Annotated in this window: 35 protein-coding genes, 4 tRNA genes and 2 rRNA genes; 37 read left to right on the forward strand and 4 right to left on the reverse strand. The window is 58.7% G+C overall.

Annotated features, from left to right (window positions below):
• The 5 genes from GPK42_RS02940 to uvrB all read left to right on the forward strand — a co-directional run.
• A 23S ribosomal RNA gene (locus tag GPK42_RS02940) occupies positions 1-131 on the forward strand; the annotation flags it as partial.
• A gap of 145 nt (positions 132-276) precedes the next feature.
• Positions 277-392, forward strand: a 5S ribosomal RNA gene (rrf, locus tag GPK42_RS02945).
• Between the two features lie 193 nt (positions 393-585).
• Complete coding sequence (gene coaE / locus GPK42_RS02950) at positions 586-1209, forward strand: dephospho-CoA kinase (protein ID WP_215693422.1); 624 nt, start codon at positions 586-588, stop codon at positions 1207-1209.
• 10 nt (positions 1210-1219) lie between these two features.
• Positions 1220-1801, forward strand: coding sequence for a lytic transglycosylase domain-containing protein (locus GPK42_RS02955; RefSeq protein WP_215693423.1), 582 nt, complete (start codon positions 1220-1222; stop codon positions 1799-1801).
• Between the two features lie 51 nt (positions 1802-1852).
• The gene (gene uvrB / locus GPK42_RS02960) at positions 1853-4093 is read left to right on the forward strand and encodes an excinuclease ABC subunit UvrB (protein ID WP_215693427.1); all 2241 of its coding nucleotides are present in this window, start codon (positions 1853-1855) and stop codon (positions 4091-4093) included.
• Between the two features lie 65 nt (positions 4094-4158).
• Here uvrB and GPK42_RS02965 read toward each other — a convergent pair whose 3' ends face one another.
• The 4 genes from GPK42_RS02965 to GPK42_RS02980 all read right to left on the reverse strand — a co-directional run bounded on the left by GPK42_RS02965 (position 4159) and on the right by GPK42_RS02980 (position 10281).
• Positions 4159-5799, reverse strand: coding sequence for an NAD(P)/FAD-dependent oxidoreductase (locus tag GPK42_RS02965; RefSeq protein WP_215693429.1), 1641 nt, complete (start codon positions 5797-5799; stop codon positions 4159-4161).
• A gap of 80 nt (positions 5800-5879) precedes the next feature.
• Complete coding sequence (locus GPK42_RS02970) at positions 5880-7151, reverse strand: NAD(P)/FAD-dependent oxidoreductase (protein ID WP_195544113.1); 1272 nt, start codon at positions 7149-7151, stop codon at positions 5880-5882.
• Positions 7152-7982, reverse strand: coding sequence for an Mrp/NBP35 family ATP-binding protein (locus GPK42_RS02975; RefSeq protein WP_006236172.1), 831 nt, complete (start codon positions 7980-7982; stop codon positions 7152-7154).
• A 145-nt stretch (positions 7983-8127) separates the two neighbouring features.
• Positions 8128-10281: an LTA synthase family protein gene (locus tag GPK42_RS02980; RefSeq protein WP_215693431.1), complete on the reverse strand. Its 2154-nt coding sequence runs from the start codon at positions 10279-10281 to the stop codon at positions 8128-8130.
• Positions 10282-10474: 193 nt separating this feature from the next.
• On the opposite strand from GPK42_RS02980, the gene uvrA reads away from it, so the two are divergent.
• The 32 genes from uvrA to GPK42_RS03140 all read left to right on the forward strand — a co-directional run bounded on the left by uvrA (position 10475) and on the right by GPK42_RS03140 (position 48162).
• Positions 10475-13354 carry an excinuclease ABC subunit UvrA gene (gene uvrA / locus GPK42_RS02985; RefSeq protein WP_196033316.1) on the forward strand — a complete coding sequence of 960 codons (2880 nt, stop codon included), beginning with the start codon at positions 10475-10477 and terminating at the stop codon, positions 13352-13354.
• A gap of 132 nt (positions 13355-13486) precedes the next feature.
• Positions 13487-13987: a Cys-tRNA(Pro) deacylase gene (gene ybaK / locus GPK42_RS02990; RefSeq protein ID WP_006236166.1), complete on the forward strand. Its 501-nt coding sequence runs from the start codon at positions 13487-13489 to the stop codon at positions 13985-13987.
• Between the two features lie 105 nt (positions 13988-14092).
• Complete coding sequence (murJ, locus tag GPK42_RS02995) at positions 14093-15673, forward strand: murein biosynthesis integral membrane protein MurJ (RefSeq protein WP_161144834.1); 1581 nt, start codon at positions 14093-14095, stop codon at positions 15671-15673.
• Between the two features lie 6 nt (positions 15674-15679).
• Positions 15680-17620 carry an excinuclease ABC subunit UvrC gene (uvrC, locus tag GPK42_RS03000; protein WP_022094869.1) on the forward strand — a complete coding sequence of 647 codons (1941 nt, stop codon included), beginning with the start codon at positions 15680-15682 and terminating at the stop codon, positions 17618-17620.
• 366 nt (positions 17621-17986) lie between these two features.
• A complete protein-coding gene (locus GPK42_RS03005) occupies positions 17987-19600 on the forward strand; it encodes an ABC transporter substrate-binding protein (RefSeq protein ID WP_117564876.1) in 1614 nt (537 codons plus the stop codon).
• A gap of 157 nt (positions 19601-19757) precedes the next feature.
• Complete coding sequence (locus GPK42_RS03010) at positions 19758-20714, forward strand: ABC transporter permease (RefSeq protein ID WP_035138896.1); 957 nt, start codon at positions 19758-19760, stop codon at positions 20712-20714.
• Between the two features lie 3 nt (positions 20715-20717).
• Entirely contained in the window at positions 20718-22733 is a 2016-nt protein-coding gene (locus GPK42_RS03015; protein ID WP_035138893.1) for a dipeptide/oligopeptide/nickel ABC transporter permease/ATP-binding protein, read from the forward strand.
• Positions 22734-23561, forward strand: coding sequence for an ABC transporter ATP-binding protein (locus GPK42_RS03020; RefSeq protein WP_117848735.1), 828 nt, complete (start codon positions 22734-22736; stop codon positions 23559-23561).
• An 80-nt stretch (positions 23562-23641) separates the two neighbouring features.
• Positions 23642-24619, forward strand: a complete 978-nt coding sequence (locus tag GPK42_RS03025; RefSeq protein ID WP_215693433.1) for an acetylxylan esterase — start codon at positions 23642-23644, stop codon at positions 24617-24619.
• Entirely contained in the window at positions 24612-25463 is an 852-nt protein-coding gene (locus tag GPK42_RS03030) for an acetylxylan esterase (RefSeq protein WP_215693435.1), read from the forward strand. Before GPK42_RS03025 ends, GPK42_RS03030 begins: the two co-directional genes overlap by 8 nt.
• Before the next feature lie 68 nt (positions 25464-25531).
• Positions 25532-26452, forward strand: coding sequence for a dihydrodipicolinate synthase family protein (locus GPK42_RS03035; protein ID WP_195520698.1), 921 nt, complete (start codon positions 25532-25534; stop codon positions 26450-26452).
• A 173-nt stretch (positions 26453-26625) separates the two neighbouring features.
• A complete protein-coding gene (locus tag GPK42_RS03040) occupies positions 26626-27591 on the forward strand; it encodes an ROK family protein (RefSeq protein WP_215693437.1) in 966 nt (321 codons plus the stop codon).
• 70 nt (positions 27592-27661) lie between these two features.
• Positions 27662-28348, forward strand: a complete 687-nt coding sequence (locus GPK42_RS03045) for an N-acetylmannosamine-6-phosphate 2-epimerase (protein ID WP_022094877.1) — start codon at positions 27662-27664, stop codon at positions 28346-28348.
• 101 nt (positions 28349-28449) lie between these two features.
• On the forward strand, positions 28450-29370 hold the full coding sequence (rapZ, locus tag GPK42_RS03050) for an RNase adapter RapZ (protein ID WP_022094878.1): 921 nt from the start codon (positions 28450-28452) through the stop codon (positions 29368-29370).
• 6 nt (positions 29371-29376) lie between these two features.
• Positions 29377-30306 (forward strand): DNA-binding protein WhiA, encoded by a 930-nt coding sequence (gene whiA / locus GPK42_RS03055; protein WP_195503714.1) that lies wholly within the window; start codon positions 29377-29379, stop codon positions 30304-30306.
• Between the two features lie 193 nt (positions 30307-30499).
• Positions 30500-31525 carry a type I glyceraldehyde-3-phosphate dehydrogenase gene (gap, locus tag GPK42_RS03060; protein ID WP_022094880.1) on the forward strand — a complete coding sequence of 342 codons (1026 nt, stop codon included), beginning with the start codon at positions 30500-30502 and terminating at the stop codon, positions 31523-31525.
• 140 nt (positions 31526-31665) lie between these two features.
• Positions 31666-32856 (forward strand): phosphoglycerate kinase, encoded by a 1191-nt coding sequence (locus GPK42_RS03065; RefSeq protein ID WP_006236149.1) that lies wholly within the window; start codon positions 31666-31668, stop codon positions 32854-32856.
• Entirely contained in the window at positions 32849-33616 is a 768-nt protein-coding gene (gene tpiA / locus GPK42_RS03070) for a triose-phosphate isomerase (RefSeq protein ID WP_215693447.1), read from the forward strand. The genes GPK42_RS03065 and tpiA overlap by 8 nt, the downstream gene beginning before the upstream one ends.
• Positions 33617-33621: 5 nt before the next feature.
• The gene (gene gpmI / locus GPK42_RS03075; RefSeq protein WP_117637998.1) at positions 33622-35175 is read left to right on the forward strand and encodes a 2,3-bisphosphoglycerate-independent phosphoglycerate mutase; all 1554 of its coding nucleotides are present in this window, start codon (positions 33622-33624) and stop codon (positions 35173-35175) included.
• Positions 35176-35340: 165 nt separating this feature from the next.
• Entirely contained in the window at positions 35341-35595 is a 255-nt protein-coding gene (gene secG / locus GPK42_RS03080; protein ID WP_006236144.1) for a preprotein translocase subunit SecG, read from the forward strand.
• Between the two features lie 290 nt (positions 35596-35885).
• Positions 35886-37562, forward strand: coding sequence for a peptide ABC transporter substrate-binding protein (locus GPK42_RS03085; protein WP_055286936.1), 1677 nt, complete (start codon positions 35886-35888; stop codon positions 37560-37562).
• Positions 37563-37718: 156 nt separating this feature from the next.
• On the forward strand, positions 37719-38756 hold the full coding sequence (locus tag GPK42_RS03090) for an ABC transporter permease (RefSeq protein ID WP_022094885.1): 1038 nt from the start codon (positions 37719-37721) through the stop codon (positions 38754-38756).
• A 14-nt stretch (positions 38757-38770) separates the two neighbouring features.
• Entirely contained in the window at positions 38771-39706 is a 936-nt protein-coding gene (locus tag GPK42_RS03095) for an ABC transporter permease (RefSeq protein ID WP_055310513.1), read from the forward strand.
• Between the two features lie 2 nt (positions 39707-39708).
• Positions 39709-40800 carry an ABC transporter ATP-binding protein gene (locus GPK42_RS03100; protein WP_022094887.1) on the forward strand — a complete coding sequence of 364 codons (1092 nt, stop codon included), beginning with the start codon at positions 39709-39711 and terminating at the stop codon, positions 40798-40800.
• Positions 40800-41828, forward strand: coding sequence for an ABC transporter ATP-binding protein (locus tag GPK42_RS03105; RefSeq protein ID WP_022094888.1), 1029 nt, complete (start codon positions 40800-40802; stop codon positions 41826-41828). The genes GPK42_RS03100 and GPK42_RS03105 overlap by 1 nt, the downstream gene beginning before the upstream one ends.
• Positions 41829-42423: 595 nt before the next feature.
• Positions 42424-42513: transfer RNA gene (locus GPK42_RS03110), tRNA-Leu, on the forward strand.
• A 59-nt stretch (positions 42514-42572) separates the two neighbouring features.
• Positions 42573-44918: a GAF domain-containing SpoIIE family protein phosphatase gene (locus GPK42_RS03115; RefSeq protein WP_215693448.1), complete on the forward strand. Its 2346-nt coding sequence runs from the start codon at positions 42573-42575 to the stop codon at positions 44916-44918.
• A gap of 77 nt (positions 44919-44995) precedes the next feature.
• Positions 44996-45742, forward strand: a complete 747-nt coding sequence (locus GPK42_RS03120) for an anti-sigma factor antagonist (RefSeq protein ID WP_195544126.1) — start codon at positions 44996-44998, stop codon at positions 45740-45742.
• Positions 45743-45847: 105 nt separating this feature from the next.
• Positions 45848-45923 (forward strand) — tRNA-Gly (locus GPK42_RS03125).
• 34 nt (positions 45924-45957) lie between these two features.
• A tRNA-Cys gene (locus GPK42_RS03130) sits at positions 45958-46031 on the forward strand.
• Between the two features lie 42 nt (positions 46032-46073).
• A tRNA-Gly gene (locus GPK42_RS03135) sits at positions 46074-46149 on the forward strand.
• A gap of 336 nt (positions 46150-46485) precedes the next feature.
• The gene (locus GPK42_RS03140) at positions 46486-48162 is read left to right on the forward strand and encodes a glycoside hydrolase family 13 protein (protein WP_338404316.1); all 1677 of its coding nucleotides are present in this window, start codon (positions 46486-46488) and stop codon (positions 48160-48162) included.
• Positions 48163-48214: the final 52 nt, after the last annotated feature.

Below are 48214 nucleotides of genomic sequence, written 5' to 3' on the forward strand. Positions count from 1 at the left end.
GGGAAGCCGTTCCAGGGATTAGTTCTCCTTCCGGTAAGGGCCCAGGTAGACTACCTGGTCGATAGACGGCAGGTGCAAGGACGGCGACGTCCTCAGCCGAGCCGCACTAATCGCCCGAGCTCTTCCGGAACCGCACCTCGCGGCCCGCGGGACATGCGCTCATGCGCGGTCCGGGCACGAGGATGCCCCCGAGTCACCTCCCCTATGCGCCATGCGGCCCCCAGGGCACGTGTAGAGTGAGACCCAGGACACCGTAACGGTGGGCGCCGCCCACCGGTCAGCGGCCAGAGCATGGGGGGCACGCCCGGTCCCGTTCCGAACCCGGAAGCTAAGCCCCATCGCGCCGAGAGTACTGCGGGGTCAGCCCGTGGGAGGCCAGGGCGCCGCTGACCGGTGGACGGCACTGAGCCGTCATCCGAAACTGGAGAAGGGGGAGGCCTCGCGGCCTCCCCCTTTTTTGCGTTGTATACACGTTGTACTTTGGGACCTAGTTCCCCCGTATGCGCTCTTACTGTTTGGCTGTATTTTGAGTCCTTCTAGTGTATTTGAGCGATAATTACTCGCATTGGCGTTAGGGAGGGCTTGATGTTTACCGTATTTGTCTTGGGCAATATTGCTTCGGGTAAGTCGACTGCCTGCCGCTATTTCGAATCTCGTGGCGCTATGCTAATCGATCTGGATGAGCTTGCAAAATCGCTGTATGTGCCGGGCTCTGATATCGTCAATACTCTCGCGGATGAATTCGGTTGGGACATTTTGGATGAGGAAGGCGGCATTCGCCGCAGCATCCTCGCTTCTCGAGCTTTCGCTTCTCCTGATTCGGTCGCACGGCTCAATGGCATCGTGCATCCCGTTCTGATTGAACAGCTTTCGCTTAGGATTCTCGATCCGGTTTGTTGTACGGTTTCATCTCCCCGTTATCCCTTTGCGGTGGTCGAGGTTTCTGCTCCGACTGGTTTTGAGGATGCATTTGGCTTGGCTGATGAAATTCTGGTCATCAGCGCCCCTTTGTCAGTTCGTCGCGAGCGCGCTATTCAACGTGGCATGGAGCCATCTGATTTCGATGCCCGTTCTGCTTGTCAGCCCGATGAGTCTGCGCTGTGCAATCTCGCTACAACGGTGATTGACAATGCGGCAGGCGATAATTCGCTCTTTGAGCAGCTTGACTCATGGCTTGCATGCCATGGGTTTATAGACGCTGCGGATTAGGAGGAGGCCGATGCCTAAGGCACGTTTCTTTATGTGGTATCGCGTGGCGCCACTTGCCGTTGTGTTCGTCTTCGGCCTTATTTCGCTCGTCTACTCGTGTGCTCCTGCTGCTTTCTTTAAGCCGCTGTATCCGATTGACTACGAAGCGTATGTAAAGCAATCCAGTATTTCGCATAATCTGGATCCGTATCTGGTGTGCGCTGTCATTAAGTCGGAATCGAATTGGGATCCCGAGGCCGAGTCGAATCAAGGTGCTCAGGGATTGATGCAGCTGATGCCCGAGACTGCCCAGGATATGATCGCCAAGGGCCTTGTTGACGGTGGCGAGTATTCGGCCGACAACCTTAACGATCCGGCTACGAATATCGAGTTTGGCTGTGCGTATCTTTCGTATCTTCTAGCGTATTTTAACGGGTCGACTGACAGTGCCATTGCCGCCTATAACGCCGGCATGGGCAATGTCGACGGATGGGCGCAGCAGGGTACGTCGCTTCATAATGCAATCACCTTTCCCGAGACGCAGGCGTATCTGATTCGTGTCAATAATGCCTGGGCTCGCTACAAGACCCTCTATCCCGATCGGTTCGTATAGGACTATGCCTGCCGCCTGCGTATACTGCAGATATATGAGTTAGGAGTATCCATGGCGGAATTTGAAGTAGAACGCGTTGGTGGTGAACTTAAGCGCTTTGGCGTTGAAGGCTCTGACGTGCCGTTTAAGGTCGTGTCTCCCTATGACCCTGCAGGCTCTCAGCCTAAAGCCATTGAGTCGCTTGTGCAGGGTGTGAGGGACGGAGACCGCTATCAGGTTTTGCTGGGCGTGACTGGTTCGGGCAAGACCTTCACGATGGCAAAGACTATTGAGGCCCTGGGAAAGCCGACGCTGGTCATGGCTCCGAATAAAACGCTCGCCGCTCAGCTTGCGAGCGAGCTCAAAGAGTTCTTTCCCAACAACGCTGTGGTCTACTTCGTCTCGTACTACGACTACTATCAGCCCGAGGCGTATGTGCCGCAAAGCGATACATATATCGAGAAAGACTCCTCGATTAACGAAGAGGTTGAGATGCTGCGACATCAGGCGACCGCATCGCTGCTCTCTCGACGCGATGTGATCGTTGTCGCATCGGTCTCGTGTATCTATGGCATTGGCTCTCCTGAGGACTATGCGGGTCTGGCTCCAAACGTCGACAAGAAGGTGCCGCTCGAGCGCGATGACTTTATCCATGCACTTATCGACATTCAATATGATCGCAATGACTATGACCTGGCACGCGGCACGTTCCGCGTGCGCGGCGATGTTGTCGACGTGTATCCGCCTTATGCCGAGCATCCGTTGCGGTTTGAGTTCTTTGGCGACGAGGTCGAGCTGATTGCCGAGATCGATGAGGTCACCGGTGAGATGCTTCGTGAGTACGAGGCAATCCCCGTATGGCCGGCATCGCACTACGTGACCGAGAAGCCGAAGGTCAAGGCGGCTCTGAAATCGATCAGCGAAGAGTGCGAGAAGCGCGTGGCGGAGCTCAAGGCGACCGACAAGTTGCTCGAGGCGCAGCGTCTGCAGCAGCGCACCGATTATGATCTTGAGATGCTCGAGACGATGGGCTTTTGCAACGGCATCGAGAACTACTCGCGTCATCTGGACGGTCGCAAGCCGGGTGAGCCGCCGTTTACCCTAATCGATTACTTTCCCAAGGATATGCTCTGCATCATCGATGAGAGCCATGTGACGGTGCCGCAGATTCGCGGCATGCACGAAGGTGACCGCTCGCGTAAGGTGACGCTGGTGGAACACGGTTTTCGCCTGCCCTCGGCGCTCGATAACCGCCCGCTTCGTTTCGATGAGTTTGAGGCAAGGATACCCCAGTTTATCTATGTTTCGGCCACGCCGGGCGATTACGAGCTGCGGGTGAGCCAGAACGACGTTGAGCAGATTATTCGTCCGACCGGTCTGCTCGATCCCAAGATCGATGTGCGTCCGGTTCGCGGTCAGATTGACGATCTTGAGGACGAGATTCGCGAGCGCGTTGCCCGCAAGGAGCGCGTGCTGGTGACCACGTTGACCAAGCGCATGGCCGAGGACCTGACCGACCATCTGCTTGATGCGGGCATTAAGGTCAATTACATGCATTCTGATACGGCGACAATGGACCGTGTCGAGATCCTGCGAACGCTGCGCGAGGGCAAGATCGATGTCCTTGTTGGCATCAACCTGCTTCGCGAGGGCTTGGATCTCCCCGAGGTCTCACTGGTGGCAATTCTCGATGCCGATAAGGAAGGCTTCTTGCGCAACCGCCGTTCGCTGATTCAGACGATTGGCCGCGCGGCCCGTAACGCCGATGGCGAAGTCATCATGTATGCGGACGTTGTGACCGATTCGATGAAAGAGGCCATCGAGGAGACGCAGCGCCGTCGCGAGATTCAGATGGCATATAACGAAGAGCATGGCATCGTGCCCAAGACGGTGCGCAAGGCCATCAACGACATCTCAAGTTTTATTGCCGAGGCCGAAAAAACCGTGGGTTCCAAGGGACGCTCGAAGGGCGACTCTCTTGGCCATGGCGCATTCTATACGCCCGATGAGTCGGGCGAGGGCGGCGTGCCGGAAACGGTGGCGCCCGAGCAGACACTTGCGGAGCAGTTGGAAGAACTGCCGCATGACGAGCTTGTGCGGATTGTCGAATCCATGGAAGAGGATATGCGTAACGCTTCTGCCGCCATGGACTTTGAGGAGGCGGCGCGCCTGCGCGATGCCGTCGTTCAGATTCGGGCGATGCTCGAGGGCGCGTCTGAGGACGAGACGATCGAGCGCTTACGTTCACAGGCCCGCAAGGGTTCCACGTTCGCATCGGGCAGAAAACGCCAGGGTGCACGGTTTAAGAAATAGCGAACAGGCCCCGAGTTCTCTGTGGAGCTCGGGGCCTATGTCTTTTGCGCGCTGGAATTTGTGCGTTAGAGGTCTGCGATCAGGGCTTCAGCACAACGGATGCCGTCGGTGGCCGCGCTCATGATGCCGCCGGCATATCCAGCTCCCTCACCACAAGGGTAGAGGCCCGGGGTCGACACGGCATGGCACGTTCGGTCTCGGGTAACAGTGACCGGTGAGCTCGAACGAGTCTCCACGCCGGTAAGAACGGCATCGGGACGGTCGTAGCCTCGTAGCTTTTTTCCGAGTAGGGGAAGTCCCAGGCGGAGCGACTCGACGATATGCTGCGGTAGGGCTTCGTCAATTGCCGTCCAGGTCACACCGAGCGGATAGGTGGGCTTTACCTTTCCGGGCGCCTTGCTGGCGCGTCCTGCGAGGAAATCTCCGACGAGTTGTGCCGGTGCGTTCCAGTTGGAACCGCCCAGGCGATAGGCGGCCGCCTCGCAGGCACGCTGGAGCTCGATGCCGGCGAGCGGGTCATCGTTGGGAAGGTCCTCAGGCGTGACGTTAACGAGCAGGGCGGCATTTGCGTTGCGTCCGTCGCGGGCATTGAGACTGGCCCCGTTGACGCACAGATGGCACGGTTCTGAAGAGGCGGCAACAACCTGTCCGCCGGGGCACATGCAAAACGAGAACACGCTGCGGCCGTTGGGAAGATGGGCAACAAGTTTGTAGGGGGCCGCCCCGAGCGCTGGATGTCCCGCCGAGGCTCCATATTGGGCTCTGTCGATGTCGCGTTGCGGATGCTCGATGCGAACGCCCATGGCAAAGGTCTTTTGTGCGAGGGCCACGTTGTGGTCCTTAAGGAGCTCAAAAATATCGCGAGCAGAATGCCCGCAGGCGAGGATGAGGTGCTTTGTCTCGATTGGCTCGTAAGCGGCGTCTTGGGACGATTGGACATCAATACCGGTGATGGCGCCAGACGCGTCGATGCGAATGTCGACGAGCTTCGTTCGATAACGGACGACACCTCCGAGCTGCTCGATGCGCTGGGATATAGCGGTGACAACCTTGGGAAGGATGTCGGAGCCAATGTGCGGCTTGGCATCCCACAGAATATCGCGGGGCGCACCCGCCTCGACGAAGGTTTCGAGGATAAGGCGATGGGCGGGATTTTTTGTTCCCGTATTGAGCTTGCCGTCCGAGAAGGTCCCCGCGCCGCCCAGACCAAACTGAATATTGCTCTCGGGGTCGAGGATGCGCTCCTTTAGAAAGAGGTCGATCGCCTGCGAGCGGCGAAATGCCGGGTCGCCGCGCTCGATAAGCAAGGGCTTAAGACCTGCTTTGGCGAGCGTGAGCGCAGCGAAAAGGCCGGCGCATCCGGCGCCGACAACGACAGGGCGTTCTTGAGGTGCGTCGGAGACGGGGGAGGGGAATGAAGGCTCATCGTCTTCTATCGCGCGTACGCGCGAGCGGTCACGCTCGGCAACGCTGTCGACCGCTTCTCGCTCGAGGTGGGGACTAGTCAGCTCAACACGAAAGCTCAGGATAAAATGGACGTCTCGTTTTTTGCGAGCGTCGATTGACTTGCGGTGGAGTTCGATGGACTTGATCTCGGAGTCCTTGCAACGTAGGATGCGCTTGGCGACTCGCTTGCCAACAATGAGGCAGGTATTTTCATCGCCGGCTTCATCGAGCGACACGTTGACTTGGGTGATTTCGATCATCGAGGTCTCCTTAGAGGCAAGAAAGAGGCCGTCCGGTATCCCAGACGGCCCGAATGCGTTTTTGATTATAGACTGCGCGGCTACAGGCTGCTTGCAGCGCGAATGCCCGAGAGCCAGGCCCACGCAAGGTTAAAGCCTCCGCAATCGGCGTCGATGTCGAGCGCTTCGCCGCAGACGTAAAGCGGGGCGTCGACAGCGCTGCTCGCGCGTAGACTGGGTGTTGAGATGCTCTCGACAGATACGCCACCACGCGTGACCTGCGCCGAGCGCTCCTCGGCTGTTCCCTCGACGAGCAACTTAAAGTGCTTGAGGATCGAGACCAGGTGGATGACATCGTTGGAGCCTGGATGGCACTGCTCGAACGCCGTGCAGACGACGCGGGAGAGTTGCGGGGCGAGCATGCCGTCGAGCCAACGGGGATCGCGGGGCGAAAAGCCGCCGAGCAGCTCAACGCGCCGGTTGAGCATATCGAGCAGCTCGTCTTTGGAGAGGTCGGGGAAAACGTCGAGCAGGATCGTATCGCCGTGCTGGATACGACGGGAGAGGTTGAAGACAGCGACGCCCGAGATACCGAAGGTTCGAAACAGGACTTCACCGTCTTCGTGCCAGAGCTCATTATGATTGCGGGCGAGCGTCAAGCGGGCGCGGACGCGCAGGCCATCCAACGTCTTGATTGCCGCCCGATCGCCGACGACCGTTGCCGATACGGGGCAGAGGATGGGGCGCAGCGAAGTGAGGGGGAGGCGAAACGTATCGGCGATACCAGTGGGGTTGCCACCCGTGGCGATAATTACGGCATGTGCCTGCAGGGCCTCGTTCTTGCGAGGGACATCGGCGAGCGCTTTCCGAAGCGAGCGGAGCTCCGATTTTCGGTCGTCGCGCTTTTTTGCCTTGAGTGCCCGCGCTGGACGGTCTATTTGGAGTGTCCAGCCTTCGGAAGCTTTGCGCGCCGTGGCAATATTGGCTCCGCAGATTAAGGTGATACCTAGGCGGTCGCAAACGTTGAGAAGCGCGTCGCGCACCGATTCGGCGCGAAGGGAGCGCGGGTACAGTCGGCCTTCCTCGGAGGTTGTCATGATGCCCAGCGAGGAGAAGAAACCCATAAGCTCTTGTTCGGGTTGGGGGCCCATGACAGATTCGACGAATGCGGGGTGGTTATACCGCTGAGGATCAATCGATTCGTTGGAGAGGTTGCAGCGGCCGTTACCGGTCGCAAGGAGCTTAAGGCCGCAGGCGACATCGCGCTCAACGATGCAGACGCTTTTGCCAGCACGTGCGGCCGTAATGGCGGCGGCGAGGCCTGAAGCCCCGCCGCCGATTACCAGGACGTCATAGAAGGCGCTCGTGTTCACTTAGGCCTCGTCGGTCTCGTGCGGGGTAATAGCCTCGACGGCAGAGACTGCCTTGGGCAACATGCCATCGGGCAGCGCGGTCTCAACCTCGCCCTTATCGCAGGCCTCGGCGAGTGCCGGATTAATGGGAAGCGTGCCCAAGATGTCGAGGTTATAGCGCTCTGCGACCTCGGGGAGCTTGCTCTTGCCAAAGACCTCGATCTTCTTGCCGCAGTCGGGGCACTCAATATAGCTCATGTTCTCGACGATGCCCAGAATGGGGACGTTCATCTTCTCGGCCATGTTGACCGCCTTGGCGACAATCATCGAGACCAGATCCTGCGGGCTCGTGACGATGACGATGCCGTCGACGGGCAGTGACTGGAAGACGGTGAGCGCGACGTCGCCTGTTCCCGGAGGCATGTCGACCAGCAGGTAGTCGATGGGGCCCCACGAGGTCTCGCTCCAGAACTGCCTGATGGCGCCTGCGATGACCGGACCGCGCCAAAGGACGGGGTCGGTCTCGTTTTGGAGCAGAAGGTTGGAGCTCATGACCTTGACGCCGTGCTCGGAGATTTCAGGCAGCATGAGGTTGCCAAGGGCATGGACGTGGCGTCCGCTCATACCGAACATCTTGGGGATAGAGGGACCGGTGATGTCGGCATCGAGGACGCCGACCTTGTGGCCGTGACGGGCAAGCTCGGTGGCGATGGCACCGGTGACAAACGACTTGCCGACACCGCCCTTGCCGGAAAGCACGGCGATGACGCGTTTGACCTCGGACAGCGTATTCTCCTCAAATTGCGACGGCGACGTTTGTCCGCCGGCGGCCTGTGCGTGCTCGCAACCCATGTATGACTCCTTTGTATATGTTGGGGCCGGGGCCCCGTGATGTGACACGAGCGTCATTGTACCCTCGTTTGCGAGCGGGAGTCATTTACGATGCATTTGGGCCGAGCGTGCTTGCAATACGATGGGTCCAAGCGAATGGGCGGGCTTACTGAACTTTGCTGGCGAACTCGAGGTATTGCATGCGCTGCAGCTTGTTGATCGTCGAGGCGTATGGGCTGTCTTCAGATTCCAAGTCGTAGCGCAGCCCGTCGGTACCGAGGTAGCCGGCGACATTGATGGTGGGCACATCTGACCTTGTTGCAAGCAGAGCCTTTTGATAGTCGGTGAGCGGGGCGCCGATCTTATTAAGGGTAATGGCTGCAACCTCGTTTGCCCCGACGGTGTCGTAGACGTTGAGCTCGGTATTGCCGGCGATTTCATAGTTAGCCCAGACAAAATATGTCGACTGATAGATACGGAAAGCGTGGCTTGCCGTATCTTCCTGAGGGTACAGCTCGTCGTTGAGAGTCGTTGCGGCGCTCGGCTGATGGTCGCCAAAAAAGACAAGGACAACCGGTCTGCCGATATTGCGGAGCTCGTTGATAAAGTACTCGAGGTCCCGGTCGGATGCGTTGATGCAGGTAAGATAGGTGTTGAGCGCGCTATTGGCACCCTCGCTGGCTCCCTCGACCCAATAGTTTGTAAGCTCCTCGGCGGGAACGGTGCCATAGTCGTAGCCGCCATGATTTTGCATCGTGACGTCAAAGATGAACTGCGGGGCTTCGTCGGTTCTAAGCAGGTCGAGTATCTTGTCGTAGGTGGCGTAGTCGCATACGCCGGCATGGTAACAGGGCGCACCTTCGAAATCGCCGATTGAAAGAAAGTCTCCAAAGCCCAGCTGCTGATAGATTTTATCTCGATGGTAGTTGACGGGGTTTTGCGGGTGCATAGCGGTAGCGGTATACCCAAGCTCCTTAAGGTCCTTTGCCAGGCTGTCGACGCCATTCATCTGATATAGCTGATAGGGGATTTTGCCTAATCCGACAAAGGCCGTTGTCGCTCCGGTCAAAAATTCGAATTCGGAGTTCGCCGTTCCGCCACCGGCGACCGAAGCGAGCATGGTGCCGCGAACAAGTGTGTCGGGAAGCGAGTTGTAGAATGCGGGGCCGGTGTACCCGGCCGCCTGGAGCTGCTCAAAGCACGAAAGGTCGCTAAAACTCTCATTCATGACGGCAACAATCGTCGGCTTGATTTCATTGAACTGGGCAACGGCCGCCGCGCGCTGCTCGCTCGAGCCATACGTGCTGTCGTAGGTGGCGGCGAGCTCCTGCTCGATGCTCTGCGCCTCATCGGGCGTATAGTCTTCGGGCTTCTCAATGGGCAACTCGTTGACCATTTCGGTGAACGAAGTGATAAAACCCTGAGACGCATATGTGGTGATGGGCTGCCAACGGTCAAATCCAAAATTCAGCGCCTGCTCCAAGTCGATGCTGGAAAAGCCCGAGAGCCCCACAACGGTCACTAACAGAAAAGCACAGAGGTTAGCGGCGATTGCGGGGAAGACATGGGTGGGCGTACGGAGCTTTCGCGGACGGATAAGCGAAAGAAGCCCCAGGGAAATCTCCAGCAGGGCGAGAGAGGTTACGATTCCGGCGGTAAAGGTAAACTCGTATCCCTCGCTCACCTCCATTGCGGTGCCAAGGGTCAAGATATCGCTTGGCAGGATGGCTTCGCCTTTAAACGTTATGACGAAGTGCTCGGCAATGCCAAGGATGCAGCAGGCGACGGGCACGAGGGCCATGACGCCTCCATGACGCTGTCCCAGCAAATAAAGGGAGAGCAGAACCGTCGCGAGCAGCCCGACGGAAAACCCGAATGAGTTGGCGGGAATGCGATAGAACGTTTCGTTGCAGGCAATTTCGAGTGAAACGAACGAGAGCGCTGAAACAGCGGCGATGACAAGGATGTCACGGCAAATACAGGCAACCGTTCCCGTCGCAAGATCGGTTTGGTCGATAAGTCCCGAAACCAAGGGCTCGACAAGAAGTATGACGGCGGCAGCACCGAGCGCCGAATAAGAAAGGACCCATAGGGAACTGTCCTCATTTACGAGCAATTGATTCGTAATCCATGCAGCTACCATGCCGAGCGGGATGAGGAGCGTCGCGCACCAAAAGACGCGGGCAATGGGTGGCTTTTCATTGTGTTTGATTGAAAAATACACGCGCACGACGACGGTGGCCACGATAAGGATGGCGATGAATATGGGCAGATTGGCCATGTCACTCGAAGTGATTTCAAGGGGGATATCTTCGGTCATGGACGTTCCTCTGTTACGGCAAATTAAGTTCAGTATTAGATTACTGTAACCTTTCCACGGCATTTCGAGAAACAAAGCGCCCGATACGCAAAGCTAAAGGTCTGCGAATCTTGTATTACGAACATCTGTGCGCGTCGAGTGCGCTAAACTCATCGACAGTATGATTCGATGCAATAGGAGGCAAGGAGCTTCCATGTCTGATTCTTCTATCGTTATTCGCGGCGCTCGTGAGCACAACCTCCGTGATATCGATGTTTCCATTCCGCGTGACCAACTCGTGGTCATTACCGGTCTTTCTGGCTCGGGCAAGAGTTCGCTGGCATTTGACACTATCTATGCCGAGGGCCAGCGTCGATACGTTGAGAGCCTTTCGAGCTATGCGCGCCAGTTCTTGGGCCAGATGGACAAACCCGACTTGGATTCAATCGACGGCCTTTCGCCGGCGGTGTCGATTGACCAAAAGACGACGTCTAAAAACCCTCGCTCGACGGTTGGCACCGTAACCGAGATTTATGACTATCTGCGCCTGCTGTTCGCCCGTGTGGGCACCCCGCACTGCCCCGAATGCGGCCGCGTCATTGAGCGTCAGACGACCGACCAGGTTGCCGACAAGGTCTTGGCGGCGGGGGAGGGCCGCCGCGCGTTTGTGCTGGCACCGGTGGTGCGCGGGCGAAAAGGCGAGTACACCAAACTGTTTGAGGACCTTCGCGCCGAGGGCTTTAGCCGCGTGCGTGTCGACGGTGAAGTGCGCTCGCTCGACGATCCGATCGATCTGGACAAGAAGTTCAAGCACGATATCGAGGTCGTGGTCGACCGCATCGTGATTCGGGAAAACTCTCTGGGCCGCATCGCCGAGTCTGTTGAACAGGCGACTGCCTTGGCGCACGGCAATGTAAACGTGTACATGCTGCCCGATCGCGATGCTCCCGAGGGGACCGAGGGCGAACTGCTGGAGTATTCGTTGGCCTTGGCGTGCCCGGAGCATGGACACTCCATTGACGATCTTCAGCCGCGTGATTTTTCGTTCAACGCTCCCTATGGCGCATGTCCTGAGTGCGACGGCCTGGGCTTTAAGAAAACCGTTGATGCCGAGGCGCTGATTGAGGACCCCTCGAAGTCCATTGCCGACGGAGTCTTTGGTAGCCTGTTTGGCAATTCGAACTACTATCCGCAGATTTTTGCTGCGGTCTGCAAACACTTTAAGGTGAGCGCCGATACGCCGTGGGAGGACTTGCCCCCTCGCGTGCGTCGTGCATTCTTGGATGGCCTGGGCGATACGAAGATCTCGGTCGACTACCAAAAGCTCGACGGACGTCGTAGCCAGTGGGATACAAAGTTTTCGGGCGTTCGCAACATCCTGTACGAACGCTATGCCGAGACGACGAACGAGAACACCAAGGCGCGCCTGGAGAAGTACATTCGCGAGGAACCGTGCTCGAGCTGCCACGGCGCTCGTTTGCGCCCTGAGATGCTCGCCGTCACCGTGGGCGGCAAGTCCATTTACGAGGTTTGTTGCCTGTCGTGCCGTGAGTCGCTCGAGTTTTTTGAGGGCTTGGAACTTACCGAGCGTCAACGGTTTATCGGCGGCCGTATCGTCAAGGAAATCCTGGAGCGCTTGCGTTTTCTGGTCGATGTTGGACTCGACTATCTGACGCTCGATCGTGCTTCGGCGACGCTTTCCGGTGGCGAGGCACAGCGTATTCGACTGGCAACGCAGATCGGCGCGGGTCTCATGGGCGTGCTCTATATTCTGGATGAGCCCTCGATCGGTCTTCATCAGCGTGACAACGAGCGCCTGATCAAGACGCTCGAGCGCCTGCGCGATATCGGCAATACCGTTATCGTCGTCGAACACGACGAGGATACAATCCGTGCCGCCGACTACGTGATCGACATGGGGCCCGGCGCCGGCGTCAACGGCGGACACGTAGTCGCGGCGGGAACGCCTGCCGATATCATGGCGTGTCCTGAGTCGATGACGGGCGCTTATCTGACCGGCAAACGAATGATCCGGGTGCCTGATGAACGGCGCAAACCCGGTCGCGGCTGCCTTAAAATTACGGGCGCTCGAGCCAACAACCTCAAAAACGTTACTGCCAAGATCGAGTTTGGTACGCTTACGGTTGTTACCGGCGTGTCGGGATCGGGCAAGAGCTCCCTAGTTACCGACACCATTGCGCCTGCCCTTACGAATGCCATTCACCGCTCGACGCGCCCTGTGGGTCCGTATAAGAAAATCGAGGGCATCGAGTGTATCGATAAGGTTATCGATATCGACCAGTCGCCGATTGGCCGCACGCCGCGTTCCAACCCTGCTACCTATATCGGCCTGTGGGATGATCTTCGCGCACTGTTTGCGAGTACGCCGGAGTCGAAGGCGCGCGGCTACTCGCCAGGTCGTTTCTCCTTTAATGTGAGTGGCGGGCGCTGTGAGGCGTGCAAGGGCGACGGACAGATCAAGATCGAGATGCACTTCCTTCCCGATATCTACGTTCCCTGCGAAGTTTGCGGCGGTAAACGCTACAACCGCGAGACACTCGAGGTCACCTATCGTGGCAAGACCATCTCGGACGTGCTCGACATGAGCGTTACCGAGGCGCTGGCCTTCTTTGGGAATATCCCGCAGATTAAGCGCAAGCTCCAGACGCTGTACGATGTAGGCTTGGGCTACGTGAGCCTGGGCCAGCCCGCCACGACGCTTTCGGGCGGCGAGGCGCAGCGTGTAAAGCTCGCCAAGGAGCTTCATCGACGCCAGACGGGCAAGACGTTCTATATTTTGGACGAGCCGACGACCGGCCTTCATTTTGAGGACGTCCGCCAGCTGCTCGATGTACTGCAGCGCTTGGTCGATGCGGGCAACACGGTGCTGGTGATTGAACACAACCTTGATGTCATCAAGGTTGCCGACCGCCTGATCGATATGGGTCCCGAGGGCGGTAACGGCGGCGGAACCGTCGTGGTTTCGGGTACACCGGAGCAGGTTGCGGACTGTCCGCAGAGTTATACGGGCAAGTTTTTGGCGCCGTTGCTCAGGCGTGACCGGGAGCGCCAGGCTCAACTTGATGCTCAATAAATAGGCGATTCAGTTTATGGGCGCCATCGACTCCTTGTGATTCGATGGCGCTTGCTGTGCCGAAGTGACGTATGCAGCCGAATTGGACATATACTTAATCCTTACGTCCGAATGCGAGGGAAAGGATATGTCATGGCAAAGGCTGTAAAGACGCCAAAAACCAATGCGATGCGCGAGCTGGAAAGCGCCGGCATTTCCTATGTTCTACATACGTACGAAGACGATGGCGATGAGTCGGTGGGCCTGGGGGTCGCGATTTCGGAGCAGCTTGGCGAGGAGCCCGGTCAAGGATTTAAGACTTTGGTCTGTGTGACACCGTCCAACGACTATGTCGTGTGCTGCATCCCTGTTGCCGACGAGCTCGATCTAAAGTCCGCCGCGCGTGCCGCGGGGGAGAAGTCCTTGGCCATGATGCATGTGAAGGATTTGCTTGCGGCGACTGGCTACGTTCGCGGCGGCTGCAGCCCGGTCGGTATGAAAAAACGCTACCGGACGCTCATTGATGAGACATGTGTCCTTTGGGATACCATTTTTATTTCGGGAGGCAAGCGTGGTTATCAGCTCGAGCTTGCACCCGATGATTTAATTGCATTTTGCGGGGCGACGGTTGCCGCGATTACGAGAGAGGACTGAGCGATGCCGCAGGAAGAATTGAAGCGCGGAGCTCATTTTGCAAAAGAATCTGCGCCTCAGACACCCTCATCCGAAGCTTCTTCGTCGCGAGATGACACTGACGACATGGGCTCGTCGGACTACTCCACGGTTGGTCGTTCCGCCGGGCTTATGACCATCCTGACTATCGTGTCTCGCGTCACCGGTTTTATCCGCACGTGGGCAATGGCGGCCGCTATCGGCATGTCGCTACTCTCGTCCTCCTATCAGGTCGCCAACAACCTGCCCAATATGCTCTACGAACTCGTGATGGGCGGCATGCTCGTGACGGCGTTTTTGCCCGTGTACATGGGCGTGAGGCGTGAGCAGGGTCGCGAGGCCTCAAACGAGTACGTGGGCAACCTGCTCGGCATTCTGCTTTTGGTGCTGGGTGGCATTTCGTTGCTGGGGACCGTGTTCGCCCCGGGCTTTATCTGGACGCAATCGTTCCTTTCGGGTGACGGCGGCAGCATGGATACCGCTGCGTTCATGTTTCGTTTCTTTGCCATCCAGATTCTGTTTTATGGTTTGGGCTCGGTGTTCTCGGGCGTTCTCAACGCACACCGCGACTACTTCTGGTCGACGTTTGCTCCGGTCCTCAACAATGTGATCGTCATTGCGAGCTTTATGGGTTTTGCGCCCGTGTCCGCACAGTTTGGCGAACGTGCCGGCATCATCTTGATTGCGGCCGGTACGACCCTCGGTGTCTTTGTTCAGATGGCATGTCAGATCCCCGCGCTTGGCAAGCACGGCGTGCATCCCCATATCCATATCGACTTTAAGGACCCCGCACTGCGGCAGACGATTGCGCTCGGTATCCCGACGCTGCTCGCCACGGTGTGCATGTTTGTCTCGACTTCTATCACCAACGCTGCCGCGCTGGTGGTCCAGCCCGAGACTGGTCCTTCCGTCATCGCCTATGCGCGCCTGTGGTACACGCTGCCCTACGCGCTGATTGCCGCCTCGCTTTCGACGGCGCTCTATACCGAGCTCTCTCACGACGCGCAGGAGAAGGATTACGACAGCGTTCGCACGGGCATTTCGCGTGGCGTCGCCCAGATGCTGTTCTTCCTGATTCCGTTCGCGCTGTACCTGATTGTCTTCGCGCGTCCGCTCAACATGATCTACTGTGCTGGCAAGTTCGATGAATCCGGCGTGACGCTGGTGTCCGAGTACCTTGTCTACCTGGCGCTCTCGCTGCCGCTCTACGGCGTGGTCGTGTTGATGCAGAAGAGCTTCTCTGCCTTGCTCGACATGAAGCCCTATAGTCGCTATTGCCTGTATTCTGCCATCGGCCAGGCCGGCTCGGTTCTGCTGTTTGGCGTTGTGCTGGGCTTCGGCATGCCGGCAATCGCGCTTTCGTATGTCGTCGACTACGTGATCTTGGTCGGTTGTTCGCTGTGGTGGCTGCGTCGTCGTCTGCGTGGCCTTCAGGTCAAATCTATCCTACATGGCGGTTTCTTTGGCCTTTTGCTTGGTGGCCTGGGTGCTGCCGCAGGCGCCGGCGTCATGTGGGCGCTTGAGCACTTTGTCGGGGCGCTTGGCGGTTCGATTCTGATTACTCTTGGCTATGTTTGCGTTGCGGGTGTCGTCTCGCTTGCTGTTACCTTTGGCCTTGCCGTCGTCCTTAAGATGCCCGAGGTCTCGGCGCTGCTTCGTCGCAAGTAGGTGCGCGTGGCCGGTCACGACAACATTCCAACGCTTGCCGAGCAGGTTTCGCGCGTTCCCACACAGCCCGGATGCTACCTTTGGAAGGATGCCAAGGGCGATGTCATCTACGTGGGCAAGGCGAAAAACCTACGCGCCCGCATGCGTCAATACGTGACACTGCAGGATGAGCGTCAAAAGATTCCGCTGATGATGCAGCTGGTGGCGAGCTTTGACTATATCGTGGTGGAGACCGAGCATGAGGCGTTGGTGCTCGAGCGCAATTTGATTGGTCAGTACCATCCGTACTTTAACGTCGACCTCAAGGATGACAAGAGCTACCCCTTTATCGCCATTACAAAGGGCGACCTGTATCCCGCTATCAAATATACGCGTGAGCGTCATAAGCCGGGAACGCGCTATTTTGGACCCTATACCGATAGCCGTGCGGCACGTGAGACGATAGATACGCTGCGCAAGGTTATTCCCATCTGCTCCGCATCCTGTGCGGAGTGGCGTCGTTGTCGCCGTATCGTTGAGTCCCACAAGGGCGAGGAAGACATCGTCAATATGATTTGCGCGCAAAACGGGCGTCCCTGCTTTGACTACCATGTCGGGCGCGGCCCGGGTGCGTGTGTCGGCGCGATTTCCCCGGCAGACTATGCCAAGAACGTCAAGCGTGTCGAGCGCTTTTTGTCGGGCCATCGCAAGGATGTCGTCGATGAGCTGACCTCCGAGATGACGGATGCCGCCGAGGCGCTCGACTTTGAGCGCGCGGCACGCGTCAAACGTCGTTTGGAGGTCATCAGGGGTCTGGACGATCGTCAGCAAGTCGTTTTTCCCTCCAGTGTCGATATCGATGTCATCGGGTTCTATCGCGAGGAGACCATCTCCGCCGCTTGCGTCTTCGTCGTTCGCGAGGGCCGAACAGTTCGCACCTGCGAGTTCATTCTCGACAAGGGTCTTGATGTTGACGAGGAAGAGCTCCAGTCGGGCTTTCTTAAGCGCTATTACGACGAGACGGCTGATATTCCAGCTGAGGTCAACCTTTCCGTCGAGCTTGAGGATGCGGAGGCGCTGGGGGAATGGCTTGCGGGCAAGCGCGAGCGTTCCTGCCATCTCCATAGGCCGCAGCGTGGCGAAAAGCACCGTTTGCTCGATATGGCATCCAAAAATGCGCGCCATGCCCTCATGCGCTACATGATGCGAACGGGGTACGCTGACGACCGCACCAATCAGGCGCTCCTGGAGCTCGAAAGCGCGCTGGCGCTGCCAGCGCCGCCGATGCGTATCGAGTGCTTCGATATCTCGACGCTGCACGGAACCTTTACCGTCGCCTCGATGGTGGTGTTTACCAACGGACGCGCCGACAAGAGCCAGTACCGTCGTTTTAAAATTCAGGCCGAATTGGACGAGGCAAACGACTTCGTGTCGATGTCCGAGGTTTTGGGACGACGCTATGCTCCCGAGCGCATGGCCGACGAGCGCTTTGGATCGCGCCCCGATTTGCTCGTTGTCGATGGCGGTAAGCCGCAATTGACCGCTGCGATCAAGCAACTTGAGGCTCTTGGGCTCGATATACCAGTTTGTGGCTTGGCAAAGGCCGATGAGGAGGTTTTCGTGCCTTGGGACGAGACTCCAGTCGTGCTTCCGACCGGGTCCGCGTCGCTCTATCTAATCAAACAGGTGCGCGATGAATCGCACCGTTTTGCCATCACGTTCCATCGCGAATTGCGCGATAAAGCCATGACGGTTTCGGTACTCGATGACGTTCCAGGCGTGGGACCCACCAGAAAACGTGCCCTTATGCGCCATTTTGGCTCGATGAAGCGTTTGCGCGCGGCGAGCGAGCAAGAGATCGCGGAAGTTCGAGGCGTTCCGGCCGATGTCGCCAAAGCGGTCCACGAGGCACTTGTTGCATGGAATGCCGAACGCGCCCAGGCATCGGCCAACCGTTCCGAAAACTAAACGTGCTTCTAAACAACTGATATACATGATTGGCCGATTTTCAACCATTTATTTCGCCATGATTGCCTGCTGGTTTCGGGTTTTATTAACGCTAAAACGTTTGACTAACCCAAGCGAAAACCCTGCTATCCTGCGGGTTGACGAAGACTGATATCTCACCTCGCCGATACATACTGTCTGGCGAATCGTTTGTCAACGAATTCGGTGAACGGTAGTAAATACCGTTCAAGCGTATGTATGTATCGGTCGCCGAGCGCGGCACCTCAGTTGGGTTCGTCGGTAGGTAAGGTATATATCGTCCGCAAGTTGCGCGGGGGCAAGTCTAGATGCTCCCGAGTAAGATTCTCTATTGAGATAGGAGAAGACATGGCCATCATCAACAAGGGTATGTCCAGGCGTTCGTTCCTCGGCCTCACCGGCAGCGTCGCTGCTGTCGCAGGGCTTGGTCTCACCGGCTGCGGTGGCAGCTCTAACGACGAGGGTTCCGCTTCCGGTTCCACCGATTCCGCTAACCGTGGCGGCGGCGTGATCACCGCTGGTTCCGCTTACGCTCCGTCCAGCTTCGATCCCGCCAGCACCGGCTCCGCTGTGGGCCTGGGTGCTAACTGGCACGTCGTCGAGGGCCTCTACGGCATCGATTACCACGACTACAGCACCTTCAACGAGCTCGCCACCGACGATCCTAAGTCCGTGGACGACACCACTTTCGAGGTCACCATCCGCAAGGGCGCCAAGTTCTCCGATGGCACCGAGGTCACCGCTGACGATGTCGTTGCCTCCTACACCGCTTGCGCCGCTTCCGCTACCTATGCTCCGTTCTTCCAGCCCTTCGAGTCCATCGAGGCCAAGGACGCCAGCACCGTGACGGTCAAGACCAAGGTCCCCAACTTCTCCCTGCTCAAGGATCGTCTGGCCATCGTCCGCGTTACCCCGGCCACTCAGACCGAGGAGGATCGCGCCAAGCAGCCGATCGGCTCCGGCCCCTGGATGTACGACTCTATCTCCGATACCGAGATTACCCTGGTTCCCAATCCTGAGTACAACGGTGAGTATGCTGCCGAGGATAAGAAGATCCAGTACAGCATCCTGACCGACCCCACCGCTCGCGTTACCGCTCAGCAGGAGGGCTCCACGCTCGTTATGGAGCTCGTTACCGCTGACGCCGTCGACCAGCTTGAGAGCGCCGGCTGCAAGATCGATAACGTTCAGGGTTTCGGCACCCGCTTCATCATGTTCAACGTCGCCAAGGAGCCTTGGAACAACGTCAAGGTCCGTCAGGCTGTCATGTATGCGCTCGACACCGAGAAGATGGTCAGCAACACCTTCGCCGGCCTTGCCACCGCTGCCAGCTGCTACCTGCCCAAGAGCTTCACCAACTATCATGAGGCTTCCACGGTGTACAAGACCGACGCCAAGAAGGCTAAGAAGCTCATCGAGGAGTCTGGCATCACCCCGGGTGCCATCACCCTGCGCACCACCGACAACGAGCAGATTAAGGGCATGGCCGCCCAGGTCAAGAACGACCTCGACGCTCTCGGCTTCGATGTGACCATCCAGACCGATACCTCGCCGGCCACCTACGCTGCCATCGACGGCGGCGAGGCCTACGATATCCTCCTTGCCCCTGGCGATCCTTCCTGCTTCGGCGCCGACCCCGACCTGCTGCTCAACTGGTGGTACGGCGACAACGTCTGGATGCAGACCCGTTGCCCGTGGAAGGAGTCCGCTGAGTGGCAGAAGCTCCACAGTCTCATGGACGAGGCTCTTGCCGCCGAGGGCGACGAGCAGCAGAAGAAGTGGAACGAGTGCTTCGACATCATTGCCGACAACGCCGTTCTGTACCCCGTTGTCCACGTCAAGACCGTCTCCGCTTCCTGGGACGATCCGTCCACTGCGCCCAACGGCGAGGCCCTCGATGGCTTCAAGGGCATCGGCACGACGAGCATGTCCTTCAGGGGCGTTGCGACCGTCAAGGCGTAAGACTCGCTTGAGTCTGTATGCAGGATGTCGGTCATTGGGGCCGTATCCTCATAGTTGAAACAAAGACCCGGGCGGCAACGATGTCGCTCGGGTCTTGTAATGAGTACCCGTACTCATATACCAGTTGGTCCTACCGACAAAAGAAAGGGGAGAGAACGTGAACAACTTGCTACGTTTGATTGGAAGGCGTCTTGTGGCGCTGCCGATCATGGCATTGGGCGTCACCGTCCTGGTGTTCTTCCTTATGTCGTTCTCCAAGACCGACCCCGCCTACACGGCGTTGGGTGACGGTGCCTCGCCCGAGGCGGTTGCCGAGTACCATGAGAAGTATGGTCTGGACGACCCCTGGCCCGTGCGCTACGTGCGCTATATGGGCGATTTGATCCATGGCGACATGGGCACCTATGGTGCTGCTCGCAACTCCGTTGCCAAGCGCATCTCCACGGCCCTGCCCGTCACGATGCAGCTGACCTTTATCGGTCTTGCCATCGGTGCGGTCGTTTCGTTTTTGCTCGGCGTCATCGCGGCACTGTATCGCGACAAATGGCCGGACCAAGTGATCCGCGTCTTTTCCATCGCCGGCTTGGCAACCCCGTCGTTCTGGCTTGCCGTTCTGTTGATCCTGCTGTTCTCTTCCTACCTTAAGGTGCTCCCGGCATCGGGTGCTCTGCCTCACTTCACCACGAATCCGGTTGGCTATCTTGGACGTATGATCATGCCCGCTATCGCCTTGGCATTTCCGCTGACGGGCCAGATGACTCGTATCGTGCGTACCGCCATGGTCGAGGAGCTCGACAAGGATTATGTCCGTATGGCTCGCGGCGCCGGCGTTCCCGAGAAGGTCGTCGTCGGCATCAACGTTCTTCGCAATGCGCTGATCACCCCGGTCACCACCCTCGGTCTTAAGATCGGTTACCTCATGGGCGGCGCCGTCGTCATCGAGGTTATCTTCAACCTCCCCGGCATGGGCACTGCGATTCTGCAGGGCGTTCAGGGCAACGAGGCGAACCTGGTTCAGGGCGTCGTTATCGTCGTTGCTCTCGCCTTCATCATCATCAACATCGTGGTTGACATGCTCTACCTGCTCATCAACCCGCGCATCAGGACGGTGTAGATTATGGTAAAGATTCGAGAGAAGCAAACCGAGCAGCTCGAGAAGGCTGCCTCCAAGGGGCTCAAGCTCGGTGGCTGGAAGAAGATGACGTTGTCTTCTAAGATTGCCGCCGTCGTGCTGGTGCTGGTCGCCCTGACTGCGATTCTGGCGCCCCTTCTTGCCCCCTATAGCCCGGTCGAGATCTTTACGGCTCGCCAGGCTCCCGGCAACGGATTTATCTTCGGTACCGACGATAAGGGTCGCGACATTCTGTCGCGTATGCTCTACGGTGGTCGTTACTCGCTGATTATCGGCTTTGGCGCCACCGCCATGGCTCTGGTCTGCGGCTCGGTCGTGGGCGCCCTTGCAGCGGTTTCGCGCAAGGCCGTCTCCGAGACGATCATGCGTATCCTGGACATCATCATGTCCATCCCGGGCATCGCCCTCGCGGCCGTCTTTGTCTCCATCCTGGGCAACTCCGTGCCGTCGATCATCTTCGCCATCGGCTTTATGTACACTCCGCAGATTGCCCGTATCGTGCGCGCCAACATCGTGTCCGAGTACGGCGAGGACTATGTCCGCGCGGTCATCGTTTCCGGCGCCAAGGCTCCGTGGATTTTGATCAAGCATGTTCTGCGTAACTGCATCGCCCCGATCATGGTCTTCACCGTTACCCTGGTCGCCGACGCCATCATCTTCGAGGCCTCGCTGACCTTCATCGGCGCTGGTATCCAGGAGCCCACCGCTACCTGGGGCAACATCCTCGCCGACGCCCGCGGCGGCGTGCTCGCCGGCCGTTGGTGGCAGGCACTGTTCCCGGGCCTGGCCATCATGATCACCTGCCTGGCGCTCAACATCCTCTCCGAGGGCATTACCGACGCCATGGCCGCTGCTCCCTCCGCCGCCCTGGATCCCACCGATTCCTCCAAGCGTCGCGAGGCCGACCTGCTGGTCTCCGACCCCGTTCGAGCCTACAAGGAGCAGGCCCAGTCCCTCTCCGCTCGCCTTGGCGCCCTGCGCGATGTCGAGCTCAAGCGTGACGATCGCCATGTGCCCGACGAGTCTGTTGAACCGATTCTCTCGGTCCGTGACTTCTGCATCCAGTTTGAGCATCACGGTGATATCAACGTCGTCGACCATGTCAACTTTGACGTCCGTCCTGGTCAGACCATGGGCCTGGTGGGCGAGTCCGGTTGCGGTAAGTCCATCACCACGCTGGCCATCATGGGCCTGACCGACGATGACGAGCACCTTTCCGGCGAGGTCCTCTGGGAGGGCCGTGACCTGCTCAAGATGAGCAAGAAGGAGTGGTTCGGCCTGCGCGGTACCGATATCGCTATGGTCTATCAGGACGCCCTGTCCTCGCTCAACCCCTCCATGCTCATCTCTGCCCAGATGAAGCAGCTCACCAAGCGCGGCGGAACCCGCAGCGCCGAGGAGCTCCTGGAGCTCGTCGGCCTCGATCCCAAGCGCACGCTCGAGAGCTATCCGCACGAGCTTTCCGGCGGCCAGCGTCAGCGTGTCCTGATCGCTATGGCCCTTACCCGCGACCCCAAGCTGGTCATCTGCGACGAACCCACGACCGCTCTGGACGTTACCGTCCAGAAGCAGGTCATCAAGCTGCTCAACGATCTTCAGGCCAAGCTCGGCTTTGCCATGATCTTCGTTTCGCACGACCTGGCGCTGGTCGCCGAGGTCGCCCACAACATCACGGTTATGTACGCTGGCCAGGTTATCGAGCAGGCACCCACCAAGGAGCTGCTCACTAACCCGATCCACGAGTACACCCGCGGTCTTCTGGGTTCCGTTCTGTCCATCGAGAGCGGTTCGGGCCGCCTGCACCAGGTGCCCGGCGCCGTTCCGAGTCCGCGCGATTTCCCCAAGGGCGATCGCTTCGCGCCCCGCTCGAGCCATCCGCGTATTGGCCTGGACACCCGTCCGGTCTTCAAGCGCGTGCCCGGCACCGAGCACTTCTATTCCGAGCTCCCCGACGAGGTGCTCAAGGCAAATGGTTTGACCCCTCACGCGGAGGTGATGTAGATGAGCGAGACCGCAGTCAACGGCGTCGAGCCGATCATCTTCCTTGATGACGTCCACGTCACCTTTAGGACCCGTACCGGCTCGATTCTGCACCCCAACCTGGTTCACGCCGTCCAGGGTGTAACGATTAAGCTCATGCCCGGTCAGACGATCGGCATCGTCGGCGAGTCCGGTTGCGGTAAGTCCACCACCGCCAACGTCATGTGCGGCCTGCAGGCCCCCACGAGCGGCAAGGTCTACTTTAAGGGCAAGGACGTTACCAAACGTACCGCCGAGGACCGTCGCCACATGGGTCGCGTCATCTCGGTCGTGTTTCAAAACCCGGCCACGGCGCTCAACCCCCGCATGGTCGTTCGCGAGCAACTGCTCGACCCCATGCGCGTCCACAACCTGGGTACCGAGGCCGAGCAGGAGAAGCGCGTCAAGGAACTCTTGGAGCTCACCGGTCTGCCCAGCTCCGCTGCCGAGGTTCTTCCCGGCCAGCTTTCGGGTGGTCAGCGCCAGCGCGTCGCAATTGCCCGTGCCCTGTCGCTGAACCCCGATGCCATCATCGCCGACGAGCCCACCTCGGCTCTGGACGTTTCGGTCCGCGCGCAGATTCTGAACCTGCTGACCGACCTTAAGAAGGAGCTCGGCCTGGCCATGGTGTTCATCAGCCATGACATCCAGACGGTCCGCTATATCTCTGACGACATCATCGTTATGAATGGCGGCAGGATCGTCGAGCAGGGCGAGGCCAAGCAGGTCTTCCAGCACCCCCAGGACCCCTACACCAAGATGCTGCTCGGCGCTGCGCCGTCGCTGCTGCATCCCAAGCTCGGCGAGTAGCCTCGCTTTCCCTCCCGTGCGCCCGGTTCCCTTGCCGGGCGCACCTCCGTTGCGATTTCGAAAGGTTGGGTTCACGAGCCATGCCAAGTGCTCAGGAGCTACAACATCAATTTGGTGAATATCGAGGCGCCATGCCCCGTCCATCAGATTTCGATCTCTTTTGGAAGGATCGCATGGCCGAGGCCGACGCCGTCGGGCTTGACTATGCGATTGATACGGCATCGGTCGCCGATGCCGCGACCTGCCAGCTTTTCGACCTCTGGTATACCGGCATGTGTGGCGCGCGCCTGCATGCCAAGTACCTTAAACCCGTCTCGGACGAGCCCGTGCCATTGGTACTTCAGTTCCATGGGTATCCGGGTGCAAGCCGCAGCTGGTTTGAGCAGGCGTCGTTTGCGGGCATGGGCATGGCACTCATCGCCCTCGACTGCCCCGGCCAAGGAGGTCCCTCCGAGGACATTGGTGGATTTGAGGGCACAACGGTCGCGGGCCATATCGTCGCCGGTATCGACGGCGACCCGGCCAACCTCTACTATGTCCGCTTGCACCAAGATATTCGCATCCTGTGCCGCATCGTTCGCGAGCTCGAGGGCATCGATCTTGCCCGTGTGTTTGTGAACGGCGCGTCTCAGGGCGGCGGTTTGGGCATTGCGACCTGTGCGCTTAACAGCGAGCTTATCAATCGTGCCGCCATCCTCTATCCCTTCCTGTCAGATTTCCGCCTAGTCTGGGATTTGGATGCCGACGACATTGCCTACGAGGGCCTGCGCTATTGGTCTCGCTGGTTTGACGAGGACTCGACTCGTATTGACGAAGCCTATGCCAAGCTGGCGTACTTCGATTCCAAGAACTTTGCCCCTATGGTCAAATGCCCCGTGCTGTTTGGCACCGGCACAGCCGATATCGTCTGTCCGCCAGCGACGCAGTTTGCGGTCTATAACAATCTGACCTGCGAAAAGCGTCATGAGTTCTTTGAAGGCTTTGGCCACGAGGAGATTCAGGATTTTGACGATTTGATCATTCCGTTTTTCTGCAAGGGAGGGGAGGCTCATGTCTAAGTGCGAGAACAATGTTGACGAGCTGATTGTCCCCGGGCTCGTGGGAATTCCTGGAACGGTTTCGTCAAGGCTCGCAGAATATCGGGACTGGTGCGGTGATGTCCAAGCAGATGTTTCTGATTTAGAGACATGCGCTTCGAATCTTGAGATTCAAGGCCTGGCCATTACGGCGATTGACTTTGTTAACCCCTGCGCCCGTTACTCGGAGGTCTCCTTTGAGCTCGGTGACGATGCGATTCACGCTCGTTTGATCGAGCCTGTCGGTCGCGCCCGAGTATCTGAGCGCGTGCCGTTGTGCCTGATGTTCCACGACATCGATCGGCCTGTGCGCGGCTGGCATCACATGACGAGATTTGCCGCCATGGGGTATGCCGTCCTCGCGCTGGATGACGATGTTGCTGGTGCGGACGACCTGCAGCGGGGGATTTCTTCGCCCGCTTTTGTCGAGCGCGTCCGTTGGGGTCGCGCGCTGGCGAAGGTGGCGCGCAATCTTGATGGCATGGACCCCGACCGCATCTTTGCATGGGGCGAGGGTCTAGGCGGCGGAGTCGCGCTGGCGGTTTCTGCTCTGGACGAGCGGGGTCTCGCCTGCACGGCGGTTGCCAATCCGCTTCCTGGCGGCCTCGAGGCGCTGTCGTCTCGGGTGCGCGGATCGGTGCTCATGGGCACATCGCTCATGGATACCGTGAGCGATCCCAAGGATCAGTTTGCCGTATTCAACGGTCTTGAGTGTGACCGGAGACATATCATCTATGCCAAATACGCTCACGAGCGCATCAATGCGTTCGAAAACGAAGTCGTCGACTTTTTTAACCAAACGTTCTACTCGTGTTCTTTGGCCTAGACGGCCTGGACACTGCCAACAAGAGTGGGCGGCATAGGGCTGCCCACCAGACAACTAAGGAGATTCTTGTGGCAACTCAGAAATTCACCGGCGTTATCCCTCCCGTCGTTGTTCCCGATACCGAAGACCACCAGCTCGATGTTGCCTCCTTTGAGCGCAGCATCAACCGCATGATCGATGCCGGCGTCGATGGCTTGTTCTTCCTGGGCTCCTCGGGCGAGGTCGTCTTCTCCACCGACGAGCGTCGCCGTCAGATCATCTCCGAGGCCGTCCGTATCGTCGACCACCGCGTTCCCGTTCTGGTCGGCATCATCGACACCGAGACCGAGCGCATGATCGAGCACGGTAAGGTCGCTCAGGAGCTGGGCGCCGATGCGCTTGTCGCCACCTGCCCGTTCTATGCCCTGCAGGGCATGACCGAGGTCGAGGAGCACTTCCGCATCCTGCATGAGGAACTCGACCTGCCCATCTTCGCCTATGACATCCCCGTGTGTGTCCACACCAAGCTCCCGTGGAAGCTCCTTGCCAAGCTCGGTGCCGAGGGCGTTCTGGCCGGCGTCAAGGATTCCTCGGGTGATGACATCTCGTTCCGCTACCTCGTTCAGGAGAACGAGAAGAACGGCCATCCGATGAGCATCCTCACCGGTCACGAGGTTGTTGTCGACGGCGCCTACCTCGGTGGCGCCGACGGTTCCGTTCCGGGTCTCGCCAACGTTGAGCCCGAGGGCTACGTGCGTCAGTGGAAGGCCGCTCAGGCTGGTGACTGGGCTACCGTCAAGGCCGAGCAGGATCGCCTCAATGAGATTTCGCACATCTGGGATGTCACCTCGGGCGTCCAGGGTTATGCCGGTGGCGTCGGCGCCTTCAAGACCGCTATGAACCTCATGGGTATCTTCGACAGCCCGACCATGCCGCGCCCGGTGAAGGCCATGACCGGCGAGAACGTCGAGGCGATCAAGAAGGTCCTCCAGGACAACGGTCTCCTGTAAAGCTTCCCCGGGCACCCGACCTCGCCGTTCAACCGTGCGGCCATGACCCATTAGATCAATGGTCACACGGTTTCTTGGCGATCTCGGGCACCTGGAAAACCTTTTCCGCGCTGTGACGGCTAGCCTGACGGCGCATTTCCTGTAGTTGTTTTTTATCTCCTAAGGAGAGCGACATGGAGAACAAGTACGTCTGCTCTGTCGATATCGGCGGAACTAAGATCGCGACTGCCATCATGGAGTACCCGGCTGACGGTAGTGTGCCCCATCCTGTTTTTGAGGCCGAGGTTCCCACCGAGGCCCAAGAGGGCGGCGAGGCCGTCTTCCAGCGTATCGAGGCGTCCATCAAGGCTGCTCTCGAGGCGAATCCCGATGTCGAGGTCCTTGGCGTCGGTATCGGTGCTGCCGGCGTCGTCGATCCCAAGACGGGCGCCATCGCGTATGCCAACGAGATCATGCCCGACTGGTCCGGTGTTCAGTTGGGGCCGCGCCTGCGCGAGGACCTCGGTCTTCCCGTTGCCGTTGTAGGCGACGTGCAGGCTCATGCTCTGGGCGAGGCCCACTGGGGCGTCGGCAAGGGCAAGTTCTCCGTCTTGTGTCTTGGCATCGGTACGGGCATCGGCGGCGCATATGTCGAGAACGGCCGCGTGATGCAAGGCTTCCATGGTGCTGCTGGCCATATGGGCCACATCGAGTGCTCGGCTGCCGCCGGTATTCCCTGCGCCTGCGGGCGTTCCGGCCATCTGGAGTCGGTTGCTTCGGGCACTTCCATTGGTCGTATGTACGATGAGCGCTTTGGTCGCGTCGACCCCAGCCGTCCTTCGGTCGGTCGCGATGTGAACGACCTGTGCCGTGCGGGCGACGCAAAGGCGACCGAGGTCATCCATGACGCCGGCTTTGCGCTGGGTGCCAGCTTGGGCTCGCTCGCTAACATCCTGGACCCTGAGGTCATCGTGCTTTCGGGTGGCGTGATTCACCAAGGTCCCGATTGGCGTTCACAGACGTGGAAGGATTCGGTACACGAGGGCTATGCCAGCCAGGCGCTCGATCCGCTTCAGGACACGCCGATCCTCATCGGTTCTCTGGAGGGCGATGCTCCGCTCATCGGTGCCGCTGAGCATCTTCTTGCCTCGTTGAAGTAAACGTATCTTCTGTAGGAGCCTCCCGAGACAACACGCCTCGGGAGGCTGTTCTGAGAAAGGTTACAGCCTTATGACCGTCGATCCATTGATTCAATCCCTGAAGGGCAAGCTCGTCGTGAGCGTTCAGGCGTATATGGGCGAGCCGCTTCGTACGCCCGAGACCATGGCTCAAATGTCTCGCGCTTGCGAGCTCGGCGGCGCCGCCGCCATTCGCTGCCAAGGCCTTGCCGACATTGCCGCCATTAAGGGTCGCTGTGAGGTTCCCGTCATCGGCCTGTGGAAGGATGGGCACGAGGGCGTTTACATCACGCCGACGCTGCGTCACGCTCGCGCCTGCGTTGCTGCCGGTGCCGATATCGTGGCGATCGACGCCACCGATCGTCCGCGCCCCGATGGCAAGACGGTCGAGGATACCTTCCGTCCGCTGCACGAGGAGGGTGTGCTCCTGATGGCGGATTGTGCCACCATCGAGGATATTCGCCGTGCGGTTGATATGGGCTTCGACCTTGTATCTACCACGCTTTCTCACGGTGTCGCTGCCATCGACTGCACCATGGCCGATGGCCCCGATCTGCCGCTCCTGCGTCAGGCGACCGAGGAATTCCCCGGTCTTCCCATCATCTGCGAGGGCCGCGTGCACACGCCCGAGGAGGCTCGCGCCGCGATCGATGCTGGCGCCTGGGCCGTTGTCGTCGGCACCGCCATCACGCACCCCACGAGTATTACGAGTTGGTTCAAGGCTGCGCTTGAGGCGTAAGACAGGCCTCGTATCCGCTCGGGGCGGTATACTCAATATAGGCAATTGACCGCGCGGGATCCGGGTTGCTGGGTCCCGCGCTTGTTTTTGGGAGGCAGCACATGCAAAAGGGAGATGCCATGGATGCGGCGGAGCGCTCGGAGCGCATCCCCGATATCGTCATCATCACCGGAATGTCCGGATCGGGCCGCACACAGGCCATGCACGTGTTCGAGGATATGGGCTATTTTTGCATCGATAACCTGCCTCCGCGTCTCATCGCCCAGCTTGCCGAGCTCGTCGGCATCAATACGGGCGTGGGCAGGCATCTCGCCGTCACCTGCGATTTGCGTAGCCAGGGACTGTTTGACGAGTTGCTCGATGCGGTCGCCGCGCTCGAAGAGCGCGAGATGAGCTGCGACATCGTGTTCCTGGAGGCTTCTGACGAGGTGCTGATTCGTCGCTACAGCGAAAATCGCCGCCGTCATCCCATTGCCAAGCCGGGGGAGACTACGGCCGATGCCATTCAGCGCGAGCGCCTTCAGCTGCAGGGCGTGCGCGACCGAGCCGATATGATTATCGACACGAGCCGTCTGCGTACCTCTGCGCTGCGCAACAAGCTACGTATGGCATTTTCCGAGCTGTCCGACCAGCAGCTCATGGACGTCCACGTGTTCTCGTTTGGCTTTAAGCACGGCATGCCCGTCGAAGCGGATATTATGATCGACGTCCGCTTCCTGCCCAATCCGTTCTACGATCCCGAGATGCGCACGATGACCGGTCTCGATAAAAAGGTCTCCGATTTTGTTCTGGACCATCCCAAGACGCAGGAGTTTTGGAAGGCTTGGACACAGCTGCTCGATACGGTCATGCCCGGTTATATCGCGGAGGGTAAGCCGCAGCTTTCTATCGCCATCGGCTGCACGGGCGGCCAGCACCGCAGCGTTGCCATTGCCGAGGCCACGGCCCGTTACCTGGAAGGCGCTCAGTATCATGTGAGCATCTCCCACCGCGACCTGTCGCGCGCCAACACGAAGGCATAGGCCTGCATGTCGTTTACCGCTGAGGTGCGCGACGAGCTTGCGCGCTGCGAACCCGAATGTGAATACTGCGACTTGTCGACGCTTGCCGCCCTCACGCGCGTGAGCGGTACGCTCTCGCTTACCGGCTCTGGGCGGTATCGTTTGACGGTTGCGACTGAGACGGGAGCCGTCGCGCGCACGATGATCACGCTGACGCATCGTATCCTTAAGCTCAAAACGGAGTTCACCGTCCGTAAATCTGTATTGCATAAGGTTCGAAACTACCTCATCACCTTGCCTGATCAGCCAGACCTGGATAAGGCCTTGGTTCTGCTGGGTATCCTCGAACGTAGGGGAGGACTTGTCGCCGGCGTACCCCGACATATCGTTGCCCGTCCTTGCTGTAGACTTGCCTATATCCGCGGCGCGCTCATCGCGGGCGGCTTCGTGGCCGATCCACGCGGCGATTTTCATTTGGAGATTGCTGTGCAGGGCGAGCAATATGCCAAGGGGCTTTGCGATCTGTTGGAGCAGATTGGGGTCCATGCTCGTGTTAATGCACGGCGGGGGTCATATGCCGTGTACATTAAGAGCGCCGAGGAAATCGAGCATCTATTAAAGCTGATTGGCGCCAAGCGCAGCGTTGCCGAGATTGAGGAGGCGCGCGCGGTCAAGTTGGTTAAGAACGATGTGAACCGTCGCGTGAACGCCGAGCTCGCCAACCAGACCAGAAGCGCCGGTGCCGCCCAACATCAGCTTGCGCTTATCGATGAGCTCGAGCAGCGTGGCCTTCGTGATGCGCTTCCGGATGCCTTGGCGGTCTTTTGCGACCTGCGCGAGCGCTATCCCGATCTGTCGCTGCGTGATTTGGGGGAGATGGCTGACCCTCCCTTGTCGAAGTCAGCCCTCTACCATCGTGTTTTACGGCTTGAAAAGCTCATTGAAGCAAACAGGTAGTTTGAAGTAACGACTTATATATGGATTTAGCTGCTATTTTAGTATTTAAAACGTTTTAACGTAAATTTGATTTTCAATTTCGAGCATTCTCGTGAAATTCAAGTCAAAAAAAAGGTATATTAGGCGAGTGGTTAGTTTGTGGGCCTCAACGGCGGGCGCTGTAGCTCGCGGGGGCCTTACGAAAGGAGACACAATGGCAGTAAAGGTTGCTATTAACGGCTTCGGTCGCATCGGTCGTCTGGCTTTCCGTCAGATGTTCGGTCATGAGGGCTCCGAGATCGTCGCTATCAACGACCTCACCTCTCCCGATATGCTCGCTTACCTGCTGAAGTACGACTCCACGCAGGGCAACTACGCTCGCGATCACGAGGTCGTTGCTGGCGAGGATTCCATCACCGTTGACGGCAAGGAGATCAAGATCTACAAGGAGGCCGACGCTAACAACCTGCCTTGGGGCGACCTTGACGTCGACGTCGTTCTCGAGTGCACCGGCTTCTACACCAGCAAGGCTAAGGCTCAGGCCCACATCAACGCTGGCGCCAAGAAGGTCGTCATCTCCGCTCCGGCCGGCAGCGATCTGCCCACCATCGTGTACAACGTCAACCATGAGACGCTGACCGCTGAGGACAACATCATCTCCGCTGCTTCCTGCACCACCAACTGCCTCGCCCCGATGGCCAAGGGTCTGAACGACTTCGCTCCCATCGTGTCCGGCATCATGACCACCATTCACGCCTGGACTGGCGACCAGATGCCGCTCGACGGCCCGCAGCGCAAGGGCAACAAGCGTCGTAGCCGCGCCTGCGCCGTCAACATCGTCCCCAACACCACCGGTGCTGCCAAGGCTATCGGCCTGGTTCTCCCCGAGCTCAACGGTAAGCTCATCGGTGCCGCCCAGCGCGTCCCGACGCCGACCGGCTCCATCACCAACCTCTACGCTGTCGTTGACAAGAAGGTCACCGTCGACGAGGTCAACGCTGCTATGAAGGCCTACGCTGCCACCATCTCCGAGACCTTCGGTTACAACGAGGACGACATCGTCTCCACCGACATCATCGGCGAGACCCACGGCTCCATCTTCGACGCCACTCAGACCATGTGCTCTGACCTCGGCAACGGCCAGACCCTCGTTCAGGTCACCTCTTGGTACGACAACGAGAACTCCTACACCTCTCAGATGGTCCGCACCATCAAGTACTTCGAGAAGTTCGTTGCTTAATTTAGCTTTTAGCGAATAGCTCGTTGAGCGTCTAAAGAAGGGCGCGGCCTTATAGGGCTTACACCCTAGGGTCGCGCCCTTTTTATAGGAAATCGTCTGCCGTAATGGGAGGCAGACACGTACGAAAGGTAGAAGCAAACATGGCCTTTACCAAGAAGACCGTCCGCGACATCGATGTCGACGGCAAGCGCGTTCTCGTCCGCGTTGACTTCAACGTGCCTATCAAGGATGGCGTCGTTGGCGACACCACCCGCATCAAGGCTGCCCTGCCCACCATCAACTACCTCGTTGAGCACAACGCTCGCGTCATCCTCATGAGCCACCTCGGCCGCCCCGAGGGTACTGGCTTCCAGCCTGAGCTCTCCCTCGAGCCTGTTGCTAAGAAGCTCGCTGAGCTCTCTGGTCTCGACGTTGCCTTTGTCGCCGACACTTACGGCGAGAAGGCTGCCGAGGCTGTCGCCGCCGTCGAGCCGGGCAAGGTTCTCGTTCTCGAGAACGTCCGTTTTGACAAGCGTGAGAAGAAGAACGATCCCGAGATCGCCAAGAAGCTCGCTTCCTATGGTGACGTCTTCGTTCTCGATGCCTTCGGCACCGCTCACCGCGCCCAGGGTTCCGTCGTGGGCCCCGCCGCTTACCTGCCTGCCGTCGCTGGCTTCCTGCTTGAGAAGGAGGTCGACACGCTGACCGGTATCTTCGCCGAGCCCGAGCGTCCCTTCGTCGCTATCGTCGGCGGTTCCAAGGTTTCCTCCAAGATCGGCGTTCTCGATCACCTCATCGACTCCGCTGACACCCTGATCATCGGTGGCGGTATGGCCTACACCTTCTTCCTGGCTCAGGGCCTGTCCGTTGGTCAGTCCCTCAAGGAAGAGGACTGGGTCGAGCGCGCCGGCGAGATGCTCAAGAAGGCCGAGGAGAAGGGCGTCAAGATCCTGCTCCCCATCGACAACCGCGTTGCCGATCACTTTGGCGAGGACGCTGTCCCCGAGGTTGTCGCTTCCGACGCTATCCCCGACGATCGTGAGGGCATGGACATCGGCCCCAAGACCGAGGAGCTCTATGCCGAGGCCGTCAAGGGCGCCAAGACCGTGTTCTGGAACGGCCCCATGGGCGTCTTCGAGTTTGACAACTTCGCTCACGGCACCCAGGCTATCGCCGAGGCTGTCGCCGAGGCCGACTGCACCTCGATCATCGGCGGTGGCGACTCTGTCGCAGCTGTCAACAAGTTCAACCTGGCCGACAAGATGAGCTGGATCTCCACCGGCGGTGGCGCTTCCATGGAGCTCGTCGAGGGTAAGGCCCTGCCCGGAGTGGAGGCGCTTCTCGATGCCTAATCGCACCCTTCTTATCGCTGGTAACTGGAAGATGAACAACGACGTCGCCGAGGCCGCTAAGCTCGCCGACGAGCTGGCTCAGGCTCTGCCCGAGGTTCCGGCTGGCGTCGAGGTGCTCGTCTGCCCTCCGACCATCGACATCACCACGGTTCATGACCACATTCAGGCTGCCCCCATCGCCCTCGGTGCACAGAACGTGTACTGGGAGGCCAAGGGTGCCTTCACCGGTGAGTCCTCTTGCGACATGCTCAAGTCTGCCGGCTGCACCTACTGCATCATCGGCCACTCCGAGCGTCGTGACTACTTCCACGAGACTGACGAGGACCAGAACAAGAAGGCCAAGGCCCTCGTTGCCGCCGGTCTTGTTCCCGTCTTCTGCTGCGGCGAGTCCCTCGAGGTCCGCGAGGCTGGCACCTATGTCGAGCACGTCGTGAACCAGGTCAAGGCCGGCCTTGCTGGTCTTGAGATCACCTGCCCCAAGCAGGTCGTCGTCGCCTACGAGCCCATCTGGGCCATCGGCACCGGCAAGACCGCTACCGCCGAGGACGCTCAGGAGGTCTGCGGCGCTATCCGTGAGACCCTCAAGGAGATGTTTGGCGAGGAGCTCGCCGACGGCATCCGCGTTCTCTACGGCGGTTCCGCCAAGCCCGGCAACATCGCCGAGCTCGTCGCCAAGCCCGACGTTGACGGCGCCCTCGTGGGCGGCGCTTCGCTCAAGGCTGCCGACTTCGCCTCTATGGTCGTCAAGGCAGGCGAGTAGGACATATGGCACAGCGTCATCTTCCTGCACTCCTGATCATTATGGATGGCTGCGGCCTGGCTCCGGCCGATGGCGAGAACGCCGTCGCCGCTGCCAAGACGCCCTTCCTTGATAGCCTGTACGAGAAGTATCCTCACACCACGCTCGGCGCTTCGGGCGAGGACGTGGGCCTTCCCGACGGCCAGATGGGCAACTCCGAGGTGGGTCACCTCAACATCGGTGCCGGCCGCATCGTGTTCCAGGAGCTTTCGCGTATCAACAATGCCATCAAGGACGGCTCCATTGCCAAGAACGAGGTTTTCGTCAAGGCTATGGACGATGTCAAGGCCGAGGGTAAGACTCTCCACCTCATGGGCCTTATGAGCCCTGGCGGTGTTCATTCTCACATGAACCACGTCGAGGCTCTGGTCAAGATGGCTGCCGAGCACGGTGTCAAGACCGTTCGCGTCCACGCCTTCATGGATGGTCGCGACGTTGACCCGCAGTCCGGTGCCGGTTACATGAGTGAGTTCTGCGCCTTCCTGGCTAAGATCTCCGAGGAGACCGGTTGCGACGCTCGCGTTGCCACCGTCTCGGGCCGTTATTGGGCCATGGACCGCGATAATCGTTGGGAGCGCATCCAGCGCGCCTACGACGTCATGGTCAACGCGTCCGATGCTGATACCGACCCCGTTGCCGGTATCAAGGCCTACTACGAGAAGGACCCGCGCGGCGACGAGTTCGTCGAGCCCTTCGCTGCCCACAACGAGGGCATTCACGAGGGCGACGCGGCCATCTTCTTCAACTTCCGTCCCGACCGTGCTCGTCAGATGACCCGCGTGTTCACGGACAAGGAGTTCGACGGCTTTGAGCGCGAGCAGATCAAGCTTTCGCACTTTGTGACGATGACCGAGTATGATCCGACGTTTGACGTCGAGGTCGCCTTCCCCAAGACGTTCCCCGAGAACGTCCTGGCCGACGTTATCGCCGCCAATGGCCTGAAGCAGCTGCACACTGCCGAGACCGAGAAGTACGCCCACGTGACGTTCTTCCTCAACGGTGGCATCGAGGAGCCCAAGGAGGGCGAGGAGCGCGTGCTCGTCGCTTCCCCCAAGGTTGCTACCTACGATCTGCAGCCCGAGATGAGCGCTCCCGAGGTTACCGAGAAGCTCGTCGCCGCCATCAACGAGGATCGCGCTGATTTCTACATCGTGAACTTCGCGAACTGCGACATGGTTGGTCACACCGGTGTCTTCGACGCTGCCGTTAAGGCCGTTGAGGCTGTTGACGATGCCCTGTCCAAGGTTGTCCCGGCGATTCTCGCCAAGGGCGGCTTTGCACTGATTACCGCCGACCACGGCAACGCCGATCACATGTTTGACGTTGCTTCCGACGGTTCCAAGCATCCGTTTACGGCTCACACCACCAACCGCGTGCCGTTCATCATCGTTGATGAGAAGGCCAAGCTCACCGGTATCGAGGACGGCCGTCTTTCCGATATCGCTCCGACCATGCTCACCATGGCTGGTATTGAGCCTTCCGCCGAGATGACGGGCCGCGTGCTCGCTACCGAGGCCTAATAGAAAACAAATACCGTTTTCTAGCAAGGGGGGTTGTCCACAACCGGACAACCCCCTTTTTGGTATTTCTGCCATTTCCACCCCGTCCTTGAGTGGCAGGTAGGGGAGAGCGGGGGATTGTGGTACAGTACTGGAGTTTGAACTGTTCTATTAAGGAGCTTATCTATGGGTCCGTTCCAGATTCTTCTGTTTGTCGTTTGGGCTGTTTCTGCCGTGGCGCTGACGATTCTCGTCCTGATGCATTCCGGTAAGGGTACCGGCGTTTCGGATATGATTGCCAGCTCGCTGTATAACTCCAGCTCTGCCACGGGCGTTATGGAGCAGAACCTTGACCGCCTGACCGTCATCATGGCTGTCGTGTTTGCCGTGTGCGTCGTGCTGTGCATGTTCTTCTTCCCGCAGGGTATCGTCGGCTACTAAGCATCGGCGCTTATACGTTTGTAAAGGGTCTCGCATGTGCGGGGCCCTTTTTGTTTACATATTTGTAACAGAGTCAAAATATCCTCATATACTTCGCCCAACTAAAGAAAATCTCGACCGTTAACCGGAATTAGCCCCAAATCGTGCATAAAATGCGCTACTGTATTGCAATACGTTGGTCCGCTTTGTATAACCAGCCAAAACGGCGGACCGCGTTTGAATGGTTCGATTGGGCTGTCTTGACGTTGCCCGACCGAACTTACTTTGTCCTATCTCATAAGGAGGATGGCATGGCTGATTCTATGTTCCACCAGCCCGTTATGGGTCGTCGCGCCTTTGTTGGCGGCACCCTCGCTGCGAGCTCCATGGCTTTTCTTGCCGCATGCGGCAAGAAGGGCGGCGACACTTCCGGTTCTGAGTCCGGTTCGACGCTGAACTTCTACATCAACAACCCGGTCTGCATCGACCCCTACAATGTCCAGGAGGACCAGGGCACTCAGGTCGAGTACCAGCTCTTTGACGCTCTGACCTCTTATGACGCCGAGAAGGGCGAGATCGTTCCGCTGGCTTGCGAGTCCTTCGAGGCCAACGACGACGCCACCGAGTTCACCTTCAAGATCAAGAAGGCCAAGTTCCACAACGGTGACGACGTTACCTCCAAGTCCTTCAAGCTCGGTTGGGAGCGTCTGGTCAACACCAAGTCGGCCATCGCTACCGAGTACGGCCCTTCCGAGGTCTCCTATCACCTTTCCATGGTCGAGGGCTATGACGATCTGCTTGCCGGTAACGCTACTGAACTCAGCGGTGTTACCTGCCCCGACGATGAGACCCTCGTCGTCAAGCTGTCTTCCGCTTACGCCGACTTCCCCTTCGTCGCCTCTCACCCGGCTCTGGCCCCGGTTCCCGAGTGCGCCGAGTCCGATGCCAAGAGCTTCTACCTTGCACCGGTCGGTAACGGCCCGTTCATGATGGACGGCAAGTGGGAGGATGGTCAGGAGATCAACCTCAAGAAGTTCGACGATTACTATGGCGACAAGGCCAAGATCGATGGCATCCACTTCCAGGTCATCAAGGACATGGAGACCGCTTACAAGGAGTTCCAGGCCGGTAATCTCGATGTCTGCGACGTTCCCGTTGCTCAGATCGACGCCGCCAAGAAGGATCGCGGCGTGTCCAAGGACGGCTACACCATGGGTGACGGCGAGCGCATGCTGCTCGGCTCCGAGCCTTCCACCTACTACCTGACCTGCAACAACACGGCCGAGCCGTTCAACAACGCCGACCTGCGCAGGGGTATCTCCCTGGCCATCAACCGTGAGGCCATCTGCAAGACTATCTTCAAGGGTACCCGTACCCCCGCCGACGGCATTGTTCCTCCGGGCATCGATGGCTACAAGGAGGGCGCATGGGAGTTCTGCGCCTACGACGTCGACAAGGCTAACGAGTACCTGGACAAGGTTGCTCCCGCTGGCGCTAACGGCGATCGTGGCATTAACGTGACCCTTTCCTACAACCAGGATGGTGGCCACAAGGAGATCATGGAGTCCATCATCGGTGACCTCGCCAAGGTTGGCGTTACTGCTGTCTCCGATACCCCTGAGTGGTCTGCCTTGCTCGAGCAGTACCAGAACTTTAACTATCAGTTCGGTCGTCTGGGTTGGATTGCCGACTACCCGATTATGGACAACTTCCTGTATCCGCTGTTCCACTCCGACTCCCTCGGTGGCGACAACCGCTCCGGTTACAACAACCCCGAGTTCGACGCCAAGGTCAACGAGGCTCGCACCACGGTTGACGACGAAGAGCGCGTTGCTAAGATGCAGGAGGCCGACGCTATGGTCGCTGCCGACTGCCCGGTCATCCCGGTGATGTTCTACACGCACACCATCGTCGGCTCCGATCGCATCAAGCACCTCTATGTCGATCCGCAGAAGCACGCTGAGCTGGGTACCGCTGAGCTCGCCTAAGAGTTTGCAGCTTCCGTGAGGGTCAAGTATTTACGTAGACCTCATGGGAAACATACAGTTCTCCCTAACCTGGGGTAAACTGGCTGATGGTAATTTTGGGATGCCGGTCTGGCGATCGGCATCCCATTTAGGTTAATCCCTAGATAGGGGAGTGGTATGGGTAAGTACATCGTTAAACGTGTGCTTCAGTTCATCCCGGTATTTTTGGGCGTTACGCTGATTCTGTTCGCCCTTCAGAATATCGTGCCGGGAGACCCGATCAAGCTGATCGGTGGAGACAAGGCTCTGTCCCCCGAGGTGGAGCTTCAGCTTCGCGTCCGCTATCACCTGGTCCAGTCGGACGAGGACGGCAACGCGATCCTTGACGAGAACGGCGACCCCGTTCAAACGTCGCTCGTGGACCGTTACTTGTATTACATGAACGGCCTGCTTCATGGCGATCTGGGCAATTCGTATCAGCGCAAGCTGCCGGTTACGGAAATTTTTGCCCAGAAGTATCCGTATACGGTCAAACTTGCCGCGTGCGCCATCGTGCTCGAGGCAATCATGGGTATCGGTGCGGGTATCATTTCGGCGGTAAAGCGTTATTCCTTCTGGGATATTTTGGTAACGCTCACCACGTCGATCCTCGTTGCGGTCCCGGCCTTCTGGCTCGGTATGTTGCTGCAGCTGTTCTTTGGCGTCATCCTCAAGGACGCTACGGGCGGTGCAATCTCCATGCCGATCTCGGGTGCCGGCGGTTCCAGCTCTCAGTATCAGGATTGGATGCACTATGTGCTTCCGACCATTACGCTGGCTTCGGTTTCGACCGCTTATGCCGCCCGCATTATGCGCTCGCAGCTGCTTGACGTCATGAACCAGGATTACATCCGTACGGCAAAGGCCAAGGGTCTCTCCAATCGCGCGATCATCGTCAAGCATGCGCTTAAGAATGCACTCATCCCCGTCGTTACCTATATTGGTGTCGACTTTGGCGGCATGCTTTCGGGCGCCATCCTGACCGAGACGGTCTTTAACTGGCCCGGTATCGGCTATGAGGTCTATCGCGCCATTAGCATGCGTGACTGGCCCATCGTTATGGGCGGCGTTACGCTCATCGTCGTCGTCGTCATGGTGATTAACCTGCTCGTCGACATTAGCTATGCATTCCTCGACCCGCGCATCCGCCTTGGCGGTCCGTCGGATAAGGCCTAAGGGAGGTACGTCTCATGCAGGAAACTGATTCTCAGTCTCAGGAGCAGGCTACCGCCACCAAGGCCGCATCTGCTCCCGCCAAGTCCCGCACGCTGTGGGGTGACGCTTTTAAGCGTCTTCGCAAGAACAAGCTCGCCGTTATCGGTGTCTGCTGGATCATCATCGTCGTTTTGGTTGCCCTGACCGCAGATCTGTGGGCTAAGCCCTGGCTCGGTTCGCCGACGGCTTCCGACTCGACCACCATGGCCGAGACGTCGCTGTTGGCTCCGTGTGCAGAGCACCCGTTTGGCACCGACGCCCTTGGTCGCGACATTCTCGTCCGCGTTATCTACGGTGCACGCGTTTCGCTGTCCGTCGGCATTATGGCCACCGCGATCTCCACGGTGATCGGTCTGGTCATGGGTGCTCTGGCCGGTTTCTACGGCGGGATCTGGGATACGATCATCATGCGCTGTGCGGACATCTTCCTGGCGTTCCCGTACGTGCTGTTCGTTGTCGCCATGATCGCCGTTATCGGCCGTGGTCTTCAGAACGTCTTTATCGCCATCGGTATTCTCGGCTGGCCTTCGATTGCGCGCGTCTTCCGCTCTGCAATCTTGACGGTCAAAGAAAACGACTATGTTGACGCTGCGCGCGCGATGGGTGCATCTGATGCTCGTATCGTAGTGCGTCACATCTTCCCGAACTCCGTCGCCTCCATCGTGGTCTACGCGACCATGAACATTGGTGGCGCCATTCTGACCGAGTCCGCTCTGTCCTTCCTCGGCATGGGCGTTATTCCGCCTACGCCTTCGTGGGGCTCCATGATTCAGGACGGTCAGCAGTATCTTCTGACTGCTCCCTGGATGATGATCATGCCCGGTCTGGCAATTCTTTCGACGGTGCTCGCCTTCACCCTGCTGGGTGACGGTCTGCGCGACGCCCTCGACGTCAAGATGAAGGACGCATAAGGATGAAGAAGAACAAGAACTATGTGGACCTGAAGGACCAGCCGGTTCCCGAGGGCCAGCATCTGCTCGAGGTCGATGACCTTAAGATGTATTTCCACACCGAGGATGGCGTTGTTCGCGCTGTCGACGGTGTCTCCTACACGCTCGATCGCGGCGAGACCCTGGGTGTCGTCGGTGAGTCCGGTTCCGGTAAGTCCGTGACCGCCATGACCATCATGGGCCTCATCTCGATGCCTCCGGGAAAGATCGAGGGCGGCGACGTTCGCTATCGCGGTCGTTCTATCCTCGAGATGACCGAGGAAGAGATGCAGCACATTCGCGGAAACGACATCGCGATGATCTTCCAGGATCCTATGACCTCCTTGAACCCGGTCTATAAGATCGGCAAGCAGGTGGGCGAGGGCCTTCGTCTGCACCGTGGCTACTCCAAGCAGGAGGCGCTCAAGCGCGCTACCGAGCTTTTGGACCTCGTGGGTATCCCCGAGCCCGAGAAGCGCGTCAATGAGTATCCGCACCAGTTCTCCGGCGGTATGCGTCAGCGTGTCATGATCGCTATGGCTCTTGCCTGCGATCCCGATATCCTGATTGCCGACGAGCCCACGACGGCTCTGGACGTTACCATTCAGGCTCAGATTATCGAGCTCATGCAGGAAATGCAGGAGAAGAACGGCAACGCCATCATTATGATTACCCATGACCTGGGCGTCGTTGCCGATATGGCCGATAAGATCATGGTTATGTACGCCGGCCGTCCCGTCGAGTTCGGTACTGCTGAGGAAATCTTCTACGAGAGTCGCCACCCCTACACCTGGGGCCTTATCCGCTCCATCCCGGAGCAGGCCATCGAAGAGAAGAAGCCGCTTACGCCGATTCACGGCAACCCGCCTTCGCTCATGAACCTGCCTGAGGGCTGCGTGTTCTCGCCTCGTTGTCCCTATGCGACGGACAAGTGCCGCAAGCAGCGCCCCGAGCGCGTTGTCACCGAGTCTGGTCATTACTCTGCGTGCCACTACTCCGGTGACCCCGAGTTCCTCAAGAACGCTCCTGAGACGTCCCGTACGCGCAAGGATTCCAAGAAGGGAGGCGAGGCGTAATGGCAGATACCAACGAGCGTACTCCGCTGCTGAAGGTCGAGCACCTCTCTAAGGAGTTCCCCGCTGAGTCCGGCATGTTCGCCAAGCGCTTCTCCAAGCGTGTTGTCTCTGCAGTAAATGACATTTCATTCGAGATTTATCCGGGCGAGACCTTTGGTCTGGTTGGTGAGTCTGGTTGCGGTAAGTCCACGACGGGTCGCACCATCATGCGCCTGACCAAGCCGACCGCCGGTAAGGTGTTCTTCCAGGGTAAAGATGTTGCCGAGATGAGCAAGCATGAGATCAAGGACATGCGTCGCGAGATGCAGTTCATCTTCCAGGATCCCTATGCTTCGCTCAATCCCCGTATGACCATCGGCGAGATCGTCTCCGAGCCCATGACCATTCATGGTGTGGGTACCAAGGAGGAGCGTATCGAGCGCGTCCGCGAGCTGCTGGACGTCGTCGGTCTGAACCCCGAGCACATCAACCGCTATCCGCACGAGTTCTCCGGCGGTCAGCGTCAGCGTGTCGGCATTGCCCGCGCGTTCGCTCTGAAGCCCAAGCTGATCATCTGCGACGAGCCTGTCTCTGCACTTGACGTTTCCATTCAGGCCCAGGTTTTGAACCTGCTGAAGGAGCTTCAGGATAAGTTCGGTACTGCTTATCTCTTCATTGCTCACGACCTTTCTGTCGTGCAGCACATTTCTGATCGCGTTGCCGTTATGTATCTGGGCAAGATGGTCGAGGTTTCGGACTGGAAGACGCTCTACAGCGAGCCTCACCATCCGTACACGCAGTCGCTGTTGTCTGCCGTGCCGGTGCCCGATCCTGATATCCAGAAGACCCGCAAGCGCATCATCCTCGCCGGCGATCCGCCGTCACCGCTGGATCCGCCGACCGGTTGCCGTTTCCACACTCGCTGCCCAATCGCTCAGGGTATCTGCTCTGAGAAGCTTCCCGAGTTTAAGGAAGTCGCACCGGGCCACTGCTGTGCTTGCCACTTCGCCGAGCCGTTCCCGATTAAGGAATCGCACATCGACCTGTAGTCGGTTGTTTTCGTCCGGGCCCGTGCTGGACTTAGTTTTCAGAACGTCCTCGACCATGGAAACCCCCTTATCCTGCTCCTTCGGAGCTGCGGATAAGGGGGTTTCCTGGTCTGCGGAATGTTCTGAAAACTAAGTCCAGCACGGGCCCTGAGTTACCGCCGCAGGGGGGCGATTCCTTGATCGCTCACTTAATCTAATAGGAAAGATAGTGAGGCCGGAGCTTTAGCTCCGGCCTCCTTATATAAGGGCTCGGCAAAGCCGAGCCGCTAAATTTGTATCAGCCCTCAGAACATGTTTGAGAACTGTGCCTGAAGTACGTATTTGCAGGCCCCGAATCGGTGTTGCCTCCCGGCGCAATCCGCAGGGGGAGCGATATTTTGCAGCACGAAGTGCGTAGCAAAATATCGCTCATGCCCGAGGACGCGCCGGGAGGCAACACCGATTCGGGGCCGGACACACGGATCTACCTGCGCATTTACAAATTCGTAAACTTTTTTGAAAAAAGTGCTTGCACAGTTCTCGAATCATAGGTTATTATCTTCCTCGTTGAACGCGCGGGTCCAACAAAACGAACCGTGAATCAACAACATAGCATGTCGGAGTGGCGGAATTGGCAGACGCGCTAGCTTGAGGTGCTAGTGACCGCTTTTTGGTCATGCGGGTTCAAGTCCCGCCTCCGACACCATCGCATTTGAGAAGCCTCTTCGGAGGCTTTTTTGTTACCGATAGACGGTGGGGTCCACGATGGAAACGCTTGAACGCAACGAGTGGGCAGACGTTGCCCAACTAGTCGAGATCACGAGCGATGCTGTCATCATCTGCGAGCTCGACGGAACAATTCTGCATGTGAATAATCGCTTACTTGGTTTGATGTGCGAGGAACGCGCCGACGTCATCGGTGGAGATGTTAAAGATGTCCTGTACTCATCCGCTTTTGAACGTGCGACGGAACATCGTCTGCCATTTGAAACTGATGGCTCCGAGAACGAATTGATGCTCAAGCTGAGTGACGGCTCCTTTATCCCCGTCTTGGTTCGTGCGGGCTCCGTAACGCCTCCACGCATCTTTGGGCGCCGCGCACCACGTGTCCTTGTGGCGCTTCATAGTATCGAGGAACAGTATTCTCACGACCGTCAGCTCAAGCGCGCTCTTTCAGAGCTTAGAGTGGCTAACAAGCGCCTCTCTGGCACGCTCTCGGTCATTATGAGTACCGTGGGCTCCGATGAGCTGCCCAGCCTACTTGATACCGTTTTGAACCAGCTTGTAGGAACGCTCGATGCTTCGGGTGCCGCTATCTATTTTTCTGAGAGCGGCGGTTTTAAGCTACGCGGTGTTTCCAAGGAGCTGTACGACAGCTACCTGCCCGAGTTTTTGCCGTATGGCGCTGGCATTCCGACGTATGTTCTTCGTGAGTCGCGTGCCTGTCGCTTGTCGATTCAACAGGACCTTGAGGGCGATAGGGCCGCCTCCGGTATGTTTATGGACCTGGACAATCGTTCTAAGCACCTGTTGCGCATGCAGGATATGCCTCCGTACCGCAGCGAGATCTGTCTTCCCGTTTTTTACGGTACGCAGATTCTTGGCGTGCTGGAAGTTGGTTGGAAACGCCCCCAGGCACCGCTCGCCTATGACGTTAATGTGCTCGAGGTCATTTGCGATTACCTGTCTATCCAGCTGGTCGGCATGGCATCGAGCCTTCGCTCCCGTCGCACGGCCGAGCTTGGCCGCTCGCTCAATGTCTTACGTGATGAGTTGTTTGCCTTTCTAGACGATTCCGCCGCGGCTACCCAGGCGGTATCGTCCGAGATCTGCAATATGCTTAACTGCCATTTTTGCCCTGTTGAGTATGACGCCAGTCTGGATTCCTACGTCATAGATTTTGAAGGTGGCAGTCGCGTTGCTTTGCCGGACGATCCCGAGAAGCTTTTCTTTTCCACGACGGCGCCAGCGGCACGTCTGGGGGCTGGCCCTGATGGCTTTGAGGCATCTGTTTTGGGCGGTACGAGTGCCGAGGACCTTAAACACGTCCGTATAACTCGCGTTGACGAATCGATGCCTATGGGAGGCTGGCTTAGGGCGCACGGTCTGCCTTGTCAGGGTCTCTACGTTGACTCCGGCATCGAGGCGGGGCGCCCGCGCTCTGAGGGTGATGGCAAGCACAGTAACGACGCGATTGTTCCTGCTTCTGTTGCGAAGAGCCCTACGACGCGCGCGCTGCTGCTTCGTGATGGTAGCCAAGAGCCGATTGATGATCTTGAATATGACTACTTGGTGCACTTGGCGCATGACTTTGAACTGATCTACGAAGGCGAATCTCAAAAGCGCGAGGAGCGCCATATCGCTCAGACCCTTCAGATCGGCATGAGAAATTCCCTGGGGGATGTTCCGGGTATCGCAACCGATTCGGTGTACCTGTCGGCCACGAACTCGGCGTTGGTCGGCGGCGATTTCTATACGCTCATCCGTCTTCCCGACGACTGCGCCGTCATGATTCTGGGTGATGTGTCTGGCAAAGGCATTGAGGCCGCATCGATGTCCGCGCTCGTCAAGACGGCCCTGACGGCATATGCCTGGGAGGGCGCTGGACCGGCCCGTATGGCACGCTCCCTTAACAGCATGCTCATGGGCTTTTCGAGGGTCGAGACGTTCGTGACGGCCTTTATCGCCAAGATTGACCTTAAAGCCGGACGCGCAACGTATTGTTCGGCGGGCCATCCTCCGACCATGGTCATCAGGCCAGAGTCGATGCCGCTGGGTGGCGGCGAGGCCCGTGGGGGAGAGGTTGAGCTGCTTGGATGCCAATCGGGCGTAATCGGTGCCTTTGAGAGCATGGTGTACGAGACAGGCGTGTTTACGTTTGTCCCCGGCGACATGCTCTTCATGTATACGGATGGAACGATTGAGGCCCGCGACCGCACCGGAGCGTTCTTTGGCGAGCAGCGCTTGCGCGACCTTCTGCTTTCTGTTTCGGGGGAGGGCGTGTCGGGCATTTGCGGCAAGGTCTTGGGCGAGCTTGACCGATTTACCGAATCGGCGCTGGACGATGACATTGCATTGGTGTCCCTTGAGTTTTTACGGGGTCGTTCATAGACGACGCTGGGCGGGCTGAATCCGCACGGTTGGGGAAACGAATGCATCGAGTGGGCTTTTTTGGGAACCATGGTCGTATGAATGAGTGGAATGACATAGCGGTTTTGACGCCACCGGGTGATGTCGACATCGCATCGGTGCCGGTGCTGCGCCGACGGTTGGATAATTTGATCGACCGGGGCGTGCGTCGCGTTGTCATCAATTGCCAGGCCGTGGGCTTTATCGACTCGACAGGTTTGGCGTTTTTGCTTACACGTGCCAGAGAGCTCATGAGGCGAGAGGGCCTGCTTTCGCTTGTTAACGCCTCCGATGAGGTTATTCGCTTTTTGGAGATTGCCCGACTTGTCGACATCCTGCATGTTGCGGGTCCGGCACGGGAGTCTATTCCCGCCATTCCGGTGGGGGAGCTGCCTCGCTGGAGCAAGAGCGTCGAGGTCCGTCAAGGTATCGAGAACCTTCCATACTACCGACATCGCATCGCCGAACTCCTCGAATCGCTTCCGTTGCGCCGTGACGAGCGCTACGATGTCGCATTGGCGTCGGGGGAGGCGCTGGGTAATGCCTATGACCATGCGGGCGGTATCGGGTGCGTCCTGACGGTTCAGGCCTATGGCGATCGCGTTGTGGTCGAGGTACTTGATCGAGGTGCCGGCTACTCTATCGATGAAACGAGCGAACCGGTCGCATCTGAGGAGCGCGGCCGTGGTATCAAGCTTATGCGTATGCTCGTCGATAACGTGGAGGTTGCTCGTCGTACGGACGGCGCCGGCACGCGTGTGCAGATGGTGAAGCTGTTTAACGGAGCGCCGGAATCGTGTGCCTAGCCAATCGCTTTAGCGCGTTTAGCTACCAAGAACATGCGGCAGGCAATTTTTTTGAAAAAAGTACTTGCGTCTTTTGGACAACTCGCGTAAATTAATAACCCGCAAGCGGACATGGCTCAGTTGGTAGAGCACAACCTTGCCAAGGTTGGGGTCGCGGGTTCGAGCCCCGTTGTCCGCTCCATTGCATTTCCGGACCGTTTAGGCGGTCCTTTTTCGGCGAAGTGGCCAAGTGGTAAGGCAGAGGCCTGCAAAGCCTTTACCCCCGGTTCGAATCCGGGCTTCGCCTCCAGGCAACATCCGGGCGCTCCGGCGCCCGTTTTGTTTTACATATGCGGACATGGCTCAGTTGGTAGAGCACAACCTTGCCAAGGTTGGGGTCGCGGGTTCGAGCCCCGTTGTCCGCTCCAACTATCTTACGCGGTTCTAACGAACCGCGTTTTTTGTTGACGCTGCGCGGGCCCCGGGCACCCCATCTTGCCCCTCAATCGTCGGTCGCGTACATAAAGTACGCTTCCCTCCTCTTTCGCGGCAACCTGGGGCACCCGGAGCCCGCTCGCTGTCGTGGCCGGGAAAGTGGGTCTTCCGTTCTTTTCACTAATCGGTCGATTCGTCCCAGGAGGCTCGAACCCGAGAGGGAGCGAGCGTTTTGGGGCGTGGCTGTGGCGTTGTTTGCTGCGAATGTGCGCTTTGGGCGTATCATCGTGGGCATCTCGCATAACCTCGTTGCAAGGGAGATACGCCCCGTGGCTACAGAAAAGTCTTCTTCGCGCTCATGGATGTCCGATGCCGCGATCTATCAGATCTACCCGCGCTCGTTTAAGGATTCGACTGGTTCGGGTCTGGGCGATATCGCGGGCATTACCCAGCAGATGGACTATCTTGAGCGGCTGGGTATCGAGGCCATCTGGCTGAGCCCGTTTTACCCATCGCCTCTTGTCGATGGTGGCTATGATGTGGCGGACTACTGCGATGTCGATCCACGTCTCGGCTCGCTTGACGACTTCGATGATATGATCGCTGCGGCTCACGCGCGCGGCATCAAGGTCATCGTCGACATCGTGCCCAACCATTCATCCAGCCAGCACCCCTGGTTCAAAGCCGCTCTTGCCGCCGGCCCCGGATCGCCCGAGCGCGCCCGTTATATCTTCCGCGATGGTCGCGGCGAGCATGGCGAGCTGCCTCCCACCAATTGGAATGCCAACTTTGGCGGCCCCGCATGGACGCGTGTTGCGGACGGTCAGTGGTATCTGCACATGTTTACGCCCGAGCAGCCGGACTTTGACTGGTCATGCCCTGAGGTTCACGCGCTCTTTTGCGACGTCCTGGCGTTTTGGAGCGATCGAGGCGTCGACGGCTTTCGCATTGATGTGGCGCAGGGTCTCGCCAAGGATCTCGACCGCGATGACCTCGACCGGTGGCATCTCGCCGAGGGCGATGACATGGTTGACGACGGCACCCATCCGCTGTGGGACCGCAACGAGGTCCACGAGATCTATCGAGAGTGGCGCCGCGTGTTCGACCGCTATAATCCGCCACGCAGCGCCGTTGCCGAGGCGTGGGTGCTGCCCGAGCGCCAGTATCTCTACGCGCGTCCCAGCGAGCTTGGCCAGACATTCAACTTTGAGTTTGCCAAGGCCACTTGGACCTATGATGACATGCACACTGCAATCGAGAAGGGCTTGAAGGCAGCCGTCGAATCCGATTCCGCCTCGACCTGGGTACTCTCCAACCACGACGTGCCGCGCGTGGCGACACGCTATGCCCTGCCGCAAATCAAGGCGACGCGCTACCACCAGATTGCGCTCGACTGGCTCTTGCGCGACGGGTCGTCTTATGATGAGGACCGTGAACTCGGCGAGCGCCGCGCGCGGGCGGCCCTTTTGCTTGAGCTGGCGCTTCCGGGCTCGGCATACGTGTATCAGGGTGAGGAGCTCGGCCTTTTTGAGGTGGCTGATATTCCGTGGGATGCACTCGAAGATCCCACTGCGACCAATACGCACGGACCGAAGCGTGAGAAGGGGCGCGACGGCTGTCGTGTGCCCCTGCCGTGGGTGGCGGCGGACGATCCCGCGCAGGGCGGATCGTTTGGGTTTTCGCCGGCGGACGCCGATGCGGCGCCCCATCTGCCGCAACCTGCATGGTTTTCCGATTACGCTGTCGATAGGGAAGAAGCGGACCCGACATCGATGCTTGCGCTCTATCGTGACGCCCTCTGGCTGCGGCGCAAGCTGCGCGGGTGCGCCAACGATCTTGCGTGGCTCGATCTTGACGGGCGCACCGGTCTTGCGGATGGCGCCGAGGGCGCCGAGGGCGGCGTCATCGCCTATCGCCGCGACAACGGCTGGGCGTGTGTGACGAACTTCGGTGCAGCACCCGTGGAGTTGCCGGCGGGCAGGGTGGCGCGCGCAGACGTGGTGTAAGAGTGTCCTGAGGTCCGTCGCTGCAAGCCCCGATGTTACTCCTTCTTGAGGC

Origin of the sequence: Collinsella aerofaciens (assembly GCF_018785265.1) — a bacterium.
In the GTDB taxonomy this organism is placed as follows: domain Bacteria; phylum Actinomycetota; class Coriobacteriia; order Coriobacteriales; family Coriobacteriaceae; genus Collinsella; species Collinsella aerofaciens_AI.

What these genes read in the sequence shown, in the direction of transcription:
- gap (WP_022094880.1), top strand. Translation starts at nt 30,500, where the DNA reads ATGGCAGTAAAGGTTGCTATTAACGGCTTCGGTCGCATCGGTCGTCTG.
- GPK42_RS03095 (WP_055310513.1), top strand. Translation starts at nt 38,771, where the DNA reads ATGCAGGAAACTGATTCTCAGTCTCAGGAGCAGGCTACCGCCACCAAG.
- GPK42_RS02980 (WP_215693431.1), bottom strand. Translation starts at nt 10,281, where the DNA reads ATGACCGAAGATATCCCCCTTGAAATCACTTCGAGTGACATGGCCAAT.
- GPK42_RS03020 (WP_117848735.1), top strand. Translation starts at nt 22,734, where the DNA reads ATGAGCGAGACCGCAGTCAACGGCGTCGAGCCGATCATCTTCCTTGAT.
- GPK42_RS03045 (WP_022094877.1), top strand. Translation starts at nt 27,662, where the DNA reads ATGACCGTCGATCCATTGATTCAATCCCTGAAGGGCAAGCTCGTCGTG.
- tpiA (WP_215693447.1), top strand. Translation starts at nt 32,849, where the DNA reads ATGCCTAATCGCACCCTTCTTATCGCTGGTAACTGGAAGATGAACAAC.
- coaE (WP_215693422.1), top strand. Translation starts at nt 586, where the DNA reads ATGTTTACCGTATTTGTCTTGGGCAATATTGCTTCGGGTAAGTCGACT.
- GPK42_RS03105 (WP_022094888.1), top strand. Translation starts at nt 40,800, where the DNA reads ATGGCAGATACCAACGAGCGTACTCCGCTGCTGAAGGTCGAGCACCTC.
- GPK42_RS02955 (WP_215693423.1), top strand. Translation starts at nt 1,220, where the DNA reads ATGCCTAAGGCACGTTTCTTTATGTGGTATCGCGTGGCGCCACTTGCC.
- whiA (WP_195503714.1), top strand. Translation starts at nt 29,377, where the DNA reads ATGTCGTTTACCGCTGAGGTGCGCGACGAGCTTGCGCGCTGCGAACCC.
- uvrA (WP_196033316.1), top strand. Translation starts at nt 10,475, where the DNA reads ATGTCTGATTCTTCTATCGTTATTCGCGGCGCTCGTGAGCACAACCTC.
- GPK42_RS03065 (WP_006236149.1), top strand. Translation starts at nt 31,666, where the DNA reads ATGGCCTTTACCAAGAAGACCGTCCGCGACATCGATGTCGACGGCAAG.
- GPK42_RS03100 (WP_022094887.1), top strand. Translation starts at nt 39,709, where the DNA reads ATGAAGAAGAACAAGAACTATGTGGACCTGAAGGACCAGCCGGTTCCC.
- rapZ (WP_022094878.1), top strand. Translation starts at nt 28,450, where the DNA reads ATGCAAAAGGGAGATGCCATGGATGCGGCGGAGCGCTCGGAGCGCATC.
- gpmI (WP_117637998.1), top strand. Translation starts at nt 33,622, where the DNA reads ATGGCACAGCGTCATCTTCCTGCACTCCTGATCATTATGGATGGCTGC.
- secG (WP_006236144.1), top strand. Translation starts at nt 35,341, where the DNA reads ATGGGTCCGTTCCAGATTCTTCTGTTTGTCGTTTGGGCTGTTTCTGCC.
- GPK42_RS03120 (WP_195544126.1), top strand. Translation starts at nt 44,996, where the DNA reads ATGAATGAGTGGAATGACATAGCGGTTTTGACGCCACCGGGTGATGTC.
- uvrB (WP_215693427.1), top strand. Translation starts at nt 1,853, where the DNA reads ATGGCGGAATTTGAAGTAGAACGCGTTGGTGGTGAACTTAAGCGCTTT.
- GPK42_RS03085 (WP_055286936.1), top strand. Translation starts at nt 35,886, where the DNA reads ATGGCTGATTCTATGTTCCACCAGCCCGTTATGGGTCGTCGCGCCTTT.
- murJ (WP_161144834.1), top strand. Translation starts at nt 14,093, where the DNA reads ATGGGCTCGTCGGACTACTCCACGGTTGGTCGTTCCGCCGGGCTTATG.
- GPK42_RS03090 (WP_022094885.1), top strand. Translation starts at nt 37,719, where the DNA reads ATGGGTAAGTACATCGTTAAACGTGTGCTTCAGTTCATCCCGGTATTT.
- GPK42_RS03040 (WP_215693437.1), top strand. Translation starts at nt 26,626, where the DNA reads ATGGAGAACAAGTACGTCTGCTCTGTCGATATCGGCGGAACTAAGATC.
- GPK42_RS02965 (WP_215693429.1), bottom strand. Translation starts at nt 5,799, where the DNA reads ATGATCGAAATCACCCAAGTCAACGTGTCGCTCGATGAAGCCGGCGAT.
- GPK42_RS03115 (WP_215693448.1), top strand. Translation starts at nt 42,573, where the DNA reads ATGGAAACGCTTGAACGCAACGAGTGGGCAGACGTTGCCCAACTAGTC.
- GPK42_RS03025 (WP_215693433.1), top strand. Translation starts at nt 23,642, where the DNA reads ATGCCAAGTGCTCAGGAGCTACAACATCAATTTGGTGAATATCGAGGC.
- ybaK (WP_006236166.1), top strand. Translation starts at nt 13,487, where the DNA reads ATGGCAAAGGCTGTAAAGACGCCAAAAACCAATGCGATGCGCGAGCTG.
- GPK42_RS03005 (WP_117564876.1), top strand. Translation starts at nt 17,987, where the DNA reads ATGGCCATCATCAACAAGGGTATGTCCAGGCGTTCGTTCCTCGGCCTC.
- GPK42_RS03015 (WP_035138893.1), top strand. Translation starts at nt 20,718, where the DNA reads ATGGTAAAGATTCGAGAGAAGCAAACCGAGCAGCTCGAGAAGGCTGCC.
- GPK42_RS02975 (WP_006236172.1), bottom strand. Translation starts at nt 7,982, where the DNA reads ATGGGTTGCGAGCACGCACAGGCCGCCGGCGGACAAACGTCGCCGTCG.
- GPK42_RS03030 (WP_215693435.1), top strand. Translation starts at nt 24,612, where the DNA reads ATGTCTAAGTGCGAGAACAATGTTGACGAGCTGATTGTCCCCGGGCTC.